The 57671-nt window shown below is 49.0% G+C and carries 45 protein-coding genes and 4 tRNA genes (2 of these 49 cut by a window edge); 25 read left to right on the top strand and 24 right to left on the bottom strand.

Annotated elements, in window-relative coordinates; all coding sequences use genetic code 11:
* A protein-coding gene (locus LRP57_RS00685) for a glycosyltransferase family 2 protein (RefSeq protein ID WP_231204071.1) crosses the window boundary here: on the top strand, positions 1–1010 show its 3' portion. The gene continues 25 nt to the left of window position 1, outside the view; the window shows 1010 of its 1035 coding nt (coding positions 26–1035); the start codon falls outside the window, past its left edge; its stop codon occupies positions 1008–1010.
* On the opposite strand, the gene LRP57_RS00680 is transcribed toward LRP57_RS00685, so the two are convergent.
* The 4 genes from LRP57_RS00680 to LRP57_RS00665 form a co-directional block, all read right to left on the bottom strand.
* A complete protein-coding gene (locus LRP57_RS00680) occupies positions 1007–1933 on the bottom strand; it encodes a glycosyltransferase (RefSeq protein ID WP_231204069.1) in 927 nt (308 codons plus the stop codon). The two genes, LRP57_RS00685 and LRP57_RS00680, sit on opposite strands and share 4 nt — an antisense overlap.
* 9 nt (positions 1934–1942) lie before the next feature.
* Positions 1943–3028 carry a glycosyltransferase family 2 protein gene (locus tag LRP57_RS00675; RefSeq protein ID WP_231204067.1) on the bottom strand — a complete coding sequence of 362 codons (1086 nt, stop codon included), beginning with the start codon at positions 3026–3028 and terminating at the stop codon, positions 1943–1945.
* Between the two features lie 68 nt (positions 3029–3096).
* The gene (locus tag LRP57_RS00670; protein ID WP_231204065.1) at positions 3097–5127 is read right to left on the bottom strand and encodes a DUF6541 family protein; all 2031 of its coding nucleotides are present in this window, start codon (positions 5125–5127) and stop codon (positions 3097–3099) included.
* A gap of 122 nt (positions 5128–5249) precedes the next feature.
* Entirely contained in the window at positions 5250–7085 is a 1836-nt protein-coding gene (locus tag LRP57_RS00665; protein WP_231204063.1) for a mechanosensitive ion channel family protein, read from the bottom strand.
* Between the two features lie 142 nt (positions 7086–7227).
* Here LRP57_RS00665 and LRP57_RS00660 point away from each other — a divergent pair.
* The 3 genes from LRP57_RS00660 (at position 7228) to LRP57_RS00650 (ending at position 7529) form a co-directional block, all read left to right on the top strand.
* Positions 7228–7300 (top strand) — tRNA-Glu (locus tag LRP57_RS00660).
* Positions 7301–7357: 57 nt separating this feature from the next.
* Positions 7358–7434: transfer RNA gene (locus tag LRP57_RS00655), tRNA-Asp, on the top strand.
* Between the two features lie 22 nt (positions 7435–7456).
* A tRNA-Phe gene (locus LRP57_RS00650) sits at positions 7457–7529 on the top strand.
* Positions 7530–7566: 37 nt separating this feature from the next.
* On the opposite strand, the gene LRP57_RS00645 is transcribed toward LRP57_RS00650, so the two are convergent.
* Complete coding sequence (locus LRP57_RS00645) at positions 7567–8547, bottom strand: sugar-binding transcriptional regulator (protein WP_231204062.1); 981 nt, start codon at positions 8545–8547, stop codon at positions 7567–7569.
* A gap of 101 nt (positions 8548–8648) precedes the next feature.
* Here LRP57_RS00645 and LRP57_RS00640 point away from each other — a divergent pair, with 101 nt between their 5' ends.
* The 6 genes from LRP57_RS00640 to LRP57_RS00615 all read left to right on the top strand — a co-directional run bounded on the left by LRP57_RS00640 (position 8649) and on the right by LRP57_RS00615 (position 15793).
* On the top strand, positions 8649–10361 hold the full coding sequence (locus LRP57_RS00640) for a ribulokinase (RefSeq protein ID WP_231204059.1): 1713 nt from the start codon (positions 8649–8651) through the stop codon (positions 10359–10361).
* A gap of 33 nt (positions 10362–10394) precedes the next feature.
* Positions 10395–11432 (top strand): substrate-binding domain-containing protein, encoded by a 1038-nt coding sequence (locus LRP57_RS00635; protein WP_231204057.1) that lies wholly within the window; start codon positions 10395–10397, stop codon positions 11430–11432.
* Between the two features lie 153 nt (positions 11433–11585).
* Positions 11586–13082, top strand: a complete 1497-nt coding sequence (locus LRP57_RS00630) for a sugar ABC transporter ATP-binding protein (protein ID WP_231204054.1) — start codon at positions 11586–11588, stop codon at positions 13080–13082.
* The gene (locus LRP57_RS00625; protein ID WP_231204051.1) at positions 13079–14089 is read left to right on the top strand and encodes an ABC transporter permease; all 1011 of its coding nucleotides are present in this window, start codon (positions 13079–13081) and stop codon (positions 14087–14089) included. Before LRP57_RS00630 ends, LRP57_RS00625 begins: the two co-directional genes overlap by 4 nt.
* Entirely contained in the window at positions 14089–15078 is a 990-nt protein-coding gene (locus LRP57_RS00620; RefSeq protein ID WP_231204049.1) for an ABC transporter permease, read from the top strand. The genes LRP57_RS00625 and LRP57_RS00620 overlap by 1 nt, the downstream gene beginning before the upstream one ends.
* 88 nt (positions 15079–15166) lie before the next feature.
* Complete coding sequence (locus LRP57_RS00615; protein WP_231204047.1) at positions 15167–15793, top strand: KpsF/GutQ family sugar-phosphate isomerase; 627 nt, start codon at positions 15167–15169, stop codon at positions 15791–15793.
* A gap of 183 nt (positions 15794–15976) precedes the next feature.
* Here the strand turns inward: LRP57_RS00615 and LRP57_RS00610 are convergent, their stop codons facing one another.
* The gene (locus LRP57_RS00610; RefSeq protein ID WP_231204044.1) at positions 15977–19732 is read right to left on the bottom strand and encodes an alpha-L-fucosidase; all 3756 of its coding nucleotides are present in this window, start codon (positions 19730–19732) and stop codon (positions 15977–15979) included.
* 290 nt (positions 19733–20022) lie between these two features.
* Positions 20023–20802 carry a tRNA adenosine(34) deaminase TadA gene (tadA, locus tag LRP57_RS00605; protein ID WP_231204575.1) on the bottom strand — a complete coding sequence of 260 codons (780 nt, stop codon included), beginning with the start codon at positions 20800–20802 and terminating at the stop codon, positions 20023–20025.
* A 107-nt stretch (positions 20803–20909) separates the two neighbouring features.
* On the opposite strand from tadA, the gene upp reads away from it, so the two are divergent.
* On the top strand, positions 20910–21548 hold the full coding sequence (upp, locus tag LRP57_RS00600) for a uracil phosphoribosyltransferase (RefSeq protein WP_231204042.1): 639 nt from the start codon (positions 20910–20912) through the stop codon (positions 21546–21548).
* Between the two features lie 266 nt (positions 21549–21814).
* The gene (locus LRP57_RS00595; RefSeq protein ID WP_231204040.1) at positions 21815–26212 is read left to right on the top strand and encodes a glycosyl hydrolase family 95 catalytic domain-containing protein; all 4398 of its coding nucleotides are present in this window, start codon (positions 21815–21817) and stop codon (positions 26210–26212) included.
* Positions 26213–26314: 102 nt separating this feature from the next.
* On the opposite strand, the gene LRP57_RS00590 is transcribed toward LRP57_RS00595, so the two are convergent.
* The 3 genes from LRP57_RS00590 to LRP57_RS00580 form a co-directional block, all read right to left on the bottom strand.
* Positions 26315–27169 carry a MetQ/NlpA family ABC transporter substrate-binding protein gene (locus LRP57_RS00590; RefSeq protein ID WP_231204038.1) on the bottom strand — a complete coding sequence of 285 codons (855 nt, stop codon included), beginning with the start codon at positions 27167–27169 and terminating at the stop codon, positions 26315–26317.
* 357 nt (positions 27170–27526) lie between these two features.
* Positions 27527–28189 (bottom strand): methionine ABC transporter permease, encoded by a 663-nt coding sequence (locus LRP57_RS00585; RefSeq protein ID WP_231204573.1) that lies wholly within the window; start codon positions 28187–28189, stop codon positions 27527–27529.
* A 98-nt stretch (positions 28190–28287) separates the two neighbouring features.
* Positions 28288–29280: a methionine ABC transporter ATP-binding protein gene (locus LRP57_RS00580; protein WP_231204035.1), complete on the bottom strand. Its 993-nt coding sequence runs from the start codon at positions 29278–29280 to the stop codon at positions 28288–28290.
* A gap of 229 nt (positions 29281–29509) precedes the next feature.
* On the opposite strand from LRP57_RS00580, the gene LRP57_RS00575 reads away from it, so the two are divergent.
* Together LRP57_RS00575 and gluQRS are read left to right on the top strand one after the other, a co-directional pair.
* Positions 29510–29827 carry a thiamine-binding protein gene (locus tag LRP57_RS00575; RefSeq protein WP_231204033.1) on the top strand — a complete coding sequence of 106 codons (318 nt, stop codon included), beginning with the start codon at positions 29510–29512 and terminating at the stop codon, positions 29825–29827.
* Positions 29828–29947: 120 nt separating this feature from the next.
* Positions 29948–30904: a tRNA glutamyl-Q(34) synthetase GluQRS gene (gene gluQRS / locus LRP57_RS00570; RefSeq protein WP_231204030.1), complete on the top strand. Its 957-nt coding sequence runs from the start codon at positions 29948–29950 to the stop codon at positions 30902–30904.
* A 105-nt stretch (positions 30905–31009) separates the two neighbouring features.
* On the opposite strand, the gene LRP57_RS00565 is transcribed toward gluQRS, so the two are convergent.
* The 11 genes from LRP57_RS00565 to LRP57_RS00515 all read right to left on the bottom strand — a co-directional run bounded on the left by LRP57_RS00565 (position 31010) and on the right by LRP57_RS00515 (position 43509).
* Complete coding sequence (locus LRP57_RS00565; protein WP_231204027.1) at positions 31010–31879, bottom strand: metal ABC transporter permease; 870 nt, start codon at positions 31877–31879, stop codon at positions 31010–31012.
* Positions 31879–32826, bottom strand: coding sequence for a metal ABC transporter permease (locus LRP57_RS00560; protein ID WP_231204025.1), 948 nt, complete (start codon positions 32824–32826; stop codon positions 31879–31881). Before LRP57_RS00560 ends, LRP57_RS00565 begins: the two co-directional genes overlap by 1 nt.
* Positions 32823–33647, bottom strand: coding sequence for a metal ABC transporter ATP-binding protein (locus LRP57_RS00555; protein ID WP_231204022.1), 825 nt, complete (start codon positions 33645–33647; stop codon positions 32823–32825). Before LRP57_RS00555 ends, LRP57_RS00560 begins: the two co-directional genes overlap by 4 nt.
* A 135-nt stretch (positions 33648–33782) precedes the next feature.
* Positions 33783–34745, bottom strand: coding sequence for a metal ABC transporter substrate-binding protein (locus LRP57_RS00550; protein WP_231204020.1), 963 nt, complete (start codon positions 34743–34745; stop codon positions 33783–33785).
* Between the two features lie 301 nt (positions 34746–35046).
* Positions 35047–35961, bottom strand: coding sequence for a class C sortase (locus LRP57_RS00545; RefSeq protein WP_231204018.1), 915 nt, complete (start codon positions 35959–35961; stop codon positions 35047–35049).
* Positions 35962–35982: 21 nt separating this feature from the next.
* On the bottom strand, positions 35983–37281 hold the full coding sequence (locus tag LRP57_RS00540; RefSeq protein WP_269213798.1) for a SpaH/EbpB family LPXTG-anchored major pilin: 1299 nt from the start codon (positions 37279–37281) through the stop codon (positions 35983–35985).
* Positions 37282–37292: 11 nt separating this feature from the next.
* Positions 37293–37580, bottom strand: coding sequence for a hypothetical protein (locus tag LRP57_RS00535; protein WP_231204016.1), 288 nt, complete (start codon positions 37578–37580; stop codon positions 37293–37295).
* Between the two features lie 533 nt (positions 37581–38113).
* Complete coding sequence (locus LRP57_RS00530; RefSeq protein WP_231204014.1) at positions 38114–39139, bottom strand: L-idonate 5-dehydrogenase; 1026 nt, start codon at positions 39137–39139, stop codon at positions 38114–38116.
* 8 nt (positions 39140–39147) lie between these two features.
* Positions 39148–40599, bottom strand: a complete 1452-nt coding sequence (locus tag LRP57_RS00525; protein ID WP_231204012.1) for an MFS transporter — start codon at positions 40597–40599, stop codon at positions 39148–39150.
* Positions 40600–40828: 229 nt separating this feature from the next.
* Positions 40829–41905, bottom strand: coding sequence for a mannonate dehydratase (gene uxuA / locus LRP57_RS00520; protein WP_231204010.1), 1077 nt, complete (start codon positions 41903–41905; stop codon positions 40829–40831).
* Complete coding sequence (locus tag LRP57_RS00515; RefSeq protein WP_231204008.1) at positions 41902–43509, bottom strand: mannitol dehydrogenase family protein; 1608 nt, start codon at positions 43507–43509, stop codon at positions 41902–41904. Before LRP57_RS00515 ends, uxuA begins: the two co-directional genes overlap by 4 nt.
* 232 nt (positions 43510–43741) lie before the next feature.
* Here LRP57_RS00515 and LRP57_RS00510 point away from each other — a divergent pair, with 232 nt between their 5' ends.
* From LRP57_RS00510 to LRP57_RS00490, 5 genes are all read left to right on the top strand, one after another.
* The gene (locus LRP57_RS00510; protein WP_231204006.1) at positions 43742–44539 is read left to right on the top strand and encodes an IclR family transcriptional regulator; all 798 of its coding nucleotides are present in this window, start codon (positions 43742–43744) and stop codon (positions 44537–44539) included.
* 34 nt (positions 44540–44573) lie between these two features.
* The gene (eda, locus tag LRP57_RS00505) at positions 44574–45206 is read left to right on the top strand and encodes a bifunctional 4-hydroxy-2-oxoglutarate aldolase/2-dehydro-3-deoxy-phosphogluconate aldolase (protein ID WP_231204004.1); all 633 of its coding nucleotides are present in this window, start codon (positions 44574–44576) and stop codon (positions 45204–45206) included.
* Positions 45203–46303 (top strand): sugar kinase, encoded by a 1101-nt coding sequence (locus tag LRP57_RS00500; RefSeq protein WP_231204002.1) that lies wholly within the window; start codon positions 45203–45205, stop codon positions 46301–46303. The genes eda and LRP57_RS00500 overlap by 4 nt, the downstream gene beginning before the upstream one ends.
* A 471-nt stretch (positions 46304–46774) precedes the next feature.
* Positions 46775–47257, top strand: coding sequence for a hypothetical protein (locus LRP57_RS00495; RefSeq protein ID WP_231204000.1), 483 nt, complete (start codon positions 46775–46777; stop codon positions 47255–47257).
* Between the two features lie 60 nt (positions 47258–47317).
* The gene (locus LRP57_RS00490) at positions 47318–47938 is read left to right on the top strand and encodes an excalibur calcium-binding domain-containing protein (protein ID WP_231203998.1); all 621 of its coding nucleotides are present in this window, start codon (positions 47318–47320) and stop codon (positions 47936–47938) included.
* Positions 47939–48152: 214 nt separating this feature from the next.
* Here LRP57_RS00490 and LRP57_RS00485 read toward each other — a convergent pair.
* The 3 genes from LRP57_RS00485 to LRP57_RS00475 form a co-directional block, all read right to left on the bottom strand.
* Positions 48153–48226, bottom strand: a tRNA-Pro gene (locus LRP57_RS00485).
* Between the two features lie 278 nt (positions 48227–48504).
* Positions 48505–49056, bottom strand: a complete 552-nt coding sequence (locus LRP57_RS00480) for an NADPH-dependent FMN reductase (protein WP_231203996.1) — start codon at positions 49054–49056, stop codon at positions 48505–48507.
* Between the two features lie 280 nt (positions 49057–49336).
* Complete coding sequence (locus tag LRP57_RS00475) at positions 49337–50812, bottom strand: L,D-transpeptidase family protein (RefSeq protein ID WP_231203994.1); 1476 nt, start codon at positions 50810–50812, stop codon at positions 49337–49339.
* Positions 50813–51166: 354 nt separating this feature from the next.
* On the opposite strand from LRP57_RS00475, the gene LRP57_RS00470 reads away from it, so the two are divergent.
* From LRP57_RS00470 to LRP57_RS00445, 6 genes are all read left to right on the top strand, one after another.
* The gene (locus tag LRP57_RS00470; RefSeq protein ID WP_231203992.1) at positions 51167–52708 is read left to right on the top strand and encodes an AMP-binding protein; all 1542 of its coding nucleotides are present in this window, start codon (positions 51167–51169) and stop codon (positions 52706–52708) included.
* Positions 52696–53871 (top strand): 1,4-dihydroxy-2-naphthoate polyprenyltransferase, encoded by a 1176-nt coding sequence (locus LRP57_RS00465; protein WP_331274726.1) that lies wholly within the window; start codon positions 52696–52698, stop codon positions 53869–53871. The genes LRP57_RS00470 and LRP57_RS00465 overlap by 13 nt, the downstream gene beginning before the upstream one ends.
* A gap of 331 nt (positions 53872–54202) precedes the next feature.
* Positions 54203–54694, top strand: coding sequence for a hypothetical protein (locus LRP57_RS00460; RefSeq protein WP_231203990.1), 492 nt, complete (start codon positions 54203–54205; stop codon positions 54692–54694).
* A 414-nt stretch (positions 54695–55108) separates the two neighbouring features.
* Positions 55109–55777, top strand: coding sequence for a histidine phosphatase family protein (locus LRP57_RS00455; protein ID WP_231203988.1), 669 nt, complete (start codon positions 55109–55111; stop codon positions 55775–55777).
* 758 nt (positions 55778–56535) lie between these two features.
* Complete coding sequence (locus LRP57_RS00450; RefSeq protein WP_231203986.1) at positions 56536–57405, top strand: hypothetical protein; 870 nt, start codon at positions 56536–56538, stop codon at positions 57403–57405.
* Between the two features lie 229 nt (positions 57406–57634).
* Positions 57635–57671: the beginning of a VaFE repeat-containing surface-anchored protein gene (locus LRP57_RS00445; RefSeq protein WP_231203984.1), read on the top strand. It continues 2345 nt past the right edge of the window; only the first 37 of its 2382 coding nucleotides appear in the window; its start codon is at positions 57635–57637; the stop codon falls past the right edge of the window.

The following is a 57671-nucleotide window of genomic DNA, read 5'->3' as shown; positions in this document are numbered from 1 at the left end:
TCCTTCGCACTAAGAACCGCAACCGCTTTTTACGGCGAGCGCTTGAATCGATCGATTCCCAAGTATTCACCAATTACGAATTGCTCATTATTAACGATGGCGGCGCAGAAGAACCGGTAGCGCAACTTCTGGCAGAAAAGAGCGTCTTATCGCAAAAAACTCGCCTGATAACGAATCCGATCTCTCGTGGGCGAGATGGTGCTTGGCGGCAAGGTGTTCACGAGGCTTCAGGTACTTTTTACGCTGTACATGACGACGATGATACGTGGGACCCTGAATTCCTCCAGAAAACAACAGATTTCTTACATGCGCATCCGACACATAGTGCCGTTGCAGTACGTCTGGAAGTTATTGCTGAAGAACAAAACGGTGACGATTTCACCGAATTATTCCGTTGGATATACCAGCCTCACGACAATTATCTTTCGCTTGGTAATTTCCTGCGAGCAAATAAGACTGTTCCTATTGCGACGCTCTACCGTACAGAAGCTGCTCGTGAAGCGATGCCTGAAGGAAACTTCCCTGTCGTTGAAGATTGGCTACTGAACCTTAGTCTTGCTTTGAAAGGTCCTTTTGGGTTTATCGAAGGTAAACCGCTTGCTTTTTGGCATCAACGCCCCAATGATTTCAGTGTCGATACGGGGAATTCCATTACTTCATTATCCCAGTTGCATCAACAGCTTGATTCACAGATACGCGATACGTATTTACGCGAGTATGTCAGCGAATATGGTTTGGGATTGGTACTGCATCTCAGCGGTTTACATGAACGTCTCTCATGTAAGCTCGACCGGCAGGAAAGAGAAATAGCTGACCTGCACCGGCAAATGCAGTCTTTATCAGAAGAAATTCGCACATTGAACGAATACCGTCACACGATAACTAACCTTTCACAGCAAATGCAGACCCTCATTGAGGACCTGCGCACTATCCCGCGTCCTGTTCATACGGTGGTGCGCCTCAGTAGTGCTGTTATTCGGAAGGTGCGTAGGTGGAGGCACCGCAATTAGCCGCGTAAAAAGCGCTTATGGCCTGTAAAGTTTTTGCGTAGGCCTGCCCAGATTGCGCTCACTGATATTTTCCACCGTGACATGCTGGGAACTACGAATGTGTAGAACCAAGCGGTTTTCACCCAGAAACCAATGACATGTAATATGCTGCGGTATTCCAGAAGGTTCACCGTGTTATTGCGTGCCATGCAGTAGTGTTTCAAATCGCTGGGTGAATGATTGTACGTGGTTTTACCGAACATCATGGGCGCACCTAAATCATCGGTAGCTGGATGCAGGAAATGTGCATCAACTACTGTTGCTACTCGCGCTCCTGCCCTTGCTGCGCGCCACAGATATTCAACGTCGTCACCCCAAATAAAGAATTCCGCACGGGGCACACCGATTTTTTCCACAAGACTACGTTTTACCAGTACGCCGTTGAAAGGAATCACAACACCTTCCACGCTTCCTGCGTTTGAATATTCAACCAGTTCAGCGAGTGTGCGTGAAGCGGTGGCATGACGTGGTACTCGCACAGGGAAACAGAGTTTTTCTGGATTTTGTTCAGCTAAAACAGCGGGTCCCCAAAAGTCAAAATCGTTTCGGTATTCAAGGAGGGTGCCTAAGCAGTCAAGGTCTGGGAGTCCGTCATCGTCCATCATCCAGGTCAGTTCGTAACCTAAAGAATATGACCATTCAAGTCCGACGTGGAAGCCTCCTGCGCCTCCCATATTTTGTTCAAGTAGGTGAACTTTTACTCGCTCATTGTTGAGGGCGCTTAGCCATTGGGGTGTGCCATCGGTTGAGGCATTATCGACTATGAGGATCGCGTCCAGTTCTTGTATGTCAAGTAGTCGCGGAATTAGTCGTTGGAGGTAGGACAAACGATTGAAGGTGACAACAACCGCTGCTATCTGCATCTGTTTTTTCTGCTCACCCACGGTGAACTCCTAACGATTTGCTTTCAATACCGCGAATAGCTTCGTGAAATGCCTTTTGACAAAAGAAATAAGTTTTCCTTCACATACGATCAAAGGAACAGATTTCCAGCGTAATGGCAGCCACATAATCCGACTGTACGTGCTTTGAGGTCGTGCAATACGTAAACATTCAATTGTTCGTTGAGCTTGCAGAAGTTCGGCGATTTCTTTACGTTGTTCTGTTTTTTTGAGAACTGACTGGGGGCTGAGAATGTTTTCAAAGCACCCGAATAGCCGTTCAATATAGCGGCGCGCAATCATTTCTTGCGCATCAGTATTTTCGATTTCCCAATGACGGTACAGGTCTTGCATCCACCGGTCTTCTTCAATTCGTTTTTCGGTGACACCTGGGCGATATTTCGCTGTTTCGCTTTCAGCTCGTGCGCGAATGAAATGGTAGTAAGACTTCTCGGTGACGCAGACTGTATCAATGTCACGAATCACATCAAGAACAAAAGGAAAGTCATCCCAAAATGTCGGGGTGAAACGAATCGAATGATCTTCGAGGTAGCTTCGTAAAAATAACTTATTCCACGGGGTATACAGTAAATTCGCGTCAAATAGCTGGTGGGCATTCATGCGAAAATCTTGAGGCCCCGCGTAGTAGCGCGTGGGAACACTTTTTATTTCGGAATGAAAACGTGACTGCGAGTAGTACGTGTCGATGTAGAATCCGGCAACAACAAGCTGAGCTTGATTATCTTCAGCGATTGTGAGCATATCCGCGAGCATCGTGGGTTCAGCCCAGTCGTCACCATCCATGAAGTAGACGTATTTTCCTACTGCTCGATCTAATGCGAAATTACGAGCAGCGGGTGCGCCACCATTTTGGTTGTGAAAAACAGTGATTCGTGAGTCTGTCATCGCATAACGATCAGCGATTGTGCCGGAGGCGTCCTTGGAGCCGTCATCAACTATGAGGAACTCAAAATCTTGGCAGGTTTGCGCTTGTACGCTTTCAATCGCACGAGCGATGAAGTTTTCAACACCATACACCGGCATAATGATGCTGATTGTTGGAGAACTCATCGTCTTACCACCATCCTCGTCATGCATTTACCTCCACTTATTCACTGTGTGAGGTTGAATGAAATGACCTCATTACATTCAGCGTCGCATGAAAGCTATTCGCACATCGTGATTTCTACAAGTTTAGCTTTTCCAACCTGCTGAATGACTTTACCCACTCCACTATTGTCCACTTCATCAAATGACGGGTAGCGTTTTTCGGCGTTCCATCCACTGCCGCCCCATATGTACGAATCGTCAAGGTCAAGGATGTAACGCGCTCCTTGCCGATTGAGTATATTGCAGACTTCCTGACGTTTTGTGGAGTCTTTTAATGAGGTAGCAAGGAGCTCATAGTCTGAGTCTCGGAAATCGACTTCCATTTTCGGGAACACTGTGCGCGTATGGCCGATTGCCCACGCAAATGGCGCGCCTTCCCAGGGGTTACCAAGGACAGCTGAACCTTGTGGCAAATTCTGTGACATCCATTGGAAAAGCGCGAGTTCATCTGAATCAACAAATGAGGAATTTGTGATCCGGAAGTTGTCGGCTACTCGATGCCACACGCTTGTTAGTGAATGATTAACGGGAATACATATTGAAAGAAGCACTAACACTACGGCGATCAAAGTATTCGAGCGTAGGACAAGGAAGTGTTTCTGTAGCCATTCGATGAAACAGAAAATTGCGTAGGCTGCAAAAATCGGGGCTAGCACGATTAAAGCCCCTGCTAGACGAGGAAGATCGCAGTACCAGATTCCAGCCCAGTACACGTGGATTGGGCCGGGAGGGGCTGCAAAGCACGCGATGAAAAGGCATGACCATATCGCGTAGCAAGCAACCGTCCAGCGCGCACGCCCATGTATGAGGGACAGCAGCATACCTAATGCCACCATAATTCCTAGTGGCAGCATTTCAGACAGGGTATATATACCGAAATCATTTGTCGGGTTACCGCCTGTTAAAGTCCCAAGTTGCATAAGTGCTTGAATGATATTTCCTTGCGGAGAAGAGTATTCATAGCCTCGACGCATTACGGAAATGGGGCCTACCTTATCAAGAGCAAAATTCAGAGCGGTTAATAAGAGGGCGGTGAAAACTGTTGCCCCTAGCGTATTGATGATTTTGCGTAGGAGTGTCACATCTGGGGAATGATTCATCCTGCGAGCAAGGTAGACACCTGCAATCACACAGAATGTGATAGCGAAAAGGACCGCAGCATTGGCTTGTGTGATAACCATAGCGACTGCGCCCGCAGCTGCAAGCAGGGCGTACCACCCTGTAATACGTGAGAAGCGTCGTAGGCCAAGGACAGTGAAGGCAATGCTTGCTGGCAAAAGTGCGTATGAGAGCAGGTTGGAGTAAAGAACGCCATACCAGATGAAACCCAAAGGAAATTGTGGGAATGCGAGGGATAAAGGAATCGATAAAAGGGTTACCAGACGCTTACCGAAAGCGACTCGCGCAAGTGTTGAAGTAGTTAGCGGCCAGTACAGGAAGGAAACAATAACAGTGAAAGCATTGGTAGCTACCGAAACAGGTACGCCCACGCTGAGGCAAATCAAACTGATTAAATCATGCCAGGCACCCGGATAGTAGTAGTGACGTCGCGGAAGCGTGACATCGTAAAGGTCCATATTCAAGGTTGAAGCGTTACCGGTATCAAGTATTGCTTGGACTGCATTAAGGTGGTACGTGTTATCCCAGGTTTGCGAGAATGCTCCAGGCATTTTGATTTGCCATGCAAAGTGAATCGTTATCGTCACGCAAATGATCGCAAGTAATCCCCAGCGTAAAAAGTCAGTGTGTGTATAACTAAAAGCACCGGAGTTTTCTGGCACACCAGACTTTTCATCTCGAATTGCACGGCGGAAAATCAGTCGAATAAGTAGAGCAAGCAGAGCAGTCCCCGCGATTCCCGCAACGACCGGTATAAAGCCCCAGGACACACCCAGCACGGCTGCAAAAACAGCGCTGGTCGTCACAATTATCACGCTTCCGATCGGCGCAAAAACAGCGAGGAGGTCACGCCGAACTCCAAGTATCAGGCTTGGTATTAAGCCTGGAAGCCAGAAAACTGCTCCCGCTATCACAAGGGCAAGCGGAAACAAAAGCCAGCTATGAAAAAAATCCAGAGCACTCAGCATTATTAACTACTCCACTGTACTTTCGCGCACATTACTCCCCTTAAACTACCATCCAACGGCCGCGGAGCATGTGTGACACAGATCCGACTGTGCACATGTTTTTGACTCCGATAGGTTAAAAGTTATCGACGGTTTTTCTTGCGTGCTTTCTTTGGAGCAGAGGCGTTATCTGAAGGTTCTGTCGTATCTACGGCTTGCATTTGTCTGGTCTGTGTTAAAGATTCCTCGGCAGGGATAACGCGCACATTACTGTCGTGTTCTTCTGAGGTTTTTCTTTCAGGTTCCATGCCAGCGGCAAAGTTTTCGTCCTGTTTTATGCGAGTATCACGCAGACGTGTCATTTCTTCACGTTCGGCTAGGACTTCTTGGCCGGGTCCTTCCCACATACTTGAGCGTTCTTTTGCTTCAGCAGACCCAGAGTACAGGCGTTCACCCTTGCCGTCCGTTACCAGTAGGTTTTCGGGGCTGTGTGTTCGATGCGTTTGAATCACTCGCATCACCGTTGTCGCGCTCAGCATCTGAGTGCCGTCTTCATCTGCATGCGCATCTTCACCTTCAGGAGCTGATTGTAGTTTTCCTCCTTCAGCCAGTTCACGTTGGCGCACAGCCATTGCTCGTCTGCGTGCTCGCTTTGAGCGGCGGCGAGAGGCTTGGAGTCGTGCTGCGTGTACGGGATCTGTCACATTGTGTTCATCAGCGGCTGTTTTATGTGAAATTTGCGTGTCCTCGTGTGCGTTCTCGTCTGAAATTCCTGCTAATTCGGCGGCGAGGCGGGCGATTTCTTCACGTGAGGTGTCGTGTTCTACGAGCTGTATTTCTTGTGGTTGTATCCGCTGCGCCGGACGTGCCCACGGTTCTTCACAGACGATCCATTGGATCAGTTTTTCTCTGATATAGCAGCGTAAATCCCATAGGTCACCTGATGTGCGAGCTGAAACGAGGATGCTCACTGTCACTGTGTTCGTGTCGGCTGCACTGATTTGCACAGCCCACGTGCGCCCGTCCCATAGGTCGCTGGAAAGCAACAGTTTCTCCACGTATTGTCGGATGAGGGCCATTGGCGCTGACCAGTCCAGTTGGATTTCTACTCGCCCTAAGCGAGTGGCTGTGCGTCGTGTCCAGTTCTCGAAAGTTGTTGAGGTGAAGTGGGTGGAGGGCACGATGAAGCGACGTTCATCCCATACTCTGACAACCACATAGCTGAGTGTGATTTCTTCCACTGCTCCAGATTCACCATTTGGACCGACAACTACCACATCTCCTACGCGGATAGCGTCAGTAAAAGCCAGTTGCAAACCGGCAAAGACATTTCCCAGTGTTTGCTGGGCGGCGAGGCCCGCCACAACCGAGAGGAGGCCTGCTGAAGCAAGAACTGTTGTCATTGCGATTCTGACGGTTTCAAAGGTGTATAGAGCTGTGCATACGCCAACGACGACGACAAGAACCTGAACGAGGCGGCGAATGATTTGCGCTTGTGTTTCAAAGCGGCGTGCTCGACCGTGGTCAGAACTTTGTCGCAGACGCGCGGCATCTTGGAATATCCATGCTGCTTTGTAGGCAATGGCGGTCAGAGCCAAGATACCTAGGACAACAATGCTGTGAAGCACAACAAGGAGCGCGGAAGTATGTGACCAATTCGCCAAATCTGTGTTGAGGAGGGCGATTTGTAGTCCTCCCCATGCGCCCCACAGCATCAAAGCCACATAGACAGCTACCCGGATTCTTTTCATCAGAGCAGCCAGAACAGCTGAACGGCGTGTGAGATTTCGTGCAATTACGGCCATGATTGTGGTCACTATGAAAGCGATTGCTGCACCTGCCAGCGTCGCCCCTGTGAGGAAAACAAGGTCGATTGTGTTTTCCACGGCTTCGGCGGCGGTGCCACTTTGTGCTTCTTCTTCCGCGCTTTTTAGCAGAAATGAGAACAAATTATGCGCAGCATTCATCAGGTCCGTCATATGTACAGATTAGGCGGATACGCAGCGGTGGTGACGGAGCAATATTTGATAGGTGATAGGAGTCACATCAAATCGTTTTGCTTCTTGAGGTGAAATCTGCCTATGATCTTCCACGTTCACCGGACATTGTTCGGGCCAACAGGCCCCCATCGTCTAGCGGCCTAGGACACCGCCCTTTCACGGCGGCGACACGGGTTCAAATCCCGTTGGGGGTACGAACTTCATGTCGGAGATGTGAAGATATAATTCAATAGGTCTTACACCTGTTGTAAGGCCCCGTAGCGCAGTCGGTTAGCGCGCCGCCCTGTCACGGCGGAGGTCGCGGGTTCGAGTCCCGTCGGGGTCGCCACCAGACCACTGGTCCGGTAATTGGCTCTGTAGCTCAGTTGGTAGAGCGTTCGACTGAAAATCGAAAGGTCACCGGATCGATACCGGTCGGAGCCACTGAGTAAAGCCCGCGAGAAATCGCGGGCTTTTTGCTTTATCTCACGTAGACAGGATTAGCAATCTTCGGCATGTCAAGGAGCGCCTGAGCTACCTCAGTCGTTGTTATAAGATGCGTCACAATTCCAGAAAAACAGATGGAATGAATGGCATTCGCTTTTTCACTTTGACCTGCAACCGCTGTCACCATTGGAGTTGCAAGAAGCTGTTCTACACTGACAGCAAGGCGACAATCATTGATATGTGTATCAACATAGCGACCTTCACGATCAAAGAAGATACCGCCAAACTCAACATACACGCCTTTGTTATCCAATTCTTCTTGATCCTCAGGGGCAATATGTTGAGCAAGTTGGTTCACACGAGGACGCCACGCACCAATCGACAGAAAAGCCATGTCAAGACTGTCATACAGTTTCATCACTTCTGCGACAGCTGGTTCTTCCTTCAATGCCTGAGCCAGAGAAGGGGTTGCTGACAAAAGCGGGGCAATCAGAGCTTTTGCAATTGAGCCTGAGCGCCGCTGTATCCCTCCAATAATTTCGATCGGTGATTGAGAAGGATCATTGCCGACAACACCTGTCAGTTGAACGAAAATAGCTGGAGGAATGTCACCTAAATATTCAGCAATAGGTAGCAGAGTCCTCCCCCACGACATCCCTACTTTGAAACCTCTACGCACATGTCGTGATAACAGATCTGCAGCTGCAGCACCAAGAGCACGTCGCTCTAAAACAATGTCACGCGAAGGCGCAACGAGGACAACCTGCTGAATACCCAGATGTTCTTGCAGTGCCACACTGAGATCAGCTTGTTGATCTTGTGGCGACCGAATAGTGATCTGAACGATTCCTTTATCTTTTGCCTCTTGCAGGCAACGCGCCACTTTAAAGCGCGAAATCCCATATTGCTGAGCAATCTCTACTTTACTGAGATCTTCAAGATAAAAACTGCGCGCAATCCGCGCAAGAAAAGACTCAGAGGTATTTTCTTCAGGCTCTGGTACGGAACTAGTCATAGTGGATTGTGTCATCACATCTAAGAATACATCAAATAATGCTCATATGAGCAAAAAATGTCTGCTTGCACTCTCAATCGAGCATTGCTATGCTCACACATATGAGCACATGGAAGTGCTCATATGAGCACTTAGGAGTAATTATGCGTCGTCTCGCACTCGGAATTGATTTCGGCACCGAATCTGCGCGCACACTGCTCGTTGACCTTGATACAGGAACGGAAATCACCACTGCAATCTCACTTTACCCACACGCAGTAATGGACCGTACCCTCTGGAGAACAGGAACCCCATTACCGGCACAATGGGCTTTACAAGATGCCGACGACTGGCTGATAAGCCTGAAAGAATCCGTCACTCAAGCAATAAAGACCGCACAGAGCCTCGGATATCATCCGCATGAGATCACCTCCATTGGAATCGACACAACTGCATGCACAGTTGTCCTCACCGACACAGATCTCAATCCCCTTTCTCGATATCCAGACCTACACAAAAATCCCTACGCTTACGCGCGCCTGTGGAAAGACCACGCTTCTCAAAGCTATGCCGAAAAAATCAATAGAATCACCGCTGAAATACCCGAGTTTTTAGAATTTTACGGGGGCGCTCTTTCTCCTGAATGGATGCTCCCCAAAGCACTATTCCTCATGTGCGAAGCCCCGGAAATCTTCACACAAGCACAACGATTAATAGAACAAAGTGATTGGATAGTTTCTCAACTCATCGGGCATGAAGTACGAGGAAAACACACAGCCGGCTACAAAAGCTGCTACCGCACAGAAAAGCACAGTTACCCTTCACCTGAAACTCTCGAAGCAATCCATCCAGGATTTTCCAATGTTCTTGACAAACTCGGACAGGAATTTCTCGAACCTGGTGAACAAGCCGGAACGCTCACCCCCACCTGGGCACAAAAGCTAGGCCTTCCAGCCCATCTTCCTGTTGCCATTGGCAATATGGACGCACACGTCGCACTTCTTGGAAGCGGATGCACAGAGCCTGGAACCCTCGTCGCAGTGATGGGCACAAGCGTCTGTAACCTCATCATGGCAAAGCAACGAGAAGCCGTCAAAGGTATTCAAGGAGTCGTCTACAACGGAATAATCCCAGGATACTGGGCTTATGAGGCAGGGCAAGCAGGCGTAGGAGACACTTTCGGCTGGTTCGTTCAAACACTACAAGCCACTCACTCAAACGAAAACAAAACAAATATTGCAGATACTTTTCGTACCCTCGAAAAAGAAGCCTCTGCAATCACACCAGCTTCCACAGGGATCATTAGTCTTGATTGGCTAAATGGAAACCGTTCTGTCCTCATCAACTCAGATCTTTCAGGTGCTTTTATTGGTCTGACACTGCGTTCTACACGCGCTGACATATACCGTTCACTCCTCGAAGGCGTAGCCTTCGGACAACGCGTCATCCTTGAATCATTTGAATCCTGTGGGATACCCGTTAACCGCATCATCACATGTGGAGGCCTACCGCATAAAAGCCCTCTCCTCATGCAAATCATGGCGGATGTCACCGGACGAGAAATCGAAGTCACTCAATCTTCCAACACGCCAGCTCTCGGAGCAGCATTACATGGCGCTCTCGCTGCAGGAACAATATCCGACTGGAAATCTGCAGCCGAACTGGTCAAAAGAAATAACACAAGCTACACACCTCAGCCTCAAGCCCACGAAGCTTACAGCGACCTATACACGCTGTACTTACGTATCCATGACTGGTTCGGCATTGAAAACCCAGACCTTATGAAAGAGCTACGCACAATGCATCAAAAAGCTCAACTACATGACTATCAGTAACAACAGTTCATTATCAGTCACGAAAGGAAAATCATGACACGACATCACACCGCCACTCTCATTGCAGCAGCAGTGGCAACACTCGCATTGAGTGCCTGCTCACCACAGGGGCCTCAAGGAAACAGTTCACCTATGTCAGGAAGTACTGCCTCAAATACTTCCACTCAGGTCGTGAATATTGTGAAGCTATCAGGTGGCGATTGGTTCAACCGGATGGATATTGGAAACAAAGAGTACGCTGCCGAACACGGCATCAGCGTGACACAGACAGCAGGCGATGACGCCTCCGAAGAAAAACAGATCGCCATCATTAATGATCTAATCGCACAAAAACCCACTGCCATGACGATTATCCCCAATTCACCTGAATCATTGGAAAACGTCATTGCCCGCGCTAAATCTGCTGGAATCATCATCGTCACAGGTGAAGCTTCCGGAATGAAAGGTGTAGACGCAGATATCGAAGCCTTCGTTAACCAAGACTACGGAGCACACCAACTAGATAAACTCGCTGAATGTATGGATCAAAGCGGCCAATACGCACACTTCGTTGGCTCGCTGACTGTGAAATCCCATAACGAGTGGGTCGAAGGAGCCAACGCGCATCTATCCGCATACCCAAATATGACAAATATTGGCGAACCTATCTCATCGGATGAATCTCAAGAAACCGCATATCAACGCACCAAGGAAATCCTGGCCCGCTACCCCGATATCAAAGGATTCATCGGTTCGGCCTCAACCGATATTGCAGGAATTGGACGTGCTATCCAAGAAGCAGGAAAACAAAACAGCACCTGTGTTGTCGGCACTTCAACCCCTGCAATTATTGGAAAACTGATTGAAGATGGCTCAGTAGATGTCATCACCGGATGGGACCCTGCACTTCAAGGAAAAGCTATGCTCGCAGCCGTCCAAAAAATACTCAATGGTGAGCAGATCACTGACGGCGCAGACTTAGGTATCTCCGGCTACAACAAGATCAAACAGGACAAAAACTCTACCACGACATTCTACGGGAATGCGTGGATTGATATTACCAAAGAAAACACAAAGGACTACCCATTCTGAGGTAGCCCTACACGAGGGCATACTATTCAACCTTTTACGCCAGACATCTCTGCAACATCATGCATAGTCACATGGGCGTAAATATGCCCCCGTTTCCTGACAACAACACGCGGGTGGTCAGATTACTCCTGGCCACCCGAGGCAGGACACACAATGAACACTTCAACCTCTGTCCTACGCGCTCATCAGATTACGAAAACTTTCGGCGGCGTCACAGCTTTACGCTCGGTCTCACTCGACATCCGAGCAGGAGAAGTAATGTGCCTTGCTGGAACTAATGGATGTGGAAAATCTACGCTCATTAAAATTTTGGCTGGCGTTGAACATCCAGATTCCGGCGAAATACACATTAACAAGCACACTGCAACTTATCTGCAACCACTGGATGCTATCCATCATGGTATCCAAGTCATCTTTCAAGATATGTCCGTATTTCCTGATCTAAGCGTCGCTGAAAATATTTGCTTCGGTCAACGTGTAGCTCAAGGAGAAAAGCGTGCCAATCCGCGTAGCGATCGCAAAAAAGCGAAAAATATACTCAAAAGACTCGGCATAGTCTTAGATATTAATGCCGAATTAAAAGACCTTTCTGTTGCAGACAGACAAATCGTTGCCATTGCTCGAGCACTGAACCGTGATGTGCGTGTGCTTTTCATGGATGAACCTACAACAGCCCTCACCCATCGTGAAGTACGTACCCTTTTCAGCATTGTCGACAAATTAAAGCAACAGGGAGTAGCGATCGTTTTCGTTTCACATAAAACAGATGAGGTCCTCTCAATTTCTGACAGGATCGTGGTCATGCGAAACGGTGAAATCGTAGCGGATGCTCCCAGAGATCAATTCACCCCGCACAGGCTAGCCGAAGCGCTTCTGGGATATGTCACTACTGAAGAACGCGACGTCACACCTATCTGTGAAAATGCACCCGAAATTCTCACCGTAACCAACCTAGGTGCACGGCGACTTTTCAAAGATATAAATTTCTGCGTGCGGGCCGGTGAAATCGTTGGAATCACAGGACTTTTAGGCTCCGGTCGTAGTGAAATTGCTGAAGCAATCGTCGGGAAAATCAACCTCGATCATGGACAGGTCAGTGTCGATGGTATGAAAGTTTCTTTCCGATCTTCCTCGGCTGCCTTAAAAGCTGGAATCGCATATGTTCCCCCAGACCGACTTACACAAGGCGTATTCCTAGGCCAATCAATAGTTCACAATATTATTGCCTCTGCGCTCCCCACCGTGTCAGGTTTCCTTGGGTGGATTCACTGGGAAAAGGCACAAAATATCGTTACCCACGCTATCGATACTCTTGCCATCAAAATTGGCAGCTCCGATGATCTAGTGTCCACGTTATCCGGCGGTAACCAACAAAAAGTAGTGCTGGGAAAATGTTTATCCACCCATCCAAAAGTTTTAATTTTGAATGGTCCTACTGTTGGGGTTGATATTGGCGCTAAAGCGGCAATTATGCAGATCTTGCGTAAAAAAGCCCAAGAAGGAATGGCAATTTTATTGATTTCAGATGATCTGCCCGAATTAGTTTCTGTCTGCCATCGCATTCTTGTTGTTCGTCAGGGACTACTCACCCACGAAATTTCTGATTCCAATATCACCATCGATCATATCGAGGAGGTGCTACGCGCATGATGGGAAAAATACACATTCATCAATTCAGAGGACGAAATAATGAAGGTATTCTTTTTCTGGTTATTTGCCTCATGTTACTTGCCATATGCATCATTGCTCCCGATCAAATAAGTCTCGCTTTAGCTGCAGACATTATTCGCTCAGGCGTAGTCACCATGGCTCTAGCTTTAGGACTTTTACCAATCGTGATTTCTGGCGGCATGGATGTTTCTTTCACCGCTATCGCCGTTTTTTCAGGATACACAGTGATCGCCGCTATGACTTCATGGGGATTTGATGGTCACATATGGCCTTTTATTGCATCGGCACTCATCGGAGCAATATTAGGGTTATGCAATGCACTGTTAGTAGCACGGTATCGAATTGAAACCCTTGTCGCTACTTTAGGCACGCAGGTCATCATACGTGGTGCACTTTTAGCATGCATTGGCTCTGCATACATATCGGTATTACCACCTCTGTTGGATTCCGTAGGAACAACGAGCGCTTTTAGCCTTGGCGTTTCCCCTGTCAATATCACTGTACTCTTAGTAATTTTTATTGCCTTAGGAGTTGCTTTTCTTCTCGGTCGCACAACCTTTGGCCGTTCAATTTACGCTATTGGTTCAGATCGTGAGGCCGCTCGCCGTATTGGTATTTCGGTACCACGTATCCAAGTAGGCGTTTACGTGCTTGCAGGTTTCCTAGCTGGCATTGGCGGCATAGTACATATGGTGATTTCACGCCACGCTTCACCTTTTGAGCTGGTTGGCACCGAAATGAATGTTATTGCTGCTGTTGTCATCGGTGGCGCACTTGATTCAGGGGGACGCGGTTCTGTTCGAGGGACTGTCCTCGGTGTTCTTTTAATTTCTTTGACACAAAATTCCTTGGTTCGCCTTGGCGTGTCCTCTTATTGGCAAAGCTTTGTTGTAGGCCTCATTATCCTTCTCGGCGTTGCCATACAAGCACGATCCGCACTTCTTGCTGTACGTCGCCCCCACATACTTGAAGGAGCTGACGCATAATGCTGTCCTTTCAGTCAGTTAAACATACCCTCAAGAAAAATAGCTATGCCACTAGCTTATTCCTTGTTGCTTTTATTACAGCCACCGGTTTTTCTTTAGCTTCCCCACAAACTTTTTTCTCAGCATTGAACTTAGCTTCCATCGCTTATGCGGTACCGGAAATAGCTCTGATGGCTTTAGCAATTTCTATAGCAATGACGACTGCTGGTATTGATTTATCAACAGTAGCTGTCGCTAACCTATCAGCATTATGCGTCATGCATATGACGCAAGTGTTATCTGGGGCGGGGCTAAGTTCTCTTGTGTCAACCGCTATTTCTGTGTTGTGCGCACTGATTATCGGACTTATTACAGGTTTAATGAACGGCGTATTAATATCGGTGGTTCGTATTGCGCCTATTCTGGCCACACTTGCTACCCAGCAGCTTTTCCTCGGCTTAGCCATCGCACTCACTAAAGGAAAACCTCTATACGGCGGCACACCTGAACTTAATGTTCTCGGTGTTGGCACTTTGGCAGGTATTCCATTCTTATTCTGGCTTTTCCTCATCATCCTCATATGTATCGCCATATTCATGGGGCGCACTCGTTTTGGGTTGTGCGCGCTCATGTTGGGTGAAAATCCAACGGCCACAGATTATTCAGGTATCTCTCGCATTTCTGCCACTATAAGCACGTATATGCTGTGCGGCCTTCTATCGTCATGCGCCGGCATATTGATGGCTGCACGCACAGCTTCCGCTTCAGCAGGATACGGTGGTTCATATCTTATGCTTGCGATCACTATTGCGGTATTAGGTGGAGTTAATCCTTTTGGTGGGCGCATAGCGATCTGGGGTGCAGCCATTGCCGCTGTTATTCTCCAGATAATTTCTTCCGGTTTGAATGCATTAGGTGTATCGCCTTACGTGTATCAAATGATCCAAGGTTTCATCCTTGTATCAGTCTTTATTTTCCGGTGGGAAGCACAGCGTAGAAAACATTCCTAACTTATTTCAGGTCAGGCTCTTTTAAGAATGTCCTAGCCAAAAACATTATTTCGTTTTTACTTCTCTTTCATGTGGAAAGGAAAATACCATGAATACTTCAGCTAATACTGCCCTTGAAGCTTGCCGTGCGCTCATTGCACGAGAAGCACAGGATGTAGCCAATACTGCAGAGAGTCTCAATGACACTTTTATGGAGATTGCTCATAAAATTTTAGAATTAGAAGGAAAAGTTGTCTGTAGTGGCTCAGGCACTTCGGGAACCGTTGCACGACGTATGGCTCATCTATTTAACGTCACTGGCACCCCTGCGCTATATCAAAATCCTGCTGATGGACTTCACGGCAGCCTCGGAGTCGTCACAGAAAAAGATTTGGTCATTGCAATTTCCAAGGGAGGCGAATCAGATGAATTATCAGAATTTGTTCGACGTGCTAAACATCGAGGGGCTTTCATTGTTGTGCTGACTTGTTACTCCGAATCATCATTAGAACGTCTTTCAGACATCACCTGCGTGACTCCTTTTATGTCTGGTGACCCCGAAAATGTTTTAGCTATGGGTTCAACCTTGTCGAATTGCGCGTGGGGTGACGCGATGGCCATGTATATTCGCACGTCACGCGGTTTCACATGGGATGAGGTCCTCTACCTTCATCCCAGTGGAAAAGTAGGGAAAGAAACCCAAAAAACTCTGAAACGGATCTCAGACTCACATTAGTTCTGTCACTCTGAAAACATCTCACGCAACAGCAAGTGTCTGCGACCCTGTGCTGCATAAAGAAGTGTCCTTGTCCGTAGAAGTTCTACAGACAAGGACACCCCTATTTCATTGGGAGAGGAATCCGAAAGCCGAAGTTTCCGGCTGAGCGGATGAGCGCCCAGGTTTCCTCACCTTAGTGCCTCACAGAAGATCCCTGCGGCGACGTGAAACACACACGAATCCCAAAGAAAAGGCAGCCAACCCAGAAAGGGTAACAAGGCTCAGTGATTCAACGCCTGTATGCGCCAAACCTCCACCCTTATTTTGGGGCTTCGGGGATATGATCTCTTGTTCATGAAGCGTCCCTTTACCTTCCTGATCTGCCGTGGGAATCACCTCGAAAGAAGCTTGCGTACGCAGGCCAGAGGCACCCTCACTTATCACATGGTGTGTACCCAACTCAAAGTCAGCCGGCACACGCCACGTGTATATGGCAACACCTGAAGAATCCGCAGGAACCGTACCCAAAACTATTGGGGTGGAATGTACCGTGAAAGTAACATCCTCACCGGCAGCAAAACCAGAAGCAGTAAAGGTTACTTCACCTTGACGTGCTACAGCATTCCCTTCAACGTTACCTAAAACCACGCGAGGACCGCTCGGAGGCACTATTGTGCCTGAGCCAGGTGACGGAACAGGGTCTGTTCCTGCACCCGGCATAGGAACAGCAGGGTCCGTATCTGATGCTGGTGGCGGGGTCTGCGATTCAAGTGCGACACGAAGAACATCGCTGACTGCTTCACCTGCCGCATTCGATACCACAACACGCAAAACATAACCTTGCGTATCCTCATCTGCTGTCAAGGAATAGGTAGGTGACACAGCGCCTTCAATGGGTGCCCATTCGCCTACATGCCCTTGAGCATCAAGCTGAGCCTTTTGCCACTGATACGTTACAGCAGGAGTTCCTGTAGCCTGCACCCCTAGCGTGAGATTTGTTCCCCGATGAGTAACTACCTCTTTCCTGCCCTCTTTATCACTCAGAGCAAGTAACGTGTCCTCGCCTGCTTTCTTTACGTTGATCGCGCTGATAGTTGGCGTCACCGTCGCATGCAACTCAACAAGCTGTGATTCTACGGTGTCTACGCTGTTTTCAGCGACGAGGCGAATAAACGCTCCTTCATCCGCTTCCGTTATCGTGAATGTGTACGTCAGATCTTGAGCGCCCTCAATTGCGGTCCATTCTTCACTGCCGGCATCCAAACGCTGCCATTGCAATGTAGGCTCTGGTGTTCCGATGACCTGGGTCGTAGCGGTCACACGAGTTCCAACGCGAGCGGTCACCGTCCGACTTTGACCATCACCATCGCTTGAGAAACCTTCATCAGTATCGCTAGTTACCTGGATAGGAGCAATTTCAGGAGCCTCCTGCGTTGCTTTCCCATAGACTTCAACTTCTGCGAGCGCTAAAGCCTCTCGTCCGGGCAAAATCACGCGAATGTACCGTGCTTCAAAACCTCCAAAATCAACGGTACTTGGATAACCGCCAACACCGTCTACTTTAATTGCCTTCACATTTGGTAATGCCAATGTTTCTTCCGCGGAAAGCAGGTCGTTGAGCGGTTCTGGTGAGGCCACAACATAGAAATCTTTTAAGCGATCAGAACAGGGAATCGTCCGTGACTGGCATGTAAATTCTTGAGCGCGGTTAAACACGTCCACATGGGTCACTTTGTACATGTCCTCTAGGTCAACCTCCCACCATGGGTCTTCGTCTCGACCGCTGGTATGAGAAAGGGAGCCGTTATTCCATACACCATCCGTGTTTCCGTCGACGGCGCGTTCAGCTAAGCCTCCCCAGCCTGTCGTGATTTGACGAGCGGGTTTTTCTAAAGCCAAGTTCAGTGAAGGTGGAAGCACGTTCAGGAGTGCATCATGTGAGGTTACTTCACCGACCGTGTTCTTTGCTACCACGCGGAATTTTGTTCCGTTGTCTTCAAGTGTTGGCTCAAAAGAATAGCTATTGTAGATTTCATCTTCGATAGCTGTTACCTGACCATCTGTGTCTACCCTGTACCACTGGTATGTGGGGCTTGGGCGACCAGTTGCAACAGCTGAGAATGTTGCTGTTTGTCCGACACGTACAGATACAGTTTCTTCTGGCTGCATCTTGAATGTGGGTGCCACGCCGATCTGTTCGTTTTCCCTCGCAGTGATTGTCACTGATCGAATGGTGAAAGGTATCGGGTTTGCGTAATATGCCGGGTTTGCCGGTCGTATGCGTAAGCGTTTGACTTGGCGTGGTTCCAAGGTGAAAGAGCCGCCCACGATTCCGCTGGAAAGTTCTTCCCCTGTTACGGTCATGCTTTGATCGCCAAATGTCAGGATGTACTGGTCAGATACTCCTAGTCCTCGTCCTTGGACGCTGAACTCAAAGTCAACATTACGGAAGGTCTTTCCTGACTGGTCGGCAACATACACATCGTAAGCAGAAGTAAGGGCGTGTCCTTTCGCAGAACGCAGATCGACTACGTTTTGCGTTCCGGCAGTTCCTTCCCCATTGTTGAGGTAGACAGTGTTTTCTGGGACCATCATCGGCGCACCGTCGAGCTGTACTTTTATGACGGGAACAAATTCGTCGGGGTTGTCCCCTTGTAAAGTCACTCGAAGTGTTGTGCCATCCTGTGTGAATGGTAATTGTGTGTCTGTTCCGTCGATTGTGACTGACTGAACCTTATTAGCAATTCCTGAGAGGGATACCTCTGACCCATCTGACCAGCTACGTGGGAATAGGTAGAGGGAGCTGTCTTTTGCTGTGATGCGTCCCCAATTCGGGATGGGGAACCATGTGGCGTGCGCGCCTTCGATGGCATTTGGGTGTCGCGTGCGCCATGCTGCCAAGTTATCAAGAATTTTCTGGTCGAATGGGTCAAAAGAGCCATCACCACGTGGGCCAATATTGAATGCGTACTGTCCGCCGCCTGAGATAACGGTGACAAGGCCGTTAATTGCTTCTTTAGTTTTTGGCACCACATTCGCTTCAGCACGGTTCGCTTTGTATGTTGAACAGTAGCTCCAGCAGGCAGGGAATATCGAGAGAATCGATTCCCATGGTCCCATCCTAAATTCTGTTGGTACGGAGTTATCGCCGCCTACTTCAAAATCGCCTTTATCGTTCCATACGCGCGAATTGACCACTGTCGTATTTGGTTGTAGGGAACGGACTTTGTCGGCCATTTGCTGTGATTGGGCGGGGGTAGGTTTGCCCATATCGAACCAGAATTCAGCAATTGGCCCGTAGTTTGTCATGAGTTCTTCAATTTGACGTAGGTTGTACTGCAGGTGTTCGTCAGTAATCGGGTTCACGTTACTGTAGGGTTCTGGCTCGTGTTTTTCCCAGTCAATGATTGAGTAGTAGAACGCAAGTTTCATATCGACTTTGGCGCACTCGTCTGCGAGTTGCCGAATCGGGTCCTGTCCAAAAGCGGTTTGGTCAACAACGTCATAGTCTGTGGTTTTCGTGTCCCACATGGCGAATCCGTCATGGTGTTTCGTTGTAATCATGACGTACTTCATCCCCGCAGCTTTTGCTGTGGCACACACATGCGCTGCGTCCCACTTTTCCGCAGTCATACGTGACGCGGTTTCTAAATATTCTTCGCGGGGGATGTTTTCCCATGCTTTAATTTGTTCTGGATATCCTATGCGCTGCACTTTTTCTTTGTATTTTCCTTCATACATGGAGTACACACCCCAGTGCATAAAGAAGCCAAATTGAAGACTTTGCCACTGCGCTATGCGTTGATCCGTGGAATATGGAACAACGGCAGAAACCCCAGCAGGCGTAGTGCTTGGTGTTTCTGGCTCGTCTGCTATTGCGGAAACAGGCTGAGCAAAAATTCCCGTAACAACAAGTGCCGTTGCAGCGAAAAGCCCAATGATTCGTGTTCGTCTCATGGTGGGACCTTTCGAATTATTTCAGTTGTTTCAGACTGCTATGTCTGTATGCTTCAGCGTTGAAGCATCCCCTTACTCTAAAGGACGGACTGAAAGCGCACATGCGGTTGCGCTTTTCTGTGGGGGTTCACGAATTATTCTTTATTTTAGTAACACAAGAAAATATTTTTCTTTGCGCCTTAGGTCCTAAATGCTTTGCAATAGATTGATACACAGATAAAATCTTAAAGTAACATATCTGTGGATCCTCACAGAAAAGTAAGGGAATAAAAACTTGTCCCGAAGTAGGGTTAGTTTCGTACACGTCGACGCACAGGAATACCGACAATCTTTTCCAAAGAACGCTCAGCACTCCCCTCCCCCTCGGGCACAGCACGATCCACGTTGGGTAATGGGGATGGTTGCCGCACGACCTCCGCCTCCTCAGACACAGGATGCCCTTCATAGACAGCAGGCAAGGACTGTTTTCCACTCTGTCGTAAAGTCGGCACTTTCAACGGTGGAGCGGCAGCTACTTGTGGAGGTAACTCAGGCGAATATTCATCCTCAGTTTCATGTATATGTGACACCCTTGGGGCAGAAAGAACAGGCAGGTCGTACGAGGCCGGGCTACTTTGTCCTCGTTTTACTTCAAAGAAAGCGCGTAACTGCAAAGCCGCTTCCTTCGCCAAAACACCTGGAATCACTTCCACACGATGATTCATACGGGAATCGCGCAGAACATCACGTAAAGACCCAGCAGCTCCGGCCTTTGGATCCCACGCACCAAAAACAACACGATCAACACGGGCAGATAAAGCCGCACCTGCACACATTGTGCATGGCTCTAAAGTAACCACCAGAGTACAACCCACCAAGTTCCAACGCCCTAAACGCTGACCGGCTTCACGTAAAGCCATAATTTCAGCATGCGCAGAAGGATCATGATTTGCTTCACGGCAATTCCAGCCACGCCCAATAACGCGGCCAAGCGAATCAATCACTACAGCCCCGACCGGCACATCACCAGTTTCTAGGGCTTTATTTGCACAAAAAAGCGCCCGACTCATTGCCTCACGGTAACGTTGCATCGTTGTCACCCTCTAAGAGTATCTAAGAGTGCCGCACTGCGCCCACGTATGCGGATATCACGTTCATCAATCCGCACAAAACGCAGAAAAAGCGCTAATGTGGACTCATGCATCTCCATGTAGCTCATCATCCTTTAATCGATCATAAGCTCACTGTTTTACGTGATCGTCAAACCCCGTCGGCCACTTTCCGTCAACTTGTTGATGAATTAGTCACCTTGTTGGCTTACGAGGCCACTCGTAATGTTGCAGTCGTTGATACGGCCATTAACACACCTGTTGCGCCGACTGTAGGGAAAAAACTATCAGAGCCTCGCGCTATCGTGGTCCCTGTATTACGTGCGGGCCTTGGAATGCTTGAAGGTATGACGCGACTGCTTCCTACCGCTGAAGTTGGTTTCCTTGGTATGAAGCGCGACGAGGACACACTGCAAATTGAAACCTATGCGAATCGTTTACCTGATGATCTATCTGGTCGCCAATGCTTTATTTTGGACCCCATGCTGGCAACAGGACACAGCATGGTTGCCGCTGTGAATTACCTGTTTGAACGCGGCGCAAAAGACATCACATGCGTATGTATTTTAGCGGCTCCTGAGGGTATAGAAACCCTTCAAAAATTTATTGGTGACCGTGCCAATGTGAATGTGGTTGTGGCGGCTGTTGACGAAAAACTCAACGAAAAATCCTACATTGTTCCCGGCCTTGGGGATGCAGGTGATCGTTTATACGGGGTCATTGATTAATGTGACTATGCCTGTGCGTGTGGGGTCCTGCGTAGTGCAGGACCCCACACGGTTTTTCTGGCACATTTTCAAAAACTAATGGACACAGAAAGTGGCGTCAATAGCATGAAAATTTCATTGAAAATTAAATAGCATGACCTTTATTTGCACTTTCACATATAAGCCACATAAACCCCTACTCTTAATTTCCAATCGCACACACCAACAATTTTTCTTCGTTAAACTAGGGGAATCTTGTTCAACACACAACACAAGGAAGTGTCATTGTGAAATTACAAGGACTCCTAGGACTCACCTCAAGTGCAGCCCTCATTATTTCAATTCTTATCAGTCCCCAAACACAAGCAGCAACCTCACAGGAGGCCACCTCTGACGCAACAACACTGTGGTACGAACAGCCAGCCTCTGCCACACAACTTCTGCACGCCAACAGGCGCAACATCAACGAAGAATGGCAACAAACCACACTGCCTATCGGTAACGGCGACCTCGGTGCCACCATCTATGGTGAAGTCTCTAAAGAACACCTCGTTATTAACGAAAAAACACTATGGACAGGCGGCCCCGGCACCACGCAAGATTACAACGGCGGAAATGATGAAAACAGTGGTAAAAACGGTGCTTCCCTACGGGAAATACAAAAACTCTTTGAAGAAGGCAGATCCGCTGAAGCAAGTAATCTTGCACAAAATCGACTGGTCGGCGGCTTCAAAAGGAATGAGCACGGTGGATACCAAAGCCTAGGAAACCTCTACATCGATCAAAAACTCGGCGAAAACCCCACCTACACACACTATCGCCGTGACCTTTCGTTAAGCGATGGCCTAGCCTCTGTTTCTTTCACCCATGAGGGAACAACATACACTCGCCAATATCTGGCTTCACACCCGCATAACGTCATCGCCATCAAACTTGACGCATCCAGCGACGGCGCACTCAACTTCGCACTCACATTCCCCACGGCACACAACTCACAGAAAAACAACGAAACCACCACCATCAATGGCAACAAAATGACCATAAAAGGAGCCTTGCATAACAACGGGCTTCTCTATAACTCCCAAATCCTCGTCACCACTGACAACAACGGAACTATCAGCTCCGAAGGTGAAGCCCTGAGCGTTTCGGGAGCAAAAACAGCAACCATTTACCTTGCCGCCGGAACAAATTTCTCCAACGAGTACCCTTCCTACCGCAACGGTCAAAACAGCGATCAACTGGACCAGTCAGTATCAGCTCGGGTCACTACTGCAGCACAGGCAGGCTGGGATACTGTGCTACGCGAGCACACACAAGATCACCACGCGCTCTTTGATCGTCTTTCCCTTTCCCTAGGATCAGCACAATCATTGCCGGCAACAGATGTCCTACTTGCCAATTACCGCAACGGCTCCGCACCTGCAGAACAAGCTCGCGCACTTGAAACCATGCTTTACCAGTACGGACGCTACCTCACCATTGCTTCTTCACGTTCAGACAGCAAATTGCCAGCTAATCTGCAAGGCGTTTGGGCACGAGGCACGGATGACATCGGAGAACCAAACCCCTGGGCCTCGGACTACCACATCAATGTGAACCTACAGATGAACTACTGGCCCACCTATTCTGCGCACCTCAGCGAATCAGCACTCCCCTTATTCACATACGTTGAATCGTTAGTGCAACCCGGACGAGAAACCGCACGAATCTACGCAGGAACCGACGCAAGTCCCGGTTCAGGTTTCCTCGCTCACACAGAAACCACACCCTACGGTTGGACAACACCGGGAGCATCATTCTTTTGGGGCTGGTCACCAGCAGCCGTACCGTGGATCCTACAAAACCTCTATGAAGCCTACGAATACTCACAAGACACTGATTTACTACGCCAAAGGATCTACCCACTCTTAAAAGAACAATCTCAGTTCTATATCCAACGGCTCTTGCACCCAACCCGCGACGGGCAAGGTGAAGAACGACTCGCCTCATCACCCACATACTCGCCAGAACACGGTCCTATCACTGATGGAAATACCTACGAACAAACACTGATCTGGCAACTTTTCAAAGACACCATCGAAGCAGCACGTATCCTCAACGTTGACGATGAACTTGTTGGTAATACAGAAAACTGTTCAACCTCTGGATGGACACGTAACTGGGACAATGGCGGCGAATTCACTCATCAAGCAAACCGTTCTTGGGAATGCGCACAATCACTGCTTAAACCCATTGTCGTAGGAAGCAGCGGTCAAATTAAAGAATGGTACAACGAAGGTGAACTCGGGCACTGGTATGACACAAACCGTATCCCCAGCTACCAAAAACAACACCGACACCTCTCACATATGCTGGGCCTGTTCCCCGGTGACCTCATCACTGTGGATAACCCTGAATTTATGGATGCCGCAAAAGTATCCCTCACAGATCGCTCAGATAACGCCACTGGCTGGGGTATCGCACAACGACTCAACGCATGGGCGCGCACCGGCGACGGAAACCATGCGCACGCTATCATTCGTTCACTTTTCCGTAGCGGGATTTACCCGAATCTTTTCGACGCGCACCCGCCCTTCCAGATTGATGGAAACTTCGGGTACACATCAGGTGTTAACGAAATGCTCATGCAATCAAACTCAACATACACAGACCCGCAAGGCAATAAGCACGTCAATTATCTGAATGTCCTGCCTGCTTTACCTGATGCTTGGGCTGAGGGGCATATTACGGGTCTGCGCACACGAGGTGATTTCACAGTCGATATGACATGGGAAAAGAAAGCAGTCAGCGAGCTTTCTTTACATTCCGGTAAAGGGAAAGAAGCAACTCTTTCTTTCCCCGGTGCCGCTCAAAGCACCATCACGGACGAATCAGGGCAAATCCTACGCCCCACCATTCATGATTCCTCGCACATTTCTTTCCCCACCACAGCAGGAAAAACCTACACGATCCGTGAAATTCCTTCTCTGCACCTGACCTCTCACACTGGAGCTACCACCATCGGGAAAGAAAATGGCACGCTCTTACTAGTGGCCAATATGAAGAATTTTCATTCTCAATCGCCACAAGACCTACGATGGGAAAGCTCAGATACATCTGTTGCCACAGTGGACGCACATGGCATCGTCACAGGTATTCGTGAAGGATCAGTCACCATTACAGTTTCCTCCCCAGAAGATCCAAAACTCAACAGTTCACTCCCTCTACGTGTTCTCCTTGGTAGTGAACAAATAGAACGAGTCGATGACGCGAATAGTTCGATTCATTATTCTGCTGGTTGGGGCACATGGAACAGTGACCATCGAAATCATAATTCCACTCTGCATTTCACTGAAAGAGCAGATCAAAGTGTCACCTATGAATTTACTGGCACCGGAATCATCGTCGGCGCAACTTCCAACACCCCGTACGGCCAGTACGAAGCATGTATTGACGGAAATCAAAACTGCCGTCTCGTTGCTCTGAATGAACAAAATGACGCACATCAAGTACCCGTTGTTCGCTTTACGAATTTACCTGCAGGAACACATACGCTTACCTTGAGGAATAAGGCACTCAACGGGAACGTTAAAGCTGAACTTGATTACTTTGATGTCATCATTCCTGGCGTGTCTTTAAGCCCAGTACATGAGCAGCTTGAACGAGTTGACGCTTTGCAACCACAGGAAAGCCTATACGAACCTGAAGCTTGGAATGCGTACAGCACAGCTTTGCGTCGTGCCGTTGATTTGGTCAATGGTGACGAACATACACAGGAAGCTGTGACAGAAGCGGCGACAGCCTTACGTGACAATATCACCAACCTTGCAGAACATATTGCTGCCGACACGCAAGCTCCTTCCATACCTGAAGGACTGAATGCGGATCCGGAAATGACAAGCATTGACCTTTCATGGGCTGCTTCCACTGATAACGTGGCCGTCACCGAATATGAAATATCTGTTGATGGTCGCACGATGAAGGTGGATGCTGCTGATACTCATATTGTTATTGACAATTTAGAAGCAGGAACTACATATGAGCTTCAGATCGTGGCAGTGGATGCCGCAGGAAACCGTTCTCAAGCAGCCACAATAACCACGAGAACCGCTCCTCTCCCATCCGTTACCCCTCACGCAGATAATGATGTGATTGTTTCTGTTGAAAATAACAGGGTCACTCCGGGTTCTGAGCAAACAGTATCTGTTCAAGGTCTTACACCATCAGGGCAAGCCACACTGCACCTGCATTCGGATCCTCTCTTTTTAGGAGAATTCACTGCATCTGGTGAAGGCACACTCACAGCACACATCACGATCCCTGCTGACACCACCATTGGCACTCACCACATTGAGGTAACAGATGTGGTAAGCGGACGCAGTGGCAGGACTGTTGTAGAAGTAGTAGCACCGGAAACAAGTGAGGTAACCGAACCAACAGTAAGAACGGAAACACCTGAATCCGATGAGTCCGGGGATGAAAATACGTCACAGTCAGATGCTTCTGCTACGCCTTTGGGAAATACAGACAAAGCAAATGACCCGCACTCAACAACAATCCGTAAAACTCCTTTGTCACGCTTAGCGATGACAGGAACATCATGGGCCTTCATTATAGGAAGCTTCATTGCCTTATGCGGTGCAAGCATGTCATTAGCCATCACACGATATGGAGCAGTCAAAGAACAAAAATCCAGTGAATCGTAAAGCGCCTATCAGGTCTACAAGCACCTTGAAGGCATAGAGAAAGTGTGGGGTCCTGCAATACGCAGGACCCCACACCTGTTCGTCAGCACATACAGCTTTCGATCAGAAAGTTGGAATAACGGAACCGTCTTTCCATGTGCTTTCGATGTACGTGCGTACAGAATCCGAATGCAAAAGTTTCTCAAGTTTAGCGATAGCATCAGCCTTATTAGGGTTCTTCTTCCACACGAGAAGGTTAGCTGAGTCATTTCCTTCAGTGCTTTCAATAGCTAAACCATCACCATGAGGACTCAAACCACCTTCTTGTGCGAAGTTACCGTTAATAACCGCGATATCAACGTCAGCAAGTGAACGCACAAGCTGGGCGCCTTCAACCTCAACAAATTCAAATTTCTTCAATTTCTCAACTGTATTGATGTTGATGTCCGAAGAATCTGCTTTCGGGTCACTAATCTTGACGAAACCCTGATCGGCTAACAATTTCAAAGCACGGGCTTGATTTGTCACATCTGCAATGATGCCGATTTTTCCACCTTCAGGGAAATCTTTCAGGTTCTTCACCTTTTCAGAGTAGACAGCCAACGGTTCCAAGTGAACACCTTTACCCGGCACAAAATCGTAGCCATACTCTTTCGTTTGGTCATTCAGGTAAGGAACCGTCTGGTAGAAATTCGCATCCAGTTCACCCTGATTCAAAGCCACATTCGGCTGCACATAGTCGGTGTATTCCACAATATCCAACTTCAAGCCAGCTTCCGCAGCTAAATGATCTTGGATGTATTGAAGAATCTTTGCATGAGGTGAAGGTGAAGCCCCTACCTTCAGTGTGACAACTTCTTGAGCGCCAGAAGCAGAAGTCGCCGTATCAGATGAGCGTGAGGAAGAAGCAGTAGACGAGCATCCAGCGAGGATAAGGGCAGCGGCGGCGCAAGCAGCGACGTAACGGATTGAACGCATTATTTTCTCTTTCCAGGTGTTGATGGTGTCCACTGGCGTGAACTCCACATGTCGGTCATATTCATCGTTTGAAACGTTTATTAAATTCTGTTCTTTTGAGGCGAAGATACAAAAAGGGGTCCGTCCATCGATCTTATGTAACATAGGTTCCGTTATTGCGTGAGATATTCCTGCCCTCTTGAGCACATTCTCTGATACATCTGAACACGCATATCCGCTATTTCCATGCAGACCCAAAAGAAAGACGGCCCCTCTAACGAGCGCACTGTCCAGATAAGCAGACAGGCACCCTCGAATCAGATCCGAAGATACCTGCCAAACAAAATATTCACATAACGCACCAGCGCACGAAGCTCCTCACCGATGATTCACCATGCGAGCAACAAAATCACCCGTGATTTGAATGACTTGCACAAGCAGCAAAATAGCGAGCACAGTAACAATCATGACATCGCTTTGGAAACGGTTATACCCGTAGTTAATTGCCATCTGACCTAAACCGCCGCCACCAACAACACCAGCGAGAGCCGAGTACCCTACCAGTGTGATCCCAAGGACTGTCACAGATTGGACAAGTTCAGGCAAAGCTTCACGTACTTGCACGCCCCATTGGATCTGGAAAAGATTCGCCCCCATCATTTGAGCAGCTTCAATTTTCCCCGGAGCAACAGCACGAATATTCGTTTCAACAAGCCGTGCAAAAAATGGTGTCGCACCAATAACTAGTGGAACAACTGTCGCTTTCCATCCAAGCGAACTGCCAACCACAAAACGGGTGAAAGGAATCAAAGCAATAATAAGAATAACGAAAGGATACGAACGCAAAATATTGACAACAAAACCTAAAGTTTGATGTATGAATTTATGAGGCGTCAGCCCCTCTTTGCTAGTCTGAACCAGAATAAGCCCCAACGGAACACCCAAGATGACCGTGAAAAGAGTAGAAAATCCCGTCATCAGCAAAGTTTCACCGACTGCCGGCAAAAAACTCTTTGTCAATGCTGGATTATCCAACCACATCGGATCACCTTTACCCGCTGACAATAAAGCGGCAGCCGATTTCAGCGGAACGAAAGTATCCGCAGTGGAAAAAATATCAACAAAATGAGTAAAAGCAATCATAGGTTGCGCTCCTGAACGTGCACATTATTGGCTTTAAGTTGAGCAATGATCTGATCTTTGTGGATTGTTGGCACCGAAAGCGCTAAACGACCTACTTGAGATGTCGCAAGCGATTCAAATGTTCCCGCAGTCACGTCAGCCCCTAATGATGCCGCTAAACGCAGAACATTCGCTCCGGTGGGAACCCCCGGCCGTGAAGTAAACATGACATCCAAAAGTGTCATTGCCTCTGGAATATGCACATCATCCACATGAGGAACAGGTACCAACTCGCGCGCTAAAGGACTTGTCGGGTCAGTCACTACATCATCAACTTTCCCACTTTGAATAACACGGCCATGCCCAAGCAATGTCACCGAATCACAGATTTCACGTACCACACTCATTTCGTGGGTGATAATCAGAACTGTCACTCCCGCAACATCACGTACATGACGTAAAAGAGACAAAATTTGCCGCGTGGATTCTGAGTCCAAAGCAGATGTCGGCTCGTCACAAAGCAACACGGCAGGCGTATCAGCTAAAGCACGAGCAATACCGACACGCTGACGCTGACCGCCTGATAACTGCGAAGGGTAGGAATCACCTCGCCCAGCTAAACCCACCAAGGATAGGAGTTCTTCAACCCTGCGCTCAGTTTCTTGCCTGCTGACACCAGCAAGTTTTAACGGGTATCCCACATTAGCTGCCGCAGTGCGCGCTTCTAAAAGATTTGCCGCTTGAAAAACCATGCCAATATTGCGGCGAGCGCGTAAAAGTTCGCGCCCACGTACCGTGGATAAGTCCACTCCGTCAACAGTGATACGGCCTTCTGTTGGGCGTTCCAAAGCGGTAAGGCAGCGAATCAGTGTTGATTTACCGGCACCAGATTGCCCAACGATGCCGTGTATCGCTCCCTTATCCACATGAAGTGTTACGTCGTCGAGTGCGACTACTTCTGCACCGCCTTTGACGGGATAGACCTTACGTACTGCACGCAAGTCAATCATGTGTCCTCCCATGCTGAATCGAAGTTATGTGCGGTATATGTCAGGCGCTTCGGATAGGTGTTACCGTGCGCATCGTATTCACCTTAGAGCTTTCATAGGTCGCAGGAAAGAAAGCGAAAGGGATGAGAATATGTAACATAGCACATGTGGATTGTCGCTTCGTGGCTTTTCCTGTTCTTACGGGTTTTCGTAGCCTCATTTTCACTGCGAACACAGTTAAGCTACATGTATGCTTTTTGCTTTTTCTGTTTCACCTATGACTTCTGATAGCCCAGATGGTTCAGTTTCACAAGCCGTTGCTCGCGCTGTGCAGGTCGTGCGCACAAGTGGGCTTCCGCATGAAACAACCGCTATGTTCACCACCATTGAAGGTGACTGGGATGAAGTGATGCCGGTAATCCGCGCAGCATGTGATGCGATAGCGGAAGTGTCACCGCGCGTGTCGCTTATCTTGAAAGCAGATCTACGTTCCGGTTACGCGGGAGAGCTGCAAGGTAAACTTGCTCGTCTAGAAGCTGCTATAGATTCGCTTCCTGAGGGCAACTGAGCGTGAGGGGCATCTATCATGCTGGCGCATACTGCTTTGAGGCCGCGCATATTCAGGCTTTGTGCCGCTAGCTGAGGATTGGCTTGCAAGGGCAGGCTCGAATAGGAAAAGAGCAATAGAATGTCTCTGACTTCTTCTGCCGTTGGTGCTGGCCGTTTCGCGCCATCGCCTACAGGTGATCTGCATGTTGGAAATCTGCGGACAGCAATATTAGCGTGGCTGTGGGCGCGCTGCACCGGTCGTCGTTTCGTTATGCGCCTTGAGGATATTGACCGTGTGCGTTCTGGCTCTGCTGAGCGTCAATTAGAAGATCTTCAGGCGATAGGCCTCAATTGGGATGGTCCAGTTCTTATTCAAACATCCCGCACGAAAGCACATAAGGACGCGATCGCTGTTTTAATGGAAAGCGGCCATGTTTTTGAATGTTATTGTTCGCGTAAAGATATTCGCACGGCACCTTCAGCTCCTCACACTCCTTACGGTCATTATCCTGGGACATGCGCAGATTTGTCAGAATCTGTTCGAAACTCCAAACGGCGCGAGTTAGCGGCATTAGGTCGGGCACCTGCTCTGCGTTTCCGTCCTCCTGTAAGCGAATGGACGGTAACGGATGAGCTTCATGGGAATGTCACAGGTCCTGTGGATTCTTTCGTCATTCAACGAAGCGATGGGGCTGTGGCCTATAACCTTGCAGTTGTCCTTGATGACGCTTTTCAGGGGGTGGATCAGGTGCTTCGTGGTGATGATTTGCTCGCGCAAGCTCCTGCGCAATCTTCCCTTGCTCATGTTTTAGGTATCCCCCAGCCAACATATGTGCATGTTCCTTTGGCGCTCAATAGTGACGGAGTGCGGCTGGCAAAACGTGATGGCGCTGTTACTTTGCCTGATCTTTACGCCTTGGGGTGGAGTGTCGCTGACGTGGTGGAATGGATTGGCACATCTATCGGTGTGCGTGGGGCGCGTTCGCTATCCGATTTATCGCAGGCTTTAGATTATGAGGCTTTGCGTACTTTAGAGCTGGCCCCGTGGATTGTGGAGCCTCCGACAGATAAAAATGGGGCTGTGCAGCGCGCATAGTACTTATTCGTAGGTGGCTTATGAGGCCGAATAAAGTAGAGGGCAATTCTGTCTGAAGTAGGTGAAGTTACCTTCAGAAGAATTGCCCCCACGGTGCGTGTGGTTTTATATCGCGCGTTGGCGTATCACATGTTCGCGTACTTTCACGATACAAAACACGATGAGGAATACCGCTGCATCAACCACCGCCATCATTGATGATGTTGCCAAATCTCCTACCAATGCGATGGAAAAACCCAGCAGGGCCGACACGACAGCAATCACTAAACTTGCGCACATCATGCCAGGCAAAGTGCGAGCAAAGAGAAGTGCTGTCGCAGGAGGGACAACCATCAGGGCAACCACGAGGATAGCGCCTGCCGCATCAAAAGCGACAACCACCGTCAGGGAAACCAACAGCATAAGGCCCGCACTGATCGTTTTCACAGGAATACCCATTGAACGGGCCAGAAGCGGGTCAAAGGTTGCTAATTTAAGTTTCGGATATACCAGCACAATGTATGCGCCTGTCAGCAGGAAAACACCAAGAAGCCGCCACATTACTCGCGGGCCAATATCAATTGTGCCGAAAATAATGTGTTCAGGTGATAGCGCCATGAGGTTCAAATCGCCTGTAAGAACCGTGTCCTGACACAGGTGTACGCTGTGCAAGACTGTGGACAAAAGGATGACACCTATAGCGAAAAGAACAGGGAAAATGAGGCCCTGATGCGCGTCACCCACGATAAGCCCTGAATTTCGTAGTTTTTCCGCTCCAAAGACGACTACGAGCCCCATAATGGCGGCAGTAAGTACCATGATCGGTGAATGAGTGCTGCCGGAAATCAAAGCACCGACAACAATCCCCGGAAGAACCGCATGGGAGATTGCTTCTACAAGCATGGACTGTTTACGTAAAACAATGAATGTTCCCGGTAAAGCGCAAGCCAGTGCTGTTACTACGGCAAGTAGGGCAACAGAAACAATGAAAGGCATTAGTGTGTTCCCCCTGTGACTTGGGCCAGCAAAGCTCGTCTTTGACGCATACGCTCGCTATGCCGCCGGATAACGGAGCGCTGCGGAGCAGCAAATAATGACACCAGCAAAATGAGGGCGAGAACGAGGACTATAACCGGCCCTGTCGGTACTTTCCCGAAATTAACGGAAATGTAGGAACCGATGACTCCCGCTGAGCCTCCGAAAATACCTGAAAGCAGCACCATTGTTGAGAGGCGATGCGTCCATTGGCGGGCTGCGGCAGCCGGTGTGATCGCAAATGCGACAACAAGGATAAGGCCTACGGCTTTAATACCGATGATAACGGCAACAGATGCGGCTCCAAGGAGGATGAAGCGGATAAGTTTGGGCGAAAATCCAAGGGTTTGCGCATGGATAGGGTCAAAGGCGAATATTTTGAGTTCTTTCCATCCGACGCACATAACTATCAGAGCAAAAGCAGCAAAACATGCGGCTGTTATAAGGTCTTCGTGTGTCAGCGTGGCCGCGTTGCCGAACATGTATTTGTCGATGCCGCCACGATTAGGCAGGGTTGAGTGAGTAATCACCCTCAAAAGGACCATTCCCCCACCGTAGAAAAGGGCTAGGCAAATCACCATTGCCGCGTCAATACCGATGCGCGAGTGGACTGATATCGCATTTGCTAGTAATACGGCAAGTGTTGATGTGATGATTGAACCAAGGGTGAGGACCAGCATTGATCGTCCGTCTACGGCGAAAAGCCCTGCTGCCACGATAAAAGCGAGTGTGACACCGGATGTCGCTGAGTGTCCCATGACATCTGAAATGAGTGATTGTTTTGTCAGGTACAAGAAAGCGCCGAGCATACTGGAAGCCACACCGACCAGCGCTGTTCCTATGAGCATTGTGCGGAACGTGTAGCTGGCAAAAAATGTCAGCGGGTCAATAAGTTCCACGGGAATCATTTGTTTTCTCCCGCTGATTCATCGGGGGCGGCTTCCTGTTTTTCGGTTTCTGGGTGTAGTGCCGTTTTTTCTGTCGCCTTTTGCGTGGGGTGCGCGCTCATCATTTTTTCGTCGAGTAATCCGTAGGCGATATGTAATTTGTCTTGTGTGAAGGATTCTTCGAGGGGGCCAGTTGCAATGAGTTTTCCAGAGGACAGCAGAGTGGATGCTGTGCAAAAACGACGAACTGTTGATAAGTCATGGTGGACAATGATGACGGTGGTTCCGGCTTCTTGTAGTGCGCTGAGTACATCTGTGATGGCGTGTTCAGAAGCCACATCGACACCTGCGAAAGGTTCGTCGAGGATGCACAGGTCTGCGCGTTGCGCGAGTGTGCGGGCAACAAATACGCGCTGTTTTTGTCCGCCTGACAGTTGCGAGATCTGACGATCGGCTAGATCACTAATTCCTACTGCTTCTAATGATTCTTTCACGGCAGCGTGTTCACGTGCTCCTGGGCGTTTAAGCCATCCGAGTCGCCCGTATGTTCCCATTGTAACGATGTCTCGGACAGTAGCAGGAAAGTCCCAGTCGATTTCTGCGGCTTGTGGCATATAGGCCACTCGGTGACGTACTTTATCAAGAGGTTCACCGAAGAATTCCACGTTCCCTGTAAGAGATGGGATGAGGCCAACAGCGGCTTTGACGAGTGTTGATTTTCCGGCTCCGTTTGGTCCGAGTATCGCCATGACGTCACCGGTGTTCACTTGGATTGATACGTTGTGTAAGGCAACGCGGTCATGGTAAGCAACGGAAAGGTTTTTCACCTCGCAGGCAAACATATGCGCCTTTCATTCAAAGAGCACAACGGGGTTCGAGAGTATGAGTTTCTCGAACCCCGTGCTCAGCTGTATTTCTTTCACGCCTGCGCATGTTTATTTCGGCGGGCTGAAAGAGGGGATGCACACGTGGGTGCGTTACTTGTTCAGAGCCTCAGTGATTGCTTGTGCGTTGTAGGCAAAGACACCGAGGTAGGTGTCCACTGGGGCTGATTCACCAAGAGAATCTGCGTACAAAGGCTTGTCGGATACTTCCACTTCCCAGCCCTTTGATTTCACAGCGTCTTTGACGTGGTTGATTGCTTCAGGGTTCTTCAAGTTGTCTTGGAAAATCATGGGGATTTTCTTTTCAGCAATCAAAGTGGCAAGTTCGTCAATTTCAGCCGCGGACATTTCTGATTCAGAGGAAACGAAGTCTGTCGCGTGGATTTCAATGCCGTAGGTCTTGCCGAGGTAATTGAATGCGTCATGTCCTGTGATGAGAACGCGCTTTTCTTGCGGTATTGCGTCAAAGAGTTTCTTGGCGTCAGCTTTTGCTTGGTCGATCTTTGCGGTGTAGGCCGCAGCGTTCTTTTTGTATGTGTCAGCGTTTTTTGCGTCGATTTGAGCGATTTTTTCAGCGGCAGCCATGACGACATATTTCCAGTTATCTGGGGAGTTCCATACGTGAGGATCATGGCCTTCGATTTTGCCGTCTTCTTCCCAAGGCAATAGGTCGCTTTCAGGGATTGCTTCAGCAGCGGCTACTTGTTTTTCACCGAGCTTGTCGAGCTGGTCCATCATTTTGTGTTCCATGTCGTGGCTGGTCCACAAAACTACGTCAGCATTTTCAAGTTTTTGTGTGTCTTGTGTGGTGAGCTCTTGTGTGTGCGGGTCACCGCCGGGACCTACGAGGACTGTGACCTCAGCATTTGGGGCGATTTGTTTGGCGGCATCACCAAGGTAGCCGGTTGTGGCGACAATTGACAGTTTTCCTGCAGAGGGTGTTTGGGCGCCCGATGCGGCCATCGCATCAGATTGGGCAGCGCCGCCGGTTGAACATGCGGCAAGTGGCAAGGAAAAGAGCAACGCCACTGTTGCACCGATGAGTCGTCGATTCATATTGAAGCCTCCAGTGTATTTATTTTTTCGGTTAGGCAAACCTAATAATCAATTGTATAAGACAAAACACATAAGTGTCTATTTTCTTATGCATGAAATCACTATATGTAGTAAGGAATGGCAATCATGCGCATAGACGACATTAGCTGCTTTCAACAGAAAATCCCTAGTACCTACGTCGCAAATACCTGCACATACGATCAACAAAAACCCGATAGGCCCGCCACTCAGCTCAACGCAACCAGAACATGCGATATACGAGCTACGCACATCACCATGTAAAACTCACAAAAAACTGCGCCTACGCACCTGTTATACGCCCGTTATCACGGGAGACATGAAGTCCTTTATTTTCCACATGCGTGCGACGCAAGCGCCTCATAAAAATCGTGAAACCAATAATGCCGGCACCAGCAAACTCAATACCAAAACCCCATTTCACCCATGCCGGAATATGCCCCATCAAATCAAGTGAGGGCGATTTCCCCGCAGCAGAAAGTTCCGCCTCGGCCGCCTGGTCACGTTTAGCTTCAATAAGCAGACGATGAGTATTGATTCCGTAGGGTGTGCAGGTAATCAGTGTCAATAAATCCTCATGCGCACGCGGAACTAAAGTTGAAACATCCTCTGGTTTAATCACACGCGCACCACTCACTCGATATACGCGAATAAAGCCTGGGAAGTCCAGTCGAATAAGATCACCAACGCTGACTGATCTTAATGAATCAAACATTGAAGCAGTTGCTAAACCTGAGTGGGCTGTAATGATCGAATGTTGATGAGGACCACCCACCGGCAAAGAGGAACCAAATAAATGGCCGGCACCGCGTTCTAATGTTTCATCGTGCGTGCCATGGTAAATCGGTACGTCAATATTGACGGTTTCAATTGAGAGGCGACCCATCAGGCCACGCTCATCAAAGCTGAGTTGTTTTACGTACTCAACCCAGTCATCGTTGTCGAGTTTTGCTACTCGATCAATCCACGGGTCAAGGACGGGGAAAGAGTCTAGTTTCGCATTGTATGCCTCTGCGAGTTCAAGTGCCGAAGCATTTTGCTGCTCTGTTGCGGCCTGCTCAATGACGCGAGCTGTAGCTCTGGCGGTTTCCCAGTTATTCCATGTTGTTTGGACCATCGGGTAATTTGCCAGCAGCAAGCCCACGATAATGAGCGTTAATGCGATTATTCGACGCTTATCCCCATCCTTGAGCCTCAATTACATCAATCCTTGAAAGGGTTACTCTGACTTCTTCTGACGCAAAGCAAACATGTAGAGTCCACCACCGATGACCAAGATTATGCCACCACCGACAAGGACCATGGCAATCGTGGCACCGGTCTTTGGCAATTCAAAGAGAGTACGAGGAGTGTTCTCAATGTCAAGGGTGACAATTGAGCCGTCTTCGTCTTTCTGGTCATTTCCGTCTTGATCGGTTTTCAGTGTAACTTCAATTGCTTCAGCGAGTTTTGCGTAGCCTTCCGGAGCTTGAACCTCAACAAGGTAATACTTGACGATGTTATCGCCGGTCAGTTCTTTGCCGCTGGATTGATCGGAGGTACGTAAACCACCAAACCAGAGGTTACCTTCTGCATCCGAAGTGGTGCTCTCAACAAGCGCGCCGGCTTTGTCGTAGAACTTCAGCTTGTTACCAGCTTCATCGTAGAGTTCAAACTTTGCGCCTTGCAAAGCAGCGTTGGTTTTTCCGTCCTTCTTAATCGCTTGGATACGACCAAGTTCAACCTTCGGCTCATCTGATGGGACTCGCTTTGCTTCGTCTTCCCAGGTGGGGTCTTGGTTTGGACGCAGGTATGCCTTGTTCTTCAGGTCGGTGATGTTACCGCCGGAAACAGCAGAACCGTCAGTACCCACAGCATTGAAAGTAGTGACAAATTGAGTGGTGAGTTTACCGCCATCGCTTGCGATCGAGTTCAGTTTGGTGAAATCGATGAATTCAATGGTGAGCTTGCGGTTTGACTGATCGAAAGTAGCAGTGAAATCAACGCCTTCAGCAAAAGTTACTTCTTGCGCGCCTTCAGTACCAGCCAGCCCTTTAATTTCAATGGACTTGTAAGTTAAACGCGAATCCAAGGTATCGGTGATTGTGTATTTCGTGATTCCCTTTTGACCATCTTTTTCGTAGGAGTTCACCGAGGATTCAAGTGTCCAGGAAAAATCTTGTTCAGAGGAACGCAGAGCTGAATCATCAACCTTCTTCGTAATGTATTCGACTTTGTTCTTCGGGTAAGCGAATACATTGTAAAGGTACTTATTCACGTGGTCCGGTGAAGCCCCTTCAGTGTGAGGCATTGGAAGTGTCACATAGAAGTCTTCAGCTGGAGTTGCACCATCAGGAGCTTGGGTTTCTGAAACCTTGTAAAGGCCAAAATGGAGGTTTTCAAATTTAGCGATACCGTCCATGCCTGTGGTCTTTTCACCCACAGGAGCAGAGTCCAAAGTCACTGTACCTGTTGGTTTCGCGCCATCGCCAAGTACCTTGCGGATCTTTGCCCATGATTCATTCTTGGTGTAATCCAGGTTAGAGACGTCTACAGCTTCCCCCCCCCAACGAGAACGCTTTGGACTTTTGTCAGCGTGAATTTTGCACCGGCCATCGGCTCGGCACTGCCAGGAGCCGCAGTAAGTTCAGTACCATTACCAATCACTGAGCCGTTGTCTTTATTTTTCTTGTATTTGACGATAGTGATTGAGGCTTTACCGTCCTGAGCTGAATCGACTGGAGAATCAGGCAGAGCAGCCAGAGCAGCTGATGCTAAGACAGAGAGAGCAAGCGAAGCCGCTGCTACACTCGCACCGATTTTGGGAAACATCCTCATATGTTCTTTTTCCTTCATTATGGCTCCATCAAGCGGAATGATGAAAGCAGACGGAATCATCACACGGACAAGCAGTGGCGGATAATCGAATGCCTTCAGCTCACACCGATAGCGCTGTTTCCTCAGTCACTATTCCACAGGCAAAGGTGTAAACGGCAGACATTACAGACTAACCACATGCTTCAAGACCCTATAAAACTGCGGGTTATCGCATATTTTATTCAAGGTTCTTGTATGCCACATAGCATACCCTACCAACACATTTCTTTACATTTTTAACATAAATGAAATGTGGGAAAATCTCTCATTCTTTTAAGCCAGAAAGAGCCCTTCTCACAACCTCAAATATGTGAAGTCTCACCATGTTTTTCTGCACCCTCCCCATTATCAAAGACCAACAAAAAGACAGAGGATCAACAATGAGGACGAGAACGCGAAAGACCATCCTGCACTTTCTTAGGAAAACACGAGTGGGAGACTTCTAAAAAAGTCTCCCACCCCCAAGCATATTACATTGCAACATGCATATGTGTTTAGCTGAGTTTTAACATGACCTTCGATGAACCCGTTGAACGATCAGCAGCAACAGCGAAAGCCTGAGCAGCCTGATCGATGTCAAATGAATGAGTCAGCAAAGGCTCCACATTCACGCCATCAGCCATAGCAGCAATCGCTTCAGTGATCTCATCAACAAAACGATAAGAACCAACGTATTCAATCTCACGTGTCACTATTTGGCCAAGAGCCGCAGGAACTTCACCGGCAGGCATATTACCCACCTGAACCACACGTCCCCCACGTACCGTAGCCAAGAACACGTCACCTAAAGTACGTGAGACACCCGTCGCCTCAATCGCCACATCAACATCTTCAGGTAATGATTGCCCCTCAGCGCGATTAATCAGCTCATCAGCACCCATCGCCCCAGCAATAGCTAAAGCAGCCGGAGCCATATCAGCCGCATAAACCGTGGCCGCGCCCGCATGACGCGCAGCAGCCACACATAAAGCACCAATCGGACCAGTGCCATTGACCAACACGCGCTTCCCTGTCAGATCACCGGCACGTTTCACGGCATGCAAAGCCACACCTAAAGGCTCAGCAACCGCACCATGACGAGTACTCACCGATTCAGGGAGCAGACGAATCTGATCTGCACGCACCACACGATACGTGGAAAAACCACCCATCTCATGCGGCAAGAAAGCAGCTGAACCAAAGTAACGACATTCAGGCCACAAATTATCACGACCACGTAAATGCTCTGGCATCACATAGTTACCGACATTCGTTGCAGGATGCACAGTGACACGATCACCGCAGGACAAACCCTGAACGCCTTCACCAACGGCATCAATGTGCCCAGCAATTTCATGTCCAAGAATCAGCGGCTCACGCAAAATAGCGGTACCAGAGGAACCGTGCTTCCAGTAAGCCAAATCAGAGCCACAAATGCCGCCCCATTCCATTGCTACACGGACTTCGCCAGCGCCAGGTAACGGATCAGGAACCTCATCCACCCGTAATTCAACACTGTCACCGTTTTTTTCAACGCGCACTGCCTTCATTACATTGCGTCCTCTCGGAGCGTCAGGTCACGTTTAGCAACCTCAGGCATAACGATTGCTGCGATCAGAGTCAAACCTGTGTAGAAAGCCATCATGATGGCCAAAGCAATCCACGACTGGAATACAGCGACCAACGCAGCCGCGATCAGCGGGCCAAAACCAGCAGTCAGAAGGTTCGGTAATTCCTTTGACAAAGCGAGCTGTTCGTAACGATGCGCAGAACCGAAACATTCCGCCATCGTGATATTTTCCAAGGAGAACATCGACAAAACTGTGATGTTATGCAAGACAATGTAGCCAACAAAGAACAGCAAAGTCGGCTGCGAGAAGTGAGCAATTTCGCCGTTCGCTGTCTTTTCCATCACCGTGTGTGTCCCCAAGTTATTCAGCATGAGGTAGAAGCACGGGATAATTGCGATCAGACCCGCGATTGTCACACCAATGTACATGCGCTTACGGCCAAAACGATCACCAAGGTAACCAATAAGAGGGACCGTCAAGAAACCAACAATTGATGAATACATAACAACACTTGAAGCAACCGTCTTTGCCACAAGGATATTCGCAGTCAAGAAAGTAATCATGTAGGTCTGGACCATACCCGAGTTACCGGACTGCCCAAAACGCAGAATTGATGCAATGATAAATGCTTTCACTGACTTCGGTGTTTTTGCCTTTTCAGCGACAAGCTGAGTAGTTTCAGCTTCACCTTCACGGGCAGACAAAGGCTGATCGTAGGCTTCAATGATTTCTTCTGTTGAGGCCTCAAAAACAGGGGTTTCTTTCAGGTGTAAACGAATGTAAACAGCCAGTCCCATCACAACCACTGAGGCGAGGAAGGGAATACGCCAACCCCAATCAACCACAGCATCATTACCCATAACTGCCAGCAGGATCGCCCAGATAGCAGAGGCCCCCAGTGTGCCAGAGTTGGTGCCAAGAGCAACGAGTGAAGAAATAATGCCACGACGTTCACGTGGAGCGTACTCTGCAAGCATGACAGAGGCGCCAGCAATTTCAGCGCCTGCACCAAAACCTTGAATGAGTCGCAAGAACACCAGTAACAACGGCGCGATCATACCTACCTGATCGTAGGTAGGCAGTATGCCGATCAGTGTCGTAGCGACACCCATCATCGCGATGGTGATGAATAAAACCTTCGTGCGGCCAATACGGTCACCCATGCGGCCGAAGTACCATGCGCCAATAGGACGAGCAATGTAGCCTACACCGTACACAGCCATAGCGGACATGATGGCAACAGCTTGGCTACCGTGCCCAAAGAAAATGTCCTTAAAAACTAGGGCCGCAGCCAAGGAATACAGCTGAAAATCCATAAATTCCAATGCTGTACCAAGCCAGCCACTCATAGCTGCTTTGACAAGATCACCGGTTGTACGAGTCACCACAGAAGGTGATGTAGCCGTATGCGCAGCAGATGTTGTTGACATATGTTGCCTTTCTAGGAAAACCCACCATAGGGGGTAACGGCGGTCCGAACTTCATATGTTCGGACCATTCCGTTTGTTATGGGAGTCGATCACAGAGACTGCGAAAATGAGGCCCGAGCAGCGACAACGGGAAGCGTACTTTTCCTTCACAGGTGTTGAATAAGGAGCAGTACACGCTCACACTGTCTGCACCGTGGTCATATGATTTTCTGTAATCGAATATGCGCGATCAGTTCGTGCGTGTTTCTTTCGTGATTGCTTCATACAGGCCGTTGAGGTACACCAAGCCCAGGGCACGGTCGTACAGGGGGTATCCTGGGCGGCCAGTTTCCCCCCAAATCATGCGACCGTGGTCAGGACGCACATATACGTCTGGGCACGTATCGTGGATAGCTTTCATAATGGCGTGCATGTCAAGGTTTCCGTCGCTGGACAGGTGTGCAGCTTCCTGGAAGTGTTTATCGCCTAAGTAGCGAACATTACGCACATGCGCAGCAGCAATGCGGCCACGTTCACCGAAGCGACGGAAAATACCGGGGACATCGTTTTCAGGATTCGATCCCAAAGAACCAGAGCATACGCATAAGGAATTGGCTGCCGAATCAACTAAAGCAACGATTTTTTCTAAGTCAGATTCTTTATTGCAGATACGTGGAATACCAAAAAGTGGCCATGCGGGATCATCAGGGTGAACTGCCATGCGAATACCGACTCGTTCACAGGTGGGAATAATGCCTTCAAGGAAGTACTTGTAGTTTTCACGCAGCTGATCTTCAGTCATAGCTGTGTACTGTTCCATGACCTCATCTAAATGCGCCAGACGTTCAGGTTCCCACCCTGGTAAAGAGAATTCACTGCCTTCAAGGGTAGATTTCACAATATCTTGCGGTGTCATTCCTTCAAGAACTGCGTGATCGTAGTACAGGCACGTTGAGCCGTCCTCATTAACGTGGGCAAGTTCTGTACGTAGCCAGTCAAAGACAGGCATGAAGTTATAAACGACCACTTTGATTCCGTACTTCGCCAAATTTTCAAGTGTTTGGCAGTAGTTCGCAATATAGCGATCACGAGTAGGCTTGCCTAATTTAATATCCTCATGCACGTTGACGGATTCAATTACTTCCACCTCAAGTCCGGCGGCGTGAACCTCATCAACATACTTTTTAATTTCTTCTTCTGGCCAGACTTCACCTACAGGAATCCAGTCCATTGCCCCCATTAAGCCTGTTGCTCCGGGGATTTGTTTAATGTATTGCAATGGGATGGGATCAGATTGGCTGCCATACCAGCGGAAAGTCATTTTCATCGTGCGAACTCCTTATCGAGGATGGAGCGGACCGCGCCTGCTCCGGCAATCATGTGTGTAAAAAGTTCTTCTACTTGTGAGGCAAGTGGGGTTGTGTACAGATCAACTCCGAATATTTCGGGTCGTGACAAAATGGGACGCAGGACCCCGGCACTCGTTTCTGGTTGCCCAAGTCGCACATCTGCAAAGAAAGGCATCAGTTCTTCAAGTAGCGGATCCGGGGATAGTTCCATGGGGGAACCATCGTCAGCTACTCCCATGAGGTAACGGCACCAGGCTGCAAAGACAAAAGGTATTGCTGTGAGGTTTTTAAGGTCCAGTTCCTCATGTGCAAGATAGGCTTTGATAGTTTCACCGAAACGAATAGGTAGTTTTTGTGAAGTATCTGAGGCGATACGCTGTGGCGTATCACCGAGGAAAGCATTCGGGAAACGTTCTTCTTCGACTTCGCGCAGGAAATCTGCTGGAGAGATAATTCCCGGGTCCACAACAACCGGCATACCCTCATCCCAGCCGAGTCGGTGAACAAGACCTAACAAACCGGGGTCTTTCATTTCCTCATCAATACGCGTGTATCCAAGAAGAACACCTGTGACTGCAAGCGCTGTATGTAGCGGGTTCAAGCAGGTAGTGACTTTCATGTGTTCAAAACGGTCACATGTTTCACGGTCGGTGAAGTACACTCCAACTTTTTCAAGAGCCGGACGACCATTTGGGAAGCGATCTTCAATAACGAGGTATTCTGCGGGTTCTGTGTTCACAAAACCGGCCAGTGGGGTACGGGTTGTAGTGTCAAGTTCCATATCCTCAAAGCCAAGCTGCGCAAGCGTGCGAGCAATATCTTCGCTGGGACGTGGAGTGATTTTGTCGATCACAGAAATTGGGAAAGAGACGCAGGCAGGGTTATTCAACCAATCAAGGAATTCTTTTTCAACGAGGCCGCGCTTTATCCATTCTTTCGCCACGGCGGTCACACTGTCACGGAGTTTGTCGCCGTTGTGTGAGAAGTTATCGCATGACAGCAGGGCTAATGGGCTTCCTCCACAGCGGAAGCGACGTACAAGCAGGCCCGTAACCATTGCCATGGTATTTTCCATGGGTTCTTCTGGATTGCGTTCTAAGTCTTTAAGAAGGGCTGGCTGGTATTGTCCGTCGAATCCTGTGAGCTGGTAGCCCTTTTCTGTAATGGTGAATGACAGGATTTGTAGGCTAGGTTCTGTGATGATGGTGGCGGCGCGTTCAAAGTCTTTGGCCCGCTGGTAGGCCAGTCCTTCACTCAGGGATGCAATGACATTCATATCACTGTGGCCGTCTGCATGGAGTGTGACTCCTAATGTGAGGAGGTCAAAAGGTGCGAGCTGACGGTCCAGTTCCAGTGGGGACAGTGGGACGAGCGCACTTATTGCGCACTGCGGCTCCCCTGCTTCCATCAGTTCTTGTGCAAGGCGAGCGATATAGACGCGGAAAATATTTCCTGGGCCAAAGTGCATCCAGCGTGGCGTTTTAATGGCGGATTCGCGTATGCGGGAAACGTCGAATTGAGGAAGCGTGATACCTGCATTCATCATTTCATGTGATGACAGGCTTTCTACTCCAAGCCTCATTGCTTGCCCTTTCGTCAAACCATAGTACAATGTTTCATATCATGAAACCATCGTTTCATTAAATTAAACTTTAGCGCCTCCCTACAGATACGTCAATGCGTAAAGAAAAGAATGAAACTCCACTTTGCATCCCCATTGAAGCGGTGTACATTAAAACTAAGTTTCACAATATCGAATAAGCGTTTCGCATTATCAATCGAATACGTTATATTCACATCCACAGGAGGATCCCATGGCGGTAGGCAACGTAGCCCCCACCCCATCCAAGCGAAGCACAACCATTACCTCAGTCGATAAAGCCCTACGCATAATCGAACACATGTCCACCCTCGGACCTGAAGGACAAACACTCCTCGAAATCGCCACAGCCCTCTCAATGAACAAATCCAGTCTGCACCACACACTCGCCACCTTGCGCGCACGCGACTGGGTCACACAAGACCACAACGGAAACTACCACCTCGGAACAACTTCCTCCATCATCGCACGCTGGTGGAACGCCTCCGAACGACTCACCACCACACTCCACCCAATCCTTGAAAGCCTATGCGCACAATCTCATGAACTCGTCCACCTCGGACAACTCTCAGAAAAAACAATGGTTTACCTCGACAAAGTAGAACCCGACCGAGCCGTGCGCGTATGGTCACAAATCGGACGACGCATACCTGCCGCCACCACAGCAATGGGCCGTTCACTTATGGGAGTACTAGCAGATCACACATTCACCATTGACACATGGATCACCGCCGTTAAATCCCCTGCCAATAACCTCGCTGAACGCATACAACAAGAAATCGAACGAGTCCGCACCCACGGGTACGCCATCGAAATTGAAGAAAACGAACCCGGCATTGCATGCGTCGCAATCCCCCTGCTAGTCGCAGGACAAGCCACAGCCTCAGTGTCCATCACCATGCCCATCGAAAGATGCAGTCACGAACGCCTCCACGACCTCGCTGGGCTTCTCACAAAAACCGTGACCGAAGCCCACATCCCCCAAATCACCACTTTCACACCTCAGCCATAAAACATCCTTTCACCTCAAAGAAAGCGAGAAATACGTGTCACTTCACGACCTATTCACCTCAAATCCCGTTATTCCTGTTGTCGTCGTAGATTCAGTGGACCAAGGAATCAACGTCGCCCGCGCCCTGCTGGCCGGAGGCATCACCACAGCAGAAGTCACATTCCGCACAGCAGCAGCTCCCGACGCTATCCGCGAAATGTCACGTATTGATGGTCTAAACGTCGGCGCAGGAACCGTCCTCAACGTCGCACAAGCAGAAGCCGCTATCGAAGCAGGCGCCACGTACATCGTCTCCCCCGGATTCAGCGCGAATGTCGTGCGTCACTGTCAAGAAGCAGGCGTACCTGTCCTACCAGCCTGCACTGATGGCACACTCATCATGGCGGCCCTCGAATATGGGCTTGATACCGTCAAATTCTTCCCCGCCAACATCATGGGCGGCATCCCCGCCATGTCCTCATTCGCCTCAGTATTTCCTCAATTACGTTTCGTCCCCACCGGCGGAGTAAACGCACAAAACCTCGCAGAATACCTAGCAGTTCCACATATCGCCGCATGTGGCGGCTCCTGGATGGTCGATAAGAAACTCATCCACGCCAACCAATGGGACACAATCACTTCACTATGCGCACAAGCCATGACTATCGCAAAGGAGACCGGACGATGACACTGAACCTACGCCCCGCACACGAATGCGCCTACGATATTGTCTCGCTCGGCGAAGTCATGTTACGGCTTGACCCCGCTGAAAACCGCATCCGCACTGCCCGCTCATTTAACGTATGGGAAGGCGGCGGCGAATACAACGTCGCACGCGGATTACGCCGCTGCTTCGGTAAACGAGGAGCCATCATCACCTCCCTCGTAAACGACGAAGTAGGTAAACTCCTAGAAGACCTTATTCTCACCTCCGGATTAGACACGCAATTCATTCACTGGGTTGAATCCGATGGGGTAGGCCGTAACGCCCGAAATGGCCTGAACTTCACCGAACGCGGCTACGGGATCCGCGGAGCAGTGGGATGTTCCGACCGCGGGAACACTGCGATCTCACAGGCAAATATCAATGACATCGACTGGGACCACATTTTCGGCACACTCGGTGTGCGATGGCTACATACCGGCGGCATATTCGCTGCACTTTCCGCCAATACTGCCGCAGTCGCCGCACACGCAATGGCCACTGCCAAAAAGTACGGAACAATCGTGTCCTACGACCTCAACTATCGCCCATCCCTTTGGAAAGGCATCGGCGGCATAGAAAAAGCGCAGGAAGTCAATCGTGAACTCGCTCGCTACGTGGATGTCATGATTGGCAATGAGGAGGACTTCACTGCTGCCCTTGGCTTCGAGGTCGAAGGAGCCAACGAAAACCTCACAAATCTTGAAATCGACTCTTTCAAAGCCATGATTAATCAAGTTTCAAAGGCCTACCCAAATTTCCAGGTCATTGCGACAACACTACGTCAAGTACACACAGCAACCATTAACGACTGGGGCGCAATCGCGTGGGACCGTGAAACCGGTTTTGCTCAGGCAACTCAGCGCAACGGTTTAGAGATTTTGGATCGTGTTGGCGGCGGGGATTCATTTGCTTCCGGCCTCATTTATGGCCTGATGGAAAAGGGTGACATTACTCAGGCTGTCGAATACGGGGCTGCTCATGGCGCTTTGGCAATGACAACTCCAGGTGATACATCAACTGCGCGGCTTGAAGAAGTCGAACGCCTCATGAAAGGCGCAGGCGCGCGCGTGCAACGTTGAAAAGTAGCAATCATCCTGTGATAACTTCATCGTGACTTTGATCTGGACTTCTGTGTGATAACGGGTAATACGTTGCAGAGTGGGATCAGTCATAAGGAAAAGGAATACGCACAGGTTTTATTGACACTGCTGATGATACTGCTGATATTGACGCTACTGGCACGATAACCGCAGATACTCAGGTGGATTGGCGGAGCGTAACTGCTCCGCCTTTCTCATGTTTTCAGTAGGGTTTACGCCTTCCGCGCCATTGAAACAAGTGGATCATACTTTATGAGGGACTTAGCTTCTGCACTGTTTTTGTTCCAAAATACATCCGATATACTGTACATATCCTAAAAATCCGCAACGCCGCAAGGATCTCTATGAAATCCGATCCCCTTTCTTCTGCAAAACACAAAGCAAACGATTCATTGACCACATCAGGGGGGGGGACTCACCCAGCACTCTGCTACACAGTCAAGCAATAGCTTGCCACCCCAACAAGAGCCTAGCGAAGATGAAACACAGATAAATCTTTCCACCACATCAAATCCCACATCTCCAGCACAAACTCCCCTAATTCATCACTTAATTTCAAAACTTCGGGCCGAGAATCAAAAGTCCACCATTTTTCTGACAGTCCTAGCGGCTATTCTGGCACTCATAGTAGCTATTACGGTCACAGTCATTGGCTACAGTATTGGACATTCTTCACGCGGAAATGAAAAAACATCCTTTGAAGAACAGCTAAGCGACCTCAACGCATCAATCACTCAGTTGAACGAAGATATTAAAGAAAAGACAGAAAAAATTCAGGATTTTAATAAACGAGAGCAAGATATCCTCTCTGCCGAAGATCTTCTGAAGAAAAAGGCCCAAAGCATTAATTCGCAGCGTTCAGCCAACGAAATAACTCAGCAAAAAAACCAAGAGAAAAAAGCTGATCTTGACTCACGTGAGGCCAATCTTTAGACCATGAACCAAAGAAACTCACCACTCCTACTTCTACGGCAATCACTGAGTGAATACAATATGAAAATTTTTAATATCAAAGGCGCTATTGTCATTACATTAATTGTTGCCTCATTTCTTTTCTTGCTCTCAATGGGCACAGGTTACAGTGCGCGTATAAAAGAAATAGAAAAGCTAAAGAATCAAGTCGCAACTTTACAGGAGCAGCAAAGCGCACTTACTGATACGCAGTCGCAGAAAGAAAAAGAGCTACTGAGCGCACGACAAAAATCACATAAGATCCCTCAAAGGAAAAAGGAACTCGAAGAACGTTCCTCAGAACTGTCTGTTCTCGAAGAAGAAGTGAATTCGGCCCAGAAAACACTCATTCAAGAACAAAGTGAACTCGCAGATCGTGAGAAAAGCATTGCGCAGCGTGAATCCGATAAAGCTGCTGCCGAAGAAGCGGAACGCCAAGCTGTAGCTGCACAACAAGCTGAAGCAGAACGTCAACGTCAAGCAGCTCAATACAATGCACCTGTGCCTGCTCCGCAAGGCAGAGGCGGAGGCGGAAGCGATTCTGTGTACTACGCGAATTGCGCAGAGGCTAAAGCAGCAGGTGCGGCCCCTATTTACCGAGGGGAACCTGGGTATCGGAGCAAGCTCGACCGTGATGGTGATGGTGTCGCCTGTGAAAAGTAGTGTTTCCTCACTATTAAACGCTAGTACCTGGCGAACAAGGCTTTTATCGCCCTAGGCACTGTAGGCCCAGCTGCCTTGTTCGTCTGGGTCGTGCTTCGGTGCGCCTTTTGGATTCACTCTGTACTGAGGTGAAAAGAACTCTGAATCTCAACATAGGATCGCCCTGTTAACGATGAAGCCCGGAACCTCAATCGTTGAGATTCCGGGCAAAACGTCGGGCTGACAGGATTTGAACCTGCGACCCCTTGACCCCCAGTCAAGTGCGCTACCAAACTGCGCCACAGCCCGTATTTACTTTTACGTCACCGAATGACAATGCTCAATCTTATCCTATTCACCCTGCCCTCATGCAACTCATGACAGCAGGCCTTACATCACATATAGGACTCGGGCACAGAATTTATCCATAGACTTCTTTACCGTTTTGGCTACTACAGTACGCAAATAAATCCTGCGCCCGCGAATCATAGGGCTTTCACAGTGGAAAACTGCTTTTTCGCCCATCATGCTGAGCTATTTTTCAGCAAGACAGTGCCGCTGTGATAAACCCTCACGTTTCCTTAAGCTCAGCGCAGCGTTGCTTCAATGTGGGCAGCGAAAGTTTGCATTGCGCCCGCAAGGAAAGCATCTGTTCCTTCACGCAAAATATGGCCGTCATCTGCAAAATCGTCACCCGTAAGGTTAATGTACAGTTCAGGCTGACCTAGCAGATGCGCATTAAAGAAGGTCAAGATTTTCTTCAGATCATCTTGCGCAAACGCAGCACCCATAGGGCCAACTGAAGCACCGGCAACCAAGGTGGGTTTGCCACCCAGACTTCCGTGACCCCATGGACGTGAGAACCAGTCGATAGCATTTTTAAGGACACCGGGGATTGAACGATTGTATTCAGGTGTCACGATCATTAAAGCGTCAGACGCTTCAATTACTGCTTTCTTTTCGGCAGCAAGAGGCAGAAAATGAGCATCATGATCCGGGTTGTATAACGGTAGGTCAGCGATAGTAACTTCAGTGAAAGTAAGGTTTTGTGGGGCTTGAGTAATGAGGGCTTGACTAAGACGTCGATTGAGGGAATTTTTTGAAATTGAGCCGACAATATAGGCCACTGTGTAAGTCATTGTTTCCTCCGGAAGATTTCAGGTTTTTAGCTGTGCTTACAGGCCGCTAAAAACTTTAATTTTGAATAGATTGTAGCTGCACGTATAGCTTTCTTCAGCATTGAGCGGCACATAACACGCGCGCCAAGGGCAGCGTATCCTCAAAATTCAGAGCCACCTCAACCTTCAGGAGCAAAGGAAACCCAGATGTGGCATATGCGCTCACGTGAAGGCCTTAACCTTCAGGGGAAAGAAGCCTGTTCGCTGTGAATATCATAGGCGGACAGCTTCAGCCGCACACTCAGTGATGAGTGACCACGGTTGTCCCAATTTCCGTCCAGCCGTGAAACCATTTTGCTTCAGGAACTGGCAGGTTCACACACCCGCTGGACCCCTCCGACTGACCGGTACCGAATACTTCACGCCACGGTGTTCCGTGCAAAGCGTAGGAACCCACGAAGTACATCACCCACGGAACGTCCTTCACACAGTAGTCATAGCCTGGAACACAGCCCATTGTCTGTTTCTCGTACTTCAAGTAAATCTGATAGGTTCCCTCAACCGTTTCTTTGCCAACAGCGCCGTGGTTAATCAACACGGGACCGTGAACAACGTTGTACCCCTCATAAGCGGTTGCCGTGTTAGTTGTCAGATTCACGTCCACCCATTTTTCACCTTCAGAGGCCGGATACACGTAATTCTGATAGCCCGCAAGGACAGGACGAGTCAGATTTTCTGGAGTATGGCGATCAAACTCAAATTTTCCACTGTAACTGGTTTTATTAGTCATTGCTTGCGATAAGGCATCTGTCATTGCCTCAGCATTATTCACAGTAAGACCATCACGAGCCTTCTTCGCATGAGCAAGGACAGTCCCATTCGCATCGACATTATCAATACCCGGCTGCGGATCAAGTTTCGCAAGATCCGCGGCTTTATCCACCCATTCACGCACCTTATCGTGATCGACAATTGGATTTTCCAGGTTTCCGTTTTCCTCTTTCACGGTGATCCATGACGCTTTTTGAACGAGATTCGGCTGATAGTTGTCAACACCATCCGTAATCGTTAGATCCACAGATGCCATCGCATTTGCTTCATCAGCAACAGCTTGGGCTTTATCTGTAGTAATCGTTGGCTCCACCTCTTTTACATTGACCGTAACAGCATGAGCTGCCAACATATTCGCGGCCTCATCCATTGCCACCTCAAGAGCAGAACGGTCAATATCCTTACCAGCTTTTCCTGGCGACACGGTAAAAACACCCTGATCGTTGGAAACAACCTGCGATTGCACAACCGATTCACCAGCAAGGTCACGAATCTTTTCAATGAAAGAATCACGGTTTTTGTTATCGCGCACAACAACTGGCTCAATATTTTTCGCGCGAGTCAATGCCGTAAAACGTTGCATCACTGAAGCATTAGGAGCAAAAATACCATCCACGGTCGCAGGCACATCGATGCTGAAGCCCATATCCGCCAAAGAAGCCGTCTGAGTTTTCCCTGCAACATCAATAGTCAGAACCGTGTCATCAGCAAGCTGTTTCACCATACCCTCAACTGCTGCACGATCTAAACCTGAGATCGAATGGCCCGCAATCGTTGTGCGCGGCAGAGCACGCTCCGAATAATGCAGTGCATAAGCAGTACCCCCGGCAGCACCAAGGACCAGAAGGCCACCAATAACTGCCGATGTAATGATAACGACCTTTTTTACACTTTCACGAGCCATAACACCATAATAGCGACCTGCCATAACAAGTAGAGTTTTCATTCACAAAATATTCACCTACCTCACCTATGTCCTTGGCCACTTATTTTCCGCAAGCGCCCCAATTACGTAGGCGCAACATTTCCCTCCGTATGCAGATCCGCCTTGCCCGAGCGGTGGGTGGATACGCCCGCTCTCACATTTCCCTCCGCATGAGGGCCGCTGAAACCCCAACCGGGGGCGCGGCAGACCCCCGTCCACATTTCCCTCCGCATGAGGGCCGCTGAGGGCCGCCCCGCCTCCACACGGACCTTCACTTCACTTATCTGCAACGTGAACTCATCAATTTTCTCAATGTGCACTCTTTCGCACAGGCAGCTACAGTACACACAGAACTTTTCTCTCAGAAAGCTTTGGATGAACAAGCCACGCATTATCATGGTTCCCGGCGGAACGTCCATCGGAGCCGTTGCCCTCGCACACGCTGGTATTCACAAAATCGTTGAACTTCACTCTGAACGCGCAGATAACCCCAATCATCCTGCCCCTCACACAGTCCTCGTTATCCGTAATCCTCGAGATGTTCCTCCTGGCACGCTACGAACATCTGCCCACGACATGCCTCAGATATTCCCGCCAGCAGATTTTCCTGAACTCTCCGATTTCATTGACGATCCCGCACTTGTGGAAAATATTGACCTCATTATGAGCACATCGGGTTCAAGCGGACGACCACGATGGGTGGGGATAAGTATTCAAGCCCTTCTACACTCAGCTCAGGCCACACATGAGGCATTGTCAGGCCCCGGCAGATGGATATTAGCCCTCCCGACCCATCACATCGCAGGCGCTATGGTTTTACTTCGCGCCGTTGCTGCTGGTTTCCCACCGCAAATTGTGGATACTAGTGCAGGTTTTTCACCGGAAAAACTCCTACCCGCCCTCAGAGGAGCCACACAAGACCCGAATGTTCCAGGCTATATTTCATTAGTCCCCGCACAACTACACGCATGTCTCGCATCCGATGAAGTAGCCAGCGGGCTTGCGCAACTATCGGGCGTATTAGTTGGCGGCGCACACTGCCCTCAGGACTTACATGAAGCTGCCCACGCACGAGGCATTCGCCTTATCCTCACATACGGCATGACTGAAACATGCGGCGGCTGCATTTACGATGGCAAACCACTTCCAGGTACAGAAGTACGAATCGAACCTTTGGGCTCATCTATTACCACTGATGCCACTGACCACGAGGCAGAGCCTTCATATAACGAAAAGCAAAGTGAAAACGAAGATCAGCAGAATAAGCACGAAGGCCGGATCATACTCAGCGGCCCCACTATGTTTACACGCTATCTAAATGAAGGTCCTTTAGCTGACCACCGGCATGAACCTTTAATAACACAGGACATCGGATCTATTGACGCAAAAAACTGCGTGAATATCCTTGGCCGCATTGACGATATCGTTATTTCTGGCGGAATGAATGTGCCACTTCAGGCCGTCACTCACGTATTATCCTCACACCCATTGGTGCAAGACTGTCACGTATTAGGTTTCCCTCATGCGAAATGGGGGCATGAAGTTGTTGCGCATGTAGCGGTTGGTGACTATTGGCCTGATATTTGCGCTGAGCGTGACGGGCCCGCTTTACGTGAATATGTGGCACAACGTATGGAACGGCATTGTGCTCCGCGTCGAATTATTTTCACTCGTGATTTGCCTCGATTAGCTGTCGGAAAAGTGGATAGGGCTGCTGTACGCGACATTGTTGCGGCGGTAGTAGCAAGCAGCACCGATACGGAAGCAGAGCTTTTGCCTCCGACAAACAGCGGGGTCATGCAAGTACGCACTGCAGATACGGCAAAGGCAAATAGTTTAGGCGCACTTCCGGCACGTCACCTGAACGTTTTGCATACAACCAGTCTGCTTGGTCAAGTAAAGGAATGGCACCGATGATGTCTCCCTCTCCTTCTGGCTCACCTTCTGGATCTTCTTCTGGTGTACCTTCTGGCTCACCTTCTGACTCTCCTTCCTCCTCGGATTCACAGACAAGTAACTGCATATCCGCAGATATTCGCGCTCCTTTCCTTCAAGCTGACACTTCGCGCGACAAAGGTTCCTTACCTGGCGCAGAGCCTTCACCTAACGTAAGTGCGGCTGTAAAGACTGACTCACCTGCGGCTGTAAATATTCGTGCCGCATGGATCGAAGGTGCCCGTTTTCGCACACTTCCGGCTGCTGCTGCGCCTGTGTTTGTGGGGACAAGTGCGGCATTTTACCTAGGCGCATGGTCCCCTATACGCGCACTGTTAGCGTTACTTGTGGCTCTTGCTTTGCAGGTCGGAGTGAATTACGCAAATGACTATTCCGATGGGATTCGCGGCACAGATGATGATCGCGTAGGTCCGCCTCGCCTGACAGGAGGTGGCATCGCTGCTCCTCGCAGTGTTTTGATGGCTGCTTTGGCGTGTTTCATGTTAGCTGGAATAGCTGGCCTGGTATTGCTGTGGTTGTCTGGCCAGTGGTGGCTGATATGCGCGGGGCTTGCAGCTATTGCCGCTGCCTGGTTTTATACGGGCGGTAAAAATCCCTATGGTTACATGGGGGTTGGCCTCAGCGAAATCATGGTTTTTATTTTCTTTGGTCTGATGGCGTGTGTAGGAACTACGTGGGTTCAGGCTTTACGCGCTCCATGGTGGGTGTGGGTATGTGGAGCTTGTTTAGGTTTGTTATCCGTCGCTATGTTGATAGTGAATAATTTGCGGGATATAGACGGAGACAAGGCCAGCGGTAAGCGCACACTTGTTGTCCGTATGGGGCGGCAGTGGTCGTTGAGAGCTTTTGCTGTATGCGTTTTAATGCCCGTGATAGGGCTGGTCATTATTACGGTGATTACAGGCTTGGGAGGTTCAGGACTGGCCTTTCACAGTAACGGATCGTGGGTATTTGTAGGCTGTGCTTTTATTGCGCTATTTCTGTGGTTGGCTTTTGCTTTGATGCCAGTTGTGCGAGCCTATCGCGCATGTGAAGCTGGGCAGTGGATACATTCGTTGAAGCTCACAGGTTTTGCAATGTTATTGTGGGCTTTCGTCGCATCTGCGCAGATGTTGTGTAGCTGAACTTATATTTGGCATATGCATCTACGGTTATGCGTGAACGCATCGCAGACACGCTCCTTTCCTGCTTCTTTCTGATAGGTTTTTATGCTTCTTTACTCCTGATCTTTGCCTATTAGCCCCAGTCTTTTGTTGCGTTTTGGGTTATGGGACATATGAGGCACGCTTTTCCTAAAATATTTAATATTTGAGGAGCATAAGCTGCTGTCTGGCTTCATGCTCATGCGATTTTCTCATGCGTTTTTTCGGTGAGATCCCTCATTTGGTCAGGTCATATCCGGATTTAGTCAGGTCATATCCGGCAGGGCCGAACAATCTGACCTAGTATCGTCACGTGCTCAGAGTTCTTTTATTCGTTGCTTGGATCGCAGTTATCGTATATGCCATTGCTGATTGGGCGCGTACCTCAGAAGATGAAATGCCTGGCAAGTTACCTCGTATCGTGTGGCTACTCATCATTGTGCTGACAGCACCTACTTTTGCTTTAGGCGCGGTGGCTTGGATTATTGTGCGCACTATTGCCGCAGCAGAAAGCGGAAACGGACTCGGCGCCCTTTTTTCTGGTGATAATCCGTTAAATCAACACAAAAACACGCCGTCTGCTTCCCCTGTAGCTCCTGATGATGACCCTGAGTTTTTGTTCAAGTTGCAACGAGAAATCCAGCGACAACGGTCACAAGAAACGAATACTTCCAACAAAAAATCAGATAACCCACTTTCACATCAGAATACTTCTCAGGATGATTCTCTCAACGATTCTTCAACTGATGCCAACGGCACGGCGCATGAAAACGAACCAGAAAATCCTCAGGATTCCAGCAAATAAATCATACGAAGCAACAAAACGCCTGTCGCTTTCCTGTTTTCAGGATGAAATGAGTGTTTGAGACTCCTTCTGAGCTGAACCGTACTAGTTAATCATTTATCTAACTTATCAATCCCACAAAGCCTTTTTGACCTCTAGCTCCACCCCCATATCGTGATGTTTTGTATCGCGGACCATGCCCCAACGGATAAGCAAGACCAGCACCCCCATAACATGATGTTTTGTGAGGTCACGTTCGCGCGCATGGATGATTATTTCAGTAGCCCGTATCGTGGCGCACTCACTCCAACACCCCCGTATCGTGGTGTTTTATTTTCACCTCATGTAGCTCCTTATAACTCTTTAATCCGCCATTTTTGCATTCTTTACTCTGTTCCTTAAGACTCACAAGAATGAACATGCGACACTAGGGATATGACAACGACAATTATTCACGTGATGCGCCATGGAGAAGTCAATAATCCTGATGGAATACTGTACGGACGCCTCCCTGGTTTCCAATTGACCCGACGCGGTCACATGATGGCACGCACAGTTGCAACCCATTTAGAGCAGCAAAAGCGCGACATTGTTGCTGTTATTGCCTCCCCTTTGTTGCGCGCTCAACAAACCGCTGCACCCATTGCGAGGGCTTTCAATCTGTCCGTTGAATGCGATCCGCTCCTCATCGAAGTGGAATCAGTTTTCGAGGGAGTGGCGATCAATGCGAATCGTTGGCAGTTAGCACATCCTCGTAACTGGAAGCACTATATTCATCCGTTCACTCCCTCATGGTGTGAACCTTACAGTGATGTTGTTTCGCGCATGAGTGCAGCCCTGTCGCACGCTTTACAACAAGTAAAAGGGCATGAGGCGGTTTTGGTATCGCATCAAATGCCTATTGAAACTCTGCGTCGTTTCGCGTTAGGACAACCATTACCTCACTCTCCTTTGTCGCGTCAATGTTCCCTAGCATCATTAACTTCCTTCATTTTCCAAGACAACACTCTTGTTGGAATTTCATATGAGGAGCCTGCAGCAGAATTTTTGCATGATGCTGAGGATATGAACCCTGGTGCTTCTATTGCCCGAATTAAACGCTGAACCCGAGGGGAGCAATTAATTTTTTCAAATTTTTGCATCATATCCCTCAGATGCAGGCAAGTATTATCCTCATATATGTCGGTGGTGTTTTCTTTCATTTCTAACTCTTTTCCTGTGCCCCGGCCTTTTAAGGCGCTTAGAGGCACTTATTCGTCTGTTCTGCTATTCTGTTCTTTCTTTGAGGTCATATTCGGCGCCTCTATCAGCAACTTTTCTGTAACCGCTTGGCAAATTTCCGAGGCATCGTGCTTTATGTAAGACATCTGGGACCTATACGATGCTACGTAGCAGCTTGTCATGCGTATTTTCCTTTCAGCTATGCGACATCGTGCGCTTATTTCACGCCTGTTTCCATGATGAGCGTTTTTCAGCGTTGAGAACACTTATCCACAGGCACTAATTTTTTATCCACAACCCCTGTTATTCTCTTTGTTCTTTGAGGACATATACCCCAAACTAAACGTAAGAACACATGAACTACACAAAAAATTGACCTACTTACCTACTGAAAGAGGAACGCCTATTGAGCAAACCTGATCGACTCCGCTCAATTTGAATATTGAGGTCATACCATCTTGATTGAAGTCACCATGACCCAACTGTTGAGGAAATCCCCTCTGATTGAGGTCACCGCGACCTAAATGTCAAGGGGAAGCAGGATTCAAATACTCTACTTATTACACAGGTATCCCTTAATATGAAACATATTCACCATCCCAACATGCATAATGCATATCAATACACAGGAGAGCATGATTATGAGTACTGAAAATATTGAAACGAGTGTGGCGGGTGTGCCTGCGGGTGTTCCTGTTGCGGGCGGTAGTGTGCCGGGTGTGTCAGGTAAGCGGGGCCACCGCCGTCGGCGTGTTGTGGTTGTGGTTGTGGCCTTGAGTGTGTGTGCTGTGGTTGTGGCGGGTCTTGGGGTGTGGCAGTGGGTGGCGCATCGTTCTCATGTGGCCGCGTATGCTGCTTTGCAGGAGGCTTATGAGGGTGCGCGTGGCGCGTGTGTAGTAGCGAGTGAGAAAGTTGAGGAGGCTCGCGCTCAGCTTGAGGAGGCATCTGGTGGCGATGTGGCGGGCAGTGAAAATGTCGCGGCGGCCACGAACGCGCTGCGTGAGGTTGTTGAGACGCACGCTGTCCCCACTTTGAGTATGCTTGATTCGAGTGCTTCTACTGGGGATCTGAAGGCGTTAGCTGCGCGCATGGGGGAGCAAAAGAAAACATGCGAATCCATCCCCACGCTGCTTGCAGGGCCAGTCAAGGAACTTGCGCAAGCTATCACTGAGGCGCATAAAGAAGCAGATGCTTTGCGTGAGCAAGCTGATAGTGCGAATGAGGGGGCATCTTCTAGCGATGCTGCGGGTGTTGGTGGTGGAAGTCCTGCTGCAAGTAGTGCTCCTGCGGTTTCACGTAATGCTGGTAATACCACTTATGCCGCGCCTCAAGGAACCAGTGGCGGTAATGCTACTCCTGCTCCGCAACCTGCACCACCTGCCCCGCAACCGGCAGCGAATACTGGTACCGGAAACAGTGGCGGATGGGTTGAAAATATTTCTGATATGTGTTGGGAAAGCCGTGGGGACAGCCATGGAAACACCGAGCAGGTTTTAGTGTCCTGCAACTAGGCCGCTAGTTGCAGGAACGGATAGTCGAATATTTGTTCCTACACATACAGATGTATTCACAGTCTTATAACTGAATATTGCGTATAAATCAATAGGTATAAGAGCGTCGTGATCTGCGGCGTTCGCATGAGTTTTCCCCTTACCTGCGGGTTAAATGCCGTAGGAAGCTTCACCCGTAGGTGAGGGGTTTGCAAGGAAATATCCATCAGGTGAAAGGAAGTCTTTTCTGATGTCTACTACTCGCGTGTTTTGTGCGCGCAGATCAC

The organism is Schaalia sp. lx-260, assembly GCF_021083645.1.
GTDB lineage: Bacteria > Actinomycetota > Actinomycetes > Actinomycetales > Actinomycetaceae > Pauljensenia.
This window is presented reverse-complemented; position numbering and strand designations above follow the sequence as displayed.

What these genes read in the sequence shown, in the direction of transcription:
- LRP57_RS00675 (WP_231204067.1), bottom strand. Translation starts at nt 3,028, where the DNA reads ATGCATGACGAGGATGGTGGTAAGACGATGAGTTCTCCAACAATCAGC.
- LRP57_RS00670 (WP_231204065.1), bottom strand. Translation starts at nt 5,127, where the DNA reads ATGCTGAGTGCTCTGGATTTTTTTCATAGCTGGCTTTTGTTTCCGCTT.
- LRP57_RS00665 (WP_231204063.1), bottom strand. Translation starts at nt 7,085, where the DNA reads ATGACGGACCTGATGAATGCTGCGCATAATTTGTTCTCATTTCTGCTA.
- LRP57_RS00645 (WP_231204062.1), bottom strand. Translation starts at nt 8,547, where the DNA reads ATGACTAGTTCCGTACCAGAGCCTGAAGAAAATACCTCTGAGTCTTTT.
- LRP57_RS00640 (WP_231204059.1), top strand. Translation starts at nt 8,649, where the DNA reads ATGAGCACATGGAAGTGCTCATATGAGCACTTAGGAGTAATTATGCGT.
- LRP57_RS00635 (WP_231204057.1), top strand. Translation starts at nt 10,395, where the DNA reads ATGACACGACATCACACCGCCACTCTCATTGCAGCAGCAGTGGCAACA.
- LRP57_RS00630 (WP_231204054.1), top strand. Translation starts at nt 11,586, where the DNA reads ATGAACACTTCAACCTCTGTCCTACGCGCTCATCAGATTACGAAAACT.
- LRP57_RS00625 (WP_231204051.1), top strand. Translation starts at nt 13,079, where the DNA reads ATGATGGGAAAAATACACATTCATCAATTCAGAGGACGAAATAATGAA.
- LRP57_RS00620 (WP_231204049.1), top strand. Translation starts at nt 14,089, where the DNA reads ATGCTGTCCTTTCAGTCAGTTAAACATACCCTCAAGAAAAATAGCTAT.
- LRP57_RS00615 (WP_231204047.1), top strand. Translation starts at nt 15,167, where the DNA reads ATGAATACTTCAGCTAATACTGCCCTTGAAGCTTGCCGTGCGCTCATT.
- LRP57_RS00610 (WP_231204044.1), bottom strand. Translation starts at nt 19,732, where the DNA reads ATGAGACGAACACGAATCATTGGGCTTTTCGCTGCAACGGCACTTGTT.
- tadA (WP_231204575.1), bottom strand. Translation starts at nt 20,802, where the DNA reads ATGCAACGTTACCGTGAGGCAATGAGTCGGGCGCTTTTTTGTGCAAAT.
- upp (WP_231204042.1), top strand. Translation starts at nt 20,910, where the DNA reads ATGCATCTCCATGTAGCTCATCATCCTTTAATCGATCATAAGCTCACT.
- LRP57_RS00590 (WP_231204038.1), bottom strand. Translation starts at nt 27,169, where the DNA reads ATGCGTTCAATCCGTTACGTCGCTGCTTGCGCCGCCGCTGCCCTTATC.
- LRP57_RS00585 (WP_231204573.1), bottom strand. Translation starts at nt 28,189, where the DNA reads ATGTGGTTGGATAATCCAGCATTGACAAAGAGTTTTTTGCCGGCAGTC.
- LRP57_RS00580 (WP_231204035.1), bottom strand. Translation starts at nt 29,280, where the DNA reads ATGATTGACTTGCGTGCAGTACGTAAGGTCTATCCCGTCAAAGGCGGT.
- LRP57_RS00575 (WP_231204033.1), top strand. Translation starts at nt 29,510, where the DNA reads ATGCTTTTTGCTTTTTCTGTTTCACCTATGACTTCTGATAGCCCAGAT.
- gluQRS (WP_231204030.1), top strand. Translation starts at nt 29,948, where the DNA reads ATGTCTCTGACTTCTTCTGCCGTTGGTGCTGGCCGTTTCGCGCCATCG.
- LRP57_RS00565 (WP_231204027.1), bottom strand. Translation starts at nt 31,879, where the DNA reads ATGCCTTTCATTGTTTCTGTTGCCCTACTTGCCGTAGTAACAGCACTG.
- LRP57_RS00560 (WP_231204025.1), bottom strand. Translation starts at nt 32,826, where the DNA reads ATGATTCCCGTGGAACTTATTGACCCGCTGACATTTTTTGCCAGCTAC.
- LRP57_RS00555 (WP_231204022.1), bottom strand. Translation starts at nt 33,647, where the DNA reads ATGTTTGCCTGCGAGGTGAAAAACCTTTCCGTTGCTTACCATGACCGC.
- LRP57_RS00550 (WP_231204020.1), bottom strand. Translation starts at nt 34,745, where the DNA reads ATGAATCGACGACTCATCGGTGCAACAGTGGCGTTGCTCTTTTCCTTG.
- LRP57_RS00535 (WP_231204016.1), bottom strand. Translation starts at nt 37,580, where the DNA reads ATGAGGATGTTTCCCAAAATCGGTGCGAGTGTAGCAGCGGCTTCGCTT.
- LRP57_RS00525 (WP_231204012.1), bottom strand. Translation starts at nt 40,599, where the DNA reads ATGTCAACAACATCTGCTGCGCATACGGCTACATCACCTTCTGTGGTG.
- uxuA (WP_231204010.1), bottom strand. Translation starts at nt 41,905, where the DNA reads ATGAAAATGACTTTCCGCTGGTATGGCAGCCAATCTGATCCCATCCCA.
- LRP57_RS00515 (WP_231204008.1), bottom strand. Translation starts at nt 43,509, where the DNA reads ATGAGGCTTGGAGTAGAAAGCCTGTCATCACATGAAATGATGAATGCA.
- LRP57_RS00510 (WP_231204006.1), top strand. Translation starts at nt 43,742, where the DNA reads ATGGCGGTAGGCAACGTAGCCCCCACCCCATCCAAGCGAAGCACAACC.
- LRP57_RS00500 (WP_231204002.1), top strand. Translation starts at nt 45,203, where the DNA reads ATGACACTGAACCTACGCCCCGCACACGAATGCGCCTACGATATTGTC.
- LRP57_RS00490 (WP_231203998.1), top strand. Translation starts at nt 47,318, where the DNA reads ATGAAAATTTTTAATATCAAAGGCGCTATTGTCATTACATTAATTGTT.
- LRP57_RS00480 (WP_231203996.1), bottom strand. Translation starts at nt 49,056, where the DNA reads ATGACTTACACAGTGGCCTATATTGTCGGCTCAATTTCAAAAAATTCC.
- LRP57_RS00475 (WP_231203994.1), bottom strand. Translation starts at nt 50,812, where the DNA reads ATGAAAACTCTACTTGTTATGGCAGGTCGCTATTATGGTGTTATGGCT.
- LRP57_RS00470 (WP_231203992.1), top strand. Translation starts at nt 51,167, where the DNA reads ATGAACAAGCCACGCATTATCATGGTTCCCGGCGGAACGTCCATCGGA.
- LRP57_RS00465 (WP_331274726.1), top strand. Translation starts at nt 52,696, where the DNA reads ATGGCACCGATGATGTCTCCCTCTCCTTCTGGCTCACCTTCTGGATCT.
- LRP57_RS00455 (WP_231203988.1), top strand. Translation starts at nt 55,109, where the DNA reads ATGACAACGACAATTATTCACGTGATGCGCCATGGAGAAGTCAATAAT.
- LRP57_RS00450 (WP_231203986.1), top strand. Translation starts at nt 56,536, where the DNA reads ATGAGTACTGAAAATATTGAAACGAGTGTGGCGGGTGTGCCTGCGGGT.